Annotated in this window: 49 protein-coding genes and 6 tRNA genes (1 of these 55 running past the window's edge); 9 read left to right on the top strand and 46 right to left on the bottom strand. The window is 49.9% G+C overall.

Going from position 1 to position 57,671, the window contains the following annotated elements; all coding sequences use genetic code 11:
- Positions 1 to 391: 391 nt before the first annotated feature.
- Together recC and BZG81_RS06030 are read right to left on the bottom strand one after the other, a co-directional pair.
- Entirely contained in the window at positions 392 to 3,772 is a 3,381-nt protein-coding gene (gene recC / locus BZG81_RS06025; RefSeq protein WP_077676975.1) for an exodeoxyribonuclease V subunit gamma, read from the bottom strand.
- 134 nt (positions 3,773 to 3,906) lie between these two features.
- On the bottom strand, positions 3,907 to 4,590 hold the full coding sequence (locus tag BZG81_RS06030; RefSeq protein ID WP_077459758.1) for a DNA-3-methyladenine glycosylase I: 684 nt from the start codon (positions 4,588 to 4,590) through the stop codon (positions 3,907 to 3,909).
- An 83-nt stretch (positions 4,591 to 4,673) separates the two neighbouring features.
- On the opposite strand from BZG81_RS06030, the gene BZG81_RS06035 reads away from it, so the two are divergent.
- The 4 genes from BZG81_RS06035 (at position 4,674) to pheA (ending at position 8,457) form a co-directional block, all read left to right on the top strand.
- Complete coding sequence (locus BZG81_RS06035; RefSeq protein WP_021022047.1) at positions 4,674 to 4,988, top strand: YebG family protein; 315 nt, start codon at positions 4,674 to 4,676, stop codon at positions 4,986 to 4,988.
- Between the two features lie 248 nt (positions 4,989 to 5,236).
- On the top strand, positions 5,237 to 6,268 hold the full coding sequence (gene dapD / locus BZG81_RS06040; RefSeq protein WP_077676976.1) for a 2,3,4,5-tetrahydropyridine-2,6-dicarboxylate N-succinyltransferase: 1,032 nt from the start codon (positions 5,237 to 5,239) through the stop codon (positions 6,266 to 6,268).
- A 394-nt stretch (positions 6,269 to 6,662) separates the two neighbouring features.
- Positions 6,663 to 7,013 (top strand): ribosome hibernation-promoting factor, HPF/YfiA family, encoded by a 351-nt coding sequence (gene hpf / locus BZG81_RS06045; protein WP_021022049.1) that lies wholly within the window; start codon positions 6,663 to 6,665, stop codon positions 7,011 to 7,013.
- A gap of 259 nt (positions 7,014 to 7,272) precedes the next feature.
- Positions 7,273 to 8,457: a prephenate dehydratase gene (pheA, locus tag BZG81_RS06050; RefSeq protein ID WP_077676977.1), complete on the top strand. Its 1,185-nt coding sequence runs from the start codon at positions 7,273 to 7,275 to the stop codon at positions 8,455 to 8,457.
- A gap of 67 nt (positions 8,458 to 8,524) precedes the next feature.
- Here the strand turns inward: pheA and BZG81_RS06055 are convergent, their stop codons facing one another.
- From BZG81_RS06055 to BZG81_RS06065, 3 genes are all read right to left on the bottom strand, one after another.
- A complete protein-coding gene (locus tag BZG81_RS06055) occupies positions 8,525 to 9,214 on the bottom strand; it encodes a DUF3800 domain-containing protein (protein ID WP_077676978.1) in 690 nt (229 codons plus the stop codon).
- 416 nt (positions 9,215 to 9,630) lie between these two features.
- Positions 9,631 to 10,764 carry a bifunctional chorismate mutase/prephenate dehydrogenase gene (gene tyrA / locus BZG81_RS06060; protein WP_077676979.1) on the bottom strand — a complete coding sequence of 378 codons (1,134 nt, stop codon included), beginning with the start codon at positions 10,762 to 10,764 and terminating at the stop codon, positions 9,631 to 9,633.
- Between the two features lie 3 nt (positions 10,765 to 10,767).
- A complete protein-coding gene (locus BZG81_RS06065) occupies positions 10,768 to 11,844 on the bottom strand; it encodes a 3-deoxy-7-phosphoheptulonate synthase (protein ID WP_021022054.1) in 1,077 nt (358 codons plus the stop codon).
- A gap of 178 nt (positions 11,845 to 12,022) precedes the next feature.
- Here BZG81_RS06065 and BZG81_RS06070 point away from each other — a divergent pair, with 178 nt between their 5' ends.
- Together BZG81_RS06070 and btsR are read left to right on the top strand one after the other, a co-directional pair.
- Complete coding sequence (locus BZG81_RS06070; RefSeq protein ID WP_077459762.1) at positions 12,023 to 13,720, top strand: sensor histidine kinase; 1,698 nt, start codon at positions 12,023 to 12,025, stop codon at positions 13,718 to 13,720.
- Positions 13,717 to 14,430 (top strand): two-component system response regulator BtsR, encoded by a 714-nt coding sequence (btsR, locus tag BZG81_RS06075; protein ID WP_077646085.1) that lies wholly within the window; start codon positions 13,717 to 13,719, stop codon positions 14,428 to 14,430. Before BZG81_RS06070 ends, btsR begins: the two co-directional genes overlap by 4 nt.
- A gap of 21 nt (positions 14,431 to 14,451) precedes the next feature.
- On the opposite strand, the gene BZG81_RS06080 is transcribed toward btsR, so the two are convergent.
- The 7 genes from BZG81_RS06080 to ffh all read right to left on the bottom strand — a co-directional run bounded on the left by BZG81_RS06080 (position 14,452) and on the right by ffh (position 20,200).
- Entirely contained in the window at positions 14,452 to 14,841 is a 390-nt protein-coding gene (locus BZG81_RS06080) for a DUF2799 domain-containing protein (RefSeq protein WP_077660052.1), read from the bottom strand.
- Positions 14,842 to 14,968: 127 nt separating this feature from the next.
- Positions 14,969 to 16,399: a carbon starvation CstA family protein gene (locus tag BZG81_RS06085; RefSeq protein ID WP_077676980.1), complete on the bottom strand. Its 1,431-nt coding sequence runs from the start codon at positions 16,397 to 16,399 to the stop codon at positions 14,969 to 14,971.
- A gap of 244 nt (positions 16,400 to 16,643) precedes the next feature.
- Complete coding sequence (rplS, locus tag BZG81_RS06090; protein WP_021022059.1) at positions 16,644 to 16,997, bottom strand: 50S ribosomal protein L19; 354 nt, start codon at positions 16,995 to 16,997, stop codon at positions 16,644 to 16,646.
- A 28-nt stretch (positions 16,998 to 17,025) separates the two neighbouring features.
- Positions 17,026 to 17,781, bottom strand: coding sequence for a tRNA (guanosine(37)-N1)-methyltransferase TrmD (gene trmD, locus BZG81_RS06095; RefSeq protein WP_077576447.1), 756 nt, complete (start codon positions 17,779 to 17,781; stop codon positions 17,026 to 17,028).
- A 25-nt stretch (positions 17,782 to 17,806) separates the two neighbouring features.
- Positions 17,807 to 18,334 (bottom strand): ribosome maturation factor RimM, encoded by a 528-nt coding sequence (gene rimM, locus BZG81_RS06100; protein ID WP_021022061.1) that lies wholly within the window; start codon positions 18,332 to 18,334, stop codon positions 17,807 to 17,809.
- A gap of 28 nt (positions 18,335 to 18,362) precedes the next feature.
- Positions 18,363 to 18,611, bottom strand: a complete 249-nt coding sequence (gene rpsP, locus BZG81_RS06105; RefSeq protein WP_021022062.1) for a 30S ribosomal protein S16 — start codon at positions 18,609 to 18,611, stop codon at positions 18,363 to 18,365.
- A gap of 206 nt (positions 18,612 to 18,817) precedes the next feature.
- Positions 18,818 to 20,200 carry a signal recognition particle protein gene (gene ffh / locus BZG81_RS06110; RefSeq protein ID WP_077459766.1) on the bottom strand — a complete coding sequence of 461 codons (1,383 nt, stop codon included), beginning with the start codon at positions 20,198 to 20,200 and terminating at the stop codon, positions 18,818 to 18,820.
- 181 nt (positions 20,201 to 20,381) lie between these two features.
- On the opposite strand from ffh, the gene BZG81_RS06115 reads away from it, so the two are divergent.
- Together BZG81_RS06115 and BZG81_RS06120 are read left to right on the top strand one after the other, a co-directional pair.
- Positions 20,382 to 21,182, top strand: coding sequence for a cytochrome C assembly family protein (locus BZG81_RS06115; RefSeq protein ID WP_021022064.1), 801 nt, complete (start codon positions 20,382 to 20,384; stop codon positions 21,180 to 21,182).
- A gap of 68 nt (positions 21,183 to 21,250) precedes the next feature.
- A complete protein-coding gene (locus tag BZG81_RS06120; RefSeq protein WP_077646079.1) occupies positions 21,251 to 22,537 on the top strand; it encodes an HlyC/CorC family transporter in 1,287 nt (428 codons plus the stop codon).
- Between the two features lie 31 nt (positions 22,538 to 22,568).
- Here BZG81_RS06120 and BZG81_RS06125 read toward each other — a convergent pair whose 3' ends face one another.
- The 22 genes from BZG81_RS06125 to BZG81_RS06230 all read right to left on the bottom strand — a co-directional run bounded on the left by BZG81_RS06125 (position 22,569) and on the right by BZG81_RS06230 (position 43,872).
- Positions 22,569 to 25,202, bottom strand: a complete 2,634-nt coding sequence (locus tag BZG81_RS06125) for a LuxQ periplasmic sensor domain-containing protein (protein WP_077676981.1) — start codon at positions 25,200 to 25,202, stop codon at positions 22,569 to 22,571.
- Between the two features lie 3 nt (positions 25,203 to 25,205).
- Positions 25,206 to 26,285, bottom strand: a complete 1,080-nt coding sequence (locus BZG81_RS06130) for a substrate-binding domain-containing protein (protein ID WP_021022067.1) — start codon at positions 26,283 to 26,285, stop codon at positions 25,206 to 25,208.
- Between the two features lie 281 nt (positions 26,286 to 26,566).
- Positions 26,567 to 27,085: an S-ribosylhomocysteine lyase gene (luxS, locus tag BZG81_RS06135; protein WP_021022068.1), complete on the bottom strand. Its 519-nt coding sequence runs from the start codon at positions 27,083 to 27,085 to the stop codon at positions 26,567 to 26,569.
- A 28-nt stretch (positions 27,086 to 27,113) separates the two neighbouring features.
- Positions 27,114 to 27,731, bottom strand: coding sequence for a transglycosylase SLT domain-containing protein (locus BZG81_RS06140; protein ID WP_077677004.1), 618 nt, complete (start codon positions 27,729 to 27,731; stop codon positions 27,114 to 27,116).
- A gap of 14 nt (positions 27,732 to 27,745) precedes the next feature.
- Complete coding sequence (gene gshA / locus BZG81_RS06145; protein ID WP_077676982.1) at positions 27,746 to 29,323, bottom strand: glutamate--cysteine ligase; 1,578 nt, start codon at positions 29,321 to 29,323, stop codon at positions 27,746 to 27,748.
- Positions 29,324 to 29,418: 95 nt separating this feature from the next.
- Entirely contained in the window at positions 29,419 to 32,268 is a 2,850-nt protein-coding gene (locus BZG81_RS06150; protein ID WP_077676983.1) for a M16 family metallopeptidase, read from the bottom strand.
- Positions 32,269 to 32,278: 10 nt separating this feature from the next.
- Complete coding sequence (locus BZG81_RS06155; protein WP_021022072.1) at positions 32,279 to 32,701, bottom strand: YqaA family protein; 423 nt, start codon at positions 32,699 to 32,701, stop codon at positions 32,279 to 32,281.
- 5 nt (positions 32,702 to 32,706) lie between these two features.
- Entirely contained in the window at positions 32,707 to 33,663 is a 957-nt protein-coding gene (locus BZG81_RS06160; RefSeq protein WP_021022073.1) for an NADP-dependent oxidoreductase, read from the bottom strand.
- Positions 33,664 to 33,871: 208 nt separating this feature from the next.
- Positions 33,872 to 35,002, bottom strand: a complete 1,131-nt coding sequence (locus tag BZG81_RS06165; RefSeq protein WP_077676984.1) for a sodium ion-translocating decarboxylase subunit beta — start codon at positions 35,000 to 35,002, stop codon at positions 33,872 to 33,874.
- 9 nt (positions 35,003 to 35,011) lie between these two features.
- Positions 35,012 to 36,814 carry a sodium-extruding oxaloacetate decarboxylase subunit alpha gene (gene oadA / locus BZG81_RS06170; RefSeq protein ID WP_077459774.1) on the bottom strand — a complete coding sequence of 601 codons (1,803 nt, stop codon included), beginning with the start codon at positions 36,812 to 36,814 and terminating at the stop codon, positions 35,012 to 35,014.
- Positions 36,815 to 36,845: 31 nt separating this feature from the next.
- Positions 36,846 to 37,100: an OadG family transporter subunit gene (locus tag BZG81_RS06175; protein WP_077676985.1), complete on the bottom strand. Its 255-nt coding sequence runs from the start codon at positions 37,098 to 37,100 to the stop codon at positions 36,846 to 36,848.
- A gap of 440 nt (positions 37,101 to 37,540) precedes the next feature.
- A tRNA-Arg gene (locus BZG81_RS06180) sits at positions 37,541 to 37,617 on the bottom strand.
- Positions 37,618 to 37,643: 26 nt separating this feature from the next.
- Positions 37,644 to 37,720 (bottom strand) — tRNA-Arg (locus BZG81_RS06185).
- A gap of 56 nt (positions 37,721 to 37,776) precedes the next feature.
- Positions 37,777 to 37,853, bottom strand: a tRNA-Arg gene (locus BZG81_RS06190).
- A 42-nt stretch (positions 37,854 to 37,895) separates the two neighbouring features.
- Positions 37,896 to 37,988, bottom strand: a tRNA-Ser gene (locus BZG81_RS06195).
- Positions 37,989 to 37,996: 8 nt separating this feature from the next.
- Positions 37,997 to 38,073, bottom strand: a tRNA-Arg gene (locus BZG81_RS06200).
- Between the two features lie 24 nt (positions 38,074 to 38,097).
- A tRNA-Ser gene (locus tag BZG81_RS06205) sits at positions 38,098 to 38,190 on the bottom strand.
- A 197-nt stretch (positions 38,191 to 38,387) separates the two neighbouring features.
- The gene (gene csrA / locus BZG81_RS06210; protein WP_021022078.1) at positions 38,388 to 38,585 is read right to left on the bottom strand and encodes a carbon storage regulator CsrA; all 198 of its coding nucleotides are present in this window, start codon (positions 38,583 to 38,585) and stop codon (positions 38,388 to 38,390) included.
- Between the two features lie 442 nt (positions 38,586 to 39,027).
- Positions 39,028 to 41,610 carry an alanine--tRNA ligase gene (gene alaS, locus BZG81_RS06215; protein WP_077676986.1) on the bottom strand — a complete coding sequence of 861 codons (2,583 nt, stop codon included), beginning with the start codon at positions 41,608 to 41,610 and terminating at the stop codon, positions 39,028 to 39,030.
- A 128-nt stretch (positions 41,611 to 41,738) separates the two neighbouring features.
- A complete protein-coding gene (locus BZG81_RS06220; RefSeq protein ID WP_021022080.1) occupies positions 41,739 to 42,206 on the bottom strand; it encodes a regulatory protein RecX in 468 nt (155 codons plus the stop codon).
- Positions 42,206 to 43,255, bottom strand: a complete 1,050-nt coding sequence (gene recA, locus BZG81_RS06225; RefSeq protein ID WP_021022081.1) for a recombinase RecA — start codon at positions 43,253 to 43,255, stop codon at positions 42,206 to 42,208. The genes BZG81_RS06220 and recA overlap by 1 nt, the downstream gene beginning before the upstream one ends.
- A gap of 131 nt (positions 43,256 to 43,386) precedes the next feature.
- Positions 43,387 to 43,872: a CinA family protein gene (locus BZG81_RS06230; RefSeq protein ID WP_021022082.1), complete on the bottom strand. Its 486-nt coding sequence runs from the start codon at positions 43,870 to 43,872 to the stop codon at positions 43,387 to 43,389.
- Positions 43,873 to 44,011: 139 nt separating this feature from the next.
- Between BZG81_RS06230 and mutS the strand changes: the two genes are divergently transcribed.
- Positions 44,012 to 46,558: a DNA mismatch repair protein MutS gene (gene mutS / locus BZG81_RS06235; protein WP_198533634.1), complete on the top strand. Its 2,547-nt coding sequence runs from the start codon at positions 44,012 to 44,014 to the stop codon at positions 46,556 to 46,558.
- 134 nt (positions 46,559 to 46,692) lie between these two features.
- Here the strand turns inward: mutS and rpoS are convergent, their stop codons facing one another.
- The 12 genes from rpoS to relA form a co-directional block, all read right to left on the bottom strand.
- The gene (gene rpoS, locus BZG81_RS06240; RefSeq protein WP_077676988.1) at positions 46,693 to 47,667 is read right to left on the bottom strand and encodes an RNA polymerase sigma factor RpoS; all 975 of its coding nucleotides are present in this window, start codon (positions 47,665 to 47,667) and stop codon (positions 46,693 to 46,695) included.
- 104 nt (positions 47,668 to 47,771) lie between these two features.
- Complete coding sequence (locus BZG81_RS06245; RefSeq protein ID WP_077676989.1) at positions 47,772 to 48,719, bottom strand: peptidoglycan DD-metalloendopeptidase family protein; 948 nt, start codon at positions 48,717 to 48,719, stop codon at positions 47,772 to 47,774.
- 34 nt (positions 48,720 to 48,753) lie between these two features.
- Entirely contained in the window at positions 48,754 to 49,374 is a 621-nt protein-coding gene (locus BZG81_RS06250; RefSeq protein ID WP_077459779.1) for a protein-L-isoaspartate(D-aspartate) O-methyltransferase, read from the bottom strand.
- An 85-nt stretch (positions 49,375 to 49,459) separates the two neighbouring features.
- Complete coding sequence (gene surE, locus BZG81_RS06255) at positions 49,460 to 50,197, bottom strand: 5'/3'-nucleotidase SurE (protein ID WP_077459780.1); 738 nt, start codon at positions 50,195 to 50,197, stop codon at positions 49,460 to 49,462.
- The gene (gene truD, locus BZG81_RS06260; protein ID WP_077576437.1) at positions 50,181 to 51,212 is read right to left on the bottom strand and encodes a tRNA pseudouridine(13) synthase TruD; all 1,032 of its coding nucleotides are present in this window, start codon (positions 51,210 to 51,212) and stop codon (positions 50,181 to 50,183) included. Before truD ends, surE begins: the two co-directional genes overlap by 17 nt.
- Complete coding sequence (gene ispF / locus BZG81_RS06265) at positions 51,209 to 51,688, bottom strand: 2-C-methyl-D-erythritol 2,4-cyclodiphosphate synthase (protein WP_077459782.1); 480 nt, start codon at positions 51,686 to 51,688, stop codon at positions 51,209 to 51,211. Before ispF ends, truD begins: the two co-directional genes overlap by 4 nt.
- Positions 51,688 to 52,401, bottom strand: coding sequence for a 2-C-methyl-D-erythritol 4-phosphate cytidylyltransferase (gene ispD / locus BZG81_RS06270; protein WP_274533585.1), 714 nt, complete (start codon positions 52,399 to 52,401; stop codon positions 51,688 to 51,690). The genes ispF and ispD overlap by 1 nt, the downstream gene beginning before the upstream one ends.
- Positions 52,402 to 52,443: 42 nt before the next feature.
- Positions 52,444 to 52,722 (bottom strand): cell division protein FtsB, encoded by a 279-nt coding sequence (gene ftsB / locus BZG81_RS06275; RefSeq protein ID WP_021022088.1) that lies wholly within the window; start codon positions 52,720 to 52,722, stop codon positions 52,444 to 52,446.
- 159 nt (positions 52,723 to 52,881) lie between these two features.
- Complete coding sequence (eno, locus tag BZG81_RS06280; protein ID WP_077459783.1) at positions 52,882 to 54,180, bottom strand: phosphopyruvate hydratase; 1,299 nt, start codon at positions 54,178 to 54,180, stop codon at positions 52,882 to 52,884.
- A 74-nt stretch (positions 54,181 to 54,254) separates the two neighbouring features.
- Positions 54,255 to 55,889: a CTP synthase gene (locus BZG81_RS06285; RefSeq protein ID WP_077676990.1), complete on the bottom strand. Its 1,635-nt coding sequence runs from the start codon at positions 55,887 to 55,889 to the stop codon at positions 54,255 to 54,257.
- A gap of 155 nt (positions 55,890 to 56,044) precedes the next feature.
- On the bottom strand, positions 56,045 to 56,839 hold the full coding sequence (gene mazG / locus BZG81_RS06290) for a nucleoside triphosphate pyrophosphohydrolase (protein ID WP_077676991.1): 795 nt from the start codon (positions 56,837 to 56,839) through the stop codon (positions 56,045 to 56,047).
- A gap of 50 nt (positions 56,840 to 56,889) precedes the next feature.
- Positions 56,890 to 57,671, bottom strand: the 3' end of a protein-coding gene (gene relA / locus BZG81_RS06295) for a GTP diphosphokinase (protein WP_077676992.1). 1,435 nt of this gene lie beyond the right edge of the window; the window shows 782 of its 2,217 coding nt (coding positions 1,436-2,217); the start codon falls outside the window, past its right edge; the stop codon is at positions 56,890 to 56,892.

Raw genomic sequence — 57,671 nt, forward strand, 5'->3', positions numbered from 1 at the left:
CTACAAACAACACAAAAATGATGCCCTCTAATCATTAAATTAAAACTAAAATGCTGATTTTAATTATAATTAAAATACAACCCTGCATTAAAATGATCGTTTAAAAAATATTTAGACCCCAAATAGATTGACCCCTAACGAGCAACGTAATGTGCAATCTTTAACCAACACAATGGTAACAAACATGACAAAAAAGATGGTTGTATCGACAAGCCACCCATTTTCTCTATCCTAGTAGTTCACTTCTCAAAATGAATATAAAGTCACAAATTAAGAATAAATAACCACAAAAGAGCCATGCATAGACTTGGCTAATAGGGAGAAGAGTGGGAAAGAGAGTGGATAGAGGGGGAAACGGCGCCGCACTATTCCTATGAGGCGCCTTTGGTGATTAGCGTTTTTGTCGCTGCGCAAGCATCGGCAGTACGTGTTGATCGCCTGTTGCTAATAGCGCTTGACCGAGACTCTCGTGCCATTGCGGCCATACGCGATACACATAAGGGTCTTGGACTTCACCAGGATTAAAGCCCCCGATAAAGGCATCACGCATCGCTTTCAGCGCTTTGTCTTGGCCGGTGTCACTGTTATCAAAGCCTTTTTTGCCATCTCGGGCTTTTATCCCGGCCCCGACCGTACTTGGCAGATAAGTAAGCGGCTGATTCAGGCCATTTTGATAGTCTTCAACCAAGGCTTGTAGATGTGCAAGCGCGTCACCTTTGCTGAGTGGGGAAAACTCGATGGTTTCTTTCACGCCCACCAACGTGCTCGGCACCGCTTCGCCCATCGCGCATTGGCATAAATGATCGATCCATACCGCAAGCTGATGACGCACGGTCAGATCGCCGCAATGAAAGCGCACCAAGCTGTCTTGATAACGCCGATTAAGCCAACCTTGCACTTGCACCTCACCTAGCGCGGTGGTGAGCGTCAAATTTAGTTCAAGATCGGGGCGCGGCGCGGCGAGCAAAGGCGTTAAGCGCTGGTACATATCACGGATCACCGTGACTTGCGTATCCAAGGTCAGTTCGCCAAAGTACGCCAAAGGCAACTTGCCCTGGCCACGCTGTCGGGCCATAAAATCCTGCACACTTTGGGGACTGTCATCGGTTTCAATAAAGTGCGCTAACAGCTGATCACGCAGCTGAAAGCGGTGCAAGGTATCTAAACTAAAGGGTTCGAATTCTTCTAGCGGCGCTTCTAACTGCTCAAAGAAGACTTTCAAGCGGCGTTGGAAAAAATAGCGCACGGGCAACCGCCAAAAACGCTGCAACTCAGCTAACTCAATCACAGGATCCTGGTGGCTGTCCGGATCAGGGCTTAACGCATCGCCAATAAATGCCGGCAGTTGCGTCCCTTTTCCTTGGGCAGCTGGTAGCCACTCTTGCGCGTAGCTACCACCATGAGCGAACGCCTGTGGGCTAAAGGGAGTGAGTGGATGAGTCTGGATAAGCTTTTCTTCCAACCGCTGGCGTGACTGCGCTTCGGGTAAATCGCCATCACCGGCCAAACAGTAGCCCTGAGTGCAATACTCAAGCAACTCGGTGACCAGTACCGATGGGACTTTTAAGCTGTTGTCTTGCACTGAGCGACCGACATAACTGATATACAAACGCTGCTGTGCCGACTGCAGCGCTTCTAAAAACAGATAACGGTCATCGTCGCGGCGCGAGCGATCCCCCGCCCGCGTGCGACCGACCATCAAATCAAAGCCGACACTGGGCACAGTGCGCGGGTACACGCCATCGTTCATCCCAAGCAGACACACCACATCGAAGGGAATGGAGCGCATTGGCATCAAGGTACAAAAGTTAACCTGCCCGGCCAAAAAGCGCTGGCTGACTCGCTCGTTATTGAGGCGACCATTAAAGTAATCGCGCACCACGGGCAAGGTTAGCGTATGGGTAAAGGCGGCATCGCTGAGCTGTGTCAGCCAACTGTCCAACTGGGTGCGGATAAGCTTTATCGCTAACTCTTCATCCCCTTCAATGGCAAAGCAGTCATCCAGCATTTGGGTCAACCGCGCCACCCACGTCTTGCCATCGCATTCAATCGCTAGTTGCTGCTGGTAGTAAATCAAGGTGTCGATAAACAGCCCTAAACGCCCAGCAAGCTCCGCATTAAGCCCTTGGACTTCATCATAAGGCACGGTGTCTGCAAACAATCCAGCCTCACTCGGCATCGCATAGCCAAGTAACATACGTTTCAGGCCAAACAGCCAGGTGTTTTGATATTGCTCTGGCAACGCAAACTGGCTCGCGGTTTGGGTATCAAGCCCCCAGCGAATGCCCGTTTCTTCCACCCACTGTTTAATCTGATCAAACTGTTGGCTGTCGATGGCAAAACGGCGCGATACCGTCGGCACCTCAAGAATTTCCAACAGCTCCGCCGCACTGCATCGACTATCAGGCAGAGTGAGTAAGCGTAAAAATGCCGCCAACACTGGGCTTTCTTGATCAGCGCTGCGATCTGAGATGGAAAAAGGAATAAAACGCTCGCGAGGCGCATTACCAAACACCGCTTGAATAGCCGGACTGTAGGCATTGATATCCGCCACCATCACAATCACATCACGGGGGCTAAGTGATGGGTTGGCCTCAAACATCGCGAGCAGCTGATCGTGCAGCACTTCGACTTCGCGCATCGGGCTGTGACAGGCATGGATTGCGATGGAAGCGTCATCTGGCTTGATTTCTGTTTTCGCCGCACTGATCTCGGTTTGCTTGGGATCGCCCGGCTCGTTCAAATCCAAAATATCGGCTTGAATGTGATGCAGCAGATTATCGCGGTTGATCTCAACAAAGCCGCTATCAATCTCATTACAGGCCATTTCCGAGAGCAGCAATAAGTTATCGCGCCCCAGTTTTCCCATCGACGCCAGCAAACTGTTCCCTACTTCGCCATGCTCGAGCTCATCAAGCCCCAGTGCCAATTGGCTCTCGGCGGGGATGTCTTCAATTCGGCTGATTTTATCCCGCGCTAATGCGGCGCGTTTAGCCAGATAGCGCTTGTCGCGAATATCGCCCCAATAATAACGGCATGGATTGGTGAACATAAAGTGCACCTCTACGTGCTCACCCAGTGCTTGTAACGCATCCAGATAGCGTGGTGGGAGCGCGGAGATGCCAAACACAAAGACCCGCTCAATATCAGCCAGTCCCGCAGGTTTGTGCTGATGACTGGTTAAGGTATCGATAAACTCTTGATACAAATTGGCGCGATGGTAAGGCGATTGGCCCAACGCCAAGGTGTGATCGTATAAGCGGCGCCACAGTTTTTGCTGCCAAGGTTGCACATCGTCAAGCTCTGGCACTGGTTGTTCTTGCTCCCATGCCAGCACCCACTCGGGGCGATAGACCAAATACTGATCGAAAATATCGGCCACTTTTTCGGCCAGCTGATAAGCACGCTGCTGATCCTGGCTATCTTCTAAATACGCGGCTAAATCAGCGAACTCAGGCTCATCCAGACAGCTGGGTAAGATGTCCATCAGCTTCCATGTCATCGCCTCTTTATTGAAATCACTGCGCTCAGGCACACCATCCAACACTCGCACAAATAGCTGCCAGATAAAGGTAGCGGGAAGCGGGAATTCGACATTAGCGACAATCTGCTGCTCGTTAGCGAGTGCCATTTTTAACCACTGCGCCATGCCGGGGCTTTGCACCAGAATAAGTTCTTTTTGAAAAGGGTCAGACAGCGGACGCTGTTGGATCAGGGAGACCAACAGCGATTTCAACAGATCGAGCTGATTAGAGTGATAAACAGTAAACACAAGGCGCTCACATGGGAAAGATAACTGGCATCGATTGTGGCCGATTGCCGCGATAAGCGCAAACCGCCACCGACACGCCGCGACCTTGCATACGACTTGCTAACCGTGTGATAGCACAGCAAATCGCTGAGCGATTAAACGCGATTATCACCCACACTGAAGGCAATCAGCTGGCTGATATGGTTCAGTGAACGGCCCGACTCTTGCTGCCACTGATTAAATGCCTGTTGCGCGGCTTGCATCGCCCGCTTGGTCTCTCGGCCGCTATCAACGATTTTAGTCGCGCGCAGATAGTGCTCAATATCGCGGGTGAACAAGAAGGTGTCCTTGCCCATTCGGCGCAAGGTATAAGCACCCGTATTACCGCCTAATCGCTTACCGTGCTTTTTTAAATACTGCCATAAACCAACAATATCTTCGCTGGGCCAATCGGCGACAAACTGGCTAAAACTGCCATGCGATTGCTGCACGCGGTGGATCATTTCCGCATTGTGTGGAATGGTCATCACCTTGGTTAAGTGGCGAATGATCGCGGGGTTCGTCGCTTTCTCTTCCCACATTTCTGGCGGCATCAACAACATTTTGTCGATATCAAATCCCCAAAAAACCTCTTCGAATCCCGGCCACTTTTTGCGTACCACCTGCCAGCTAATGCCCGATTGAAATACCTTCTGGCTAAACGCTGCTAACCAGCGATCATCCGGTATTTCACACAGTGCCTGATGTTCAAGCGGTGCCACCAGCATGCGCTCTAATTCTCGTTGACCACCTTTGCGATCGGCGGCACGTTGATAAATGGTGCTAAATTTTTCTCTCATGTCACAATCACGGCAGGGTCGGTAGACAATGGCCCTTATCCTACTGTATAAAAAGACAGTAAATCAACGAAGAGAGGGTAATTATGGCCGTTATCGTCAAGTACGTGGTCGAACGCGAGGGAGAAGAAAAGATGACATTTACCTCCAAAGCAGAAGCCGATGCCTACGATAAAATGTTGGATATGGCAGATGCGATGTTCGACTTGATTGGAGAAAGCGAACTAGTAGACGACGAAGAAAAGCGTGAAGCCTTGTCGCTATACCTTGCTCAACACAAAGACTCGGTCCTCGAGGCGCTGGGCGCCAAACGTAAAGCCGTCAAGAAAAAACCGGCGAAAGCGAGTGACAGTAAAATGGATGAAAGTAGCGACGACAGCAAAGACGCTGACGCTGCCTAGCACTCCCATTGCTGATCCTGTTGGCATCCGCGAAAGAGCAAGCCCACTTGGCTTGCTTTTTTTATGCGCTGAACCTGTATTTCACTCGCAAGGTATCACCCACGCTATGCATCAACACGAATCAGTGCCCCGACCTGTGTGGGATTTTACCTTGGCGTTCAGTTGAGTACTTCCAACCGCTGGCGGTTGTCTTTAAGATGAAGCGTTCGATGTTTTAAGCCCAAATTTCTATAAGGAGATCTCCCCCAATGGCAAGCTTTGCTCTGGCACTCGGTACCGCGACCCAAAACCAGGACGGAAAAATCATTGAAGCCTTTTTCCCGGCTCCGCTTCTTAACCCGAGCGATGATCTTATCCGTGCATTAAGCGCGCTGACAGATTACGACGCAGGTAATCAGGTAGTAGCGATTGCACCAGAAACCTGTAGTGCTATCAGTGAAGCCTTCGCGGCGGCTGGCGCTCAAGAGGCCGCTCATTTCGCCAACATGGCACAACAAACCACCCAACCGCTGGTGCTGGTGATCCTCGAAAATGACAGCAAGCCTGCATCGGTTGCAGAAGGCTTTTTGAAGCTACAACTGATCTCGCACCGCTTAGTGAAACCACATGGTGTGGTGCTAGAAGGGCTCTTTGGCCTACTACACAACATTGCTTGGACCAATCAAGGCCCGATTGACTTGCCTGAGTTATCTGAGCGCCAAATGGAAGCACGTCTGAAAGGCGAAACACTGACCGTTGAATGCGTCGACAAGTTTCCGAAAATGACCGATTACGTGGTACCTGCAGGTGTGCGTATTGCCGATACCGCCCGTGTCCGCTTGGGCGCGCATGTCGGTGAAGGTACCACGGTGATGCACGAAGGCTTTATCAACTTTAATGCCGGCACCGAAGGCAAGAGCATGATTGAAGGCCGTATCTCAGCAGGTGTAATGGTCGGTCAAGGAAGTGATATTGGTGGTGGCGCGTCGATTATGGGCACCCTCAGTGGCGGCGGCCAAATTGTCGTATCGATTGGCGAGAATTCACTATTAGGTGCCAACGCGGGTCTTGGTTTCCCATTGGGCGATCGTTGTACCATCGAATCGGGTCTGTATGTGACCGCGGGCACTAAGGTAACCATGCTAGATGCTGATGGAAAAGCAGTAGAAAGTATCAAAGCGCGTGATTTGGCGGGCAAAGCGGATCTCCTGTTCCGCCGTAACTCAAAAACAGGAGCGGTTGAGTGTTTGACCAACAAAAGTGCGGTCGAGCTCAACCACGAGCTACACGCCAATAACTGATCCGGCGATGTCAGTGTGACTACGTCAAAGGCGGCTTTCAAAGCCGCCTTTTTATGCGATTTTTCTCAACGCGCCATCAATGAAGCAGATTCAACACAGTGACCCACATGTATTTGTGGCACATTTTTGACCGCTAATAAAAATCAGGATGGAGGATGGGCGCGAGCGGGCCCTGATTGGCAAGTAATCAGCATTCGTGGCCCTTTCCAACTTAGCATTTTCATCTGTGAGTTCAAGGCTTTTTGCCTCTTTTCCGTGTCAGGATTCGCGAATGCTCACAGATCCTCCTATCGAAAAACTCCCCCCCTTTAAACATGAGCCAAGTCACGTTATCAATGGCGTAAAGCGGTAATCTAAAGATGAACCTAATACAGGGGAACAAAGAGGAACGAGTATGAGAGTGGAAATTGCAGGCAAAAACATCGAAATCACTCCCGCCATCCGTGAGCGCATCGAAAGCCGCTTTGACAAGTTGGCCAAGTGGCAGGTGGCACTCATCAATCCTCACGCTGTGATCAGTAAAGAGCCAAACCACCAGTTTAAAGTCGAAGCCAAAGCTGGGTTGCCGGGCTCAACGCTGGTTGCCTCAGCAGAAAGCGATGACATGTACAAAGCAATTAATGATGTGGGCCAAAAGCTCGAGAAGCAACTGAATAAGGTCCAACACAAAGGCGAAGCACGTCGCAATGATAAATCTGCTGCGACGGTTGCGATGGAAGAAAATCCAACCGATGAGGAAATCTAACCCTCAGCGCAACACCTAAATCGCTAAACATGTTAGCCCCGTCTTCGCGGGGCTTTTTGATCCTTGACACGCCAGCCTGCGCCCCATATGGTTAATCCATACGCAAACATAACAACACAACGCCCAATGCTGATTGACGCTCGTTTTTTTCGCTTCTTTTTTATCTCGCCAACGCGGGAGGAAGCGTGCTAAGCCCAATCAGCCTGGCGCACTAACCTCCCAACCGGGAGGTTTTTTTGTATTAGAACAAGGATAATTTATGCCAGACACACCACGCCCATTGGATGAGATACGCACGCGGATAAGTCAGCTTGATCAAGAGCTACTGACACTATTGGCCGAGCGCCGTCGCTTAAGCCTAGATGTCGCCAAAAACAAAGTCGCGGTGCAAAAACCGATTCGCGATCAAGCCCGTGAGCAAGCCTTATTAGAAAAACTGGTGACCAAAGCGCAAGATCACCAGTTAGATGCTCACTATGTGCTGAGCCTGTTTCACACCATTATCGAAGACTCGGTGCTGATTCAGCAACGCTATTTACAAAACCTCGCTAATCCCGACAATCAGCGTCCGGTGGCACGAGTTTCTTTCCTGGGCAACCAAGGCTCATACTCCTACCTCGCCGCGCGCCAGTACTTTAGCCGCAAGCAAACCGAATTGGTGGAAATGGCCTGTGACAGCTTTAAAAAGGTGGTAGAAACGGTAGAAACTGGCCATGCCGACTACGGTATCTTACCGGTAGAAAACACCAGCTCTGGCTCAATCAACGAAGTGTACGATCAGCTGCAGCACACACGTTTATCGATTGTCGGTGAGCTTACGCTGCCTATCGACCACTGCCTGCTGACTGTCGGCGACCAAGACCCAAGCCAAATTGATACCTTGTATGCCCACCCGCAACCGCACCAGCAATGCAGCGAATACATTGATACTTTGGGTAAAGTGAAGAAGATTTATTGCTCCAGCACCGCTGAAGCCATGCAACAAGTGGCGGATTTAGACCAGCCTAATGTGGCCGCGATTGGCCATGCTGCCAGTGGTGAGTTTTACGGTTTAACCGCGATTAAGAGCGAGATTGCCAACCAACAGCAAAATCACACTCGCTTTATTGTCGTGGCTCGTAAGCCGGTTAAAGTATCATCACTGACCCCTGCCAAGACCACCTTTATTATGTCGACGTCACAACAAGCGGGTTCCTTGGTGGAGTGTTTAATGGTATTGCGCGAGCGTGGCATCAATATGACCAAGCTTGAATCTCGGCCAGTACTCGGTAACCCGTGGGAAGAGATGTTTTACGTCGATGTTGAGGCCAATATGGCTAGCAACCTGATGCAAAGTGCGCTGGACGAACTCACTACTCTTACCCGTTATCTAAAGGTGCTCGGCTGCTACCCGTCAGAGACCATTTCTCCCACCGAGGTATCGCTGCCGGACAGCAACGAGTAATCGCGAATCACTATTCATAAAATAGCCCACAGTGTGGGCTTTTGGCGCTTAATCACTATCATATCACTTAAACCACCGTATGAAGTCCGTGCTGAACGCCCCCAAAATAATCAAATTTCCTCTCAATAAGGTCAAAAAACTGACTATCCTCTTTTTCGTAGTGACGAAATAACGCGTAGGCAATTAGATCCGCGAGTTGAATCAACCTTGCTGCTTCAGAATCGATAAAAGCAGGCACTTCTGCCATATTCCTCAGCCGCCCCCATTCATGACCATCGAGTTTAAACGCTTTAGCCAGTGCCTGAATTGGCGCTTCTTTGCTACTTTTATCAAAAAGAATCAGACCTCTTTGAGTATTATTGAAATGAACATGTTGTCTGGCTAAGAAATGGTCGAAGCGAGTTACAATCTGCTGAAAGGTGTAATGAACCGGATCATTTGGAGAGATAGCACTTTTTCTTACAACCGAGGCAAATATTCTAAATTTACGCCCATCTATTAAGTTAAGAGCCTTTTTGATCGCTTCTAAACGTAATTCTTTATCAAACTTTCGCCAAAAGCCTCGGCCCGCAAGCATTGGCGCGCCATGGAGTTCGACAGAATGTGGATCTTGTGGATTGAAGGTTGCCGCGATCTTATCTAACTCAAGAGAAAGCCAATGTGCAGAGCTCTCAAACACACTAAAGCCAGCAAGTACAAAGTGCTTTTGGTCTGACCCACCTGGCGTGCCTGATTCATCTGCGTACAACAAAAACATATACGAGTCACTAAGTTAATAGAGAGCAGCTACGAAGGAGAATGGGGAAGGAAGGCGGCGGAAAGAGCTCTATGCTCAGCGCACTGCAATAAGGCAGCACACCATAGATTGTTTCCAACCGCTTAGTAACTATATCCCTAAATCATAGGCTCTGCAACGATAGTTCTAACGCGCTTTCGACTGCAGTTCTAGACTCAAACGCGCAACAACCGCACATATCGACTAGAGCAACGAAATAACACTTTTAATCCGCTTACTCTACAACAAAAGCGCGCTTTTCAGTATTCAAACCTGATGAAAAACAGCCTATTATACCATCCATGCGACCCAGTTCTTAGCCAATCACCTTGGTATACACGCTATCCCGTTTTATCTGTGCGGCTCTCCATCTATCCCCTTACAACGGTGAGCCTTAGCTAGGTCGCGGTTCGATGGGTGGCGTCGTTGGCTTGTCGCAATAAGCCTTGGCTTTCTTGTAAAAAGCGTGGGGCATAATCGCCAAACCAGTTTTCCACTTGCGCGAACGCATCGACAAAAGTGGCTTTGTCGTGCTGTTCAAGCAAATCAATCGCTTCGCCAAAACGCTGGTAAAAACGCTTGATCATCGCCAGATTTTGCGGCGAGGACATAATAATATCCGCATACAGCCCCGCATCTTGAGCGAACAAGCGCCCCACCATGGCAAGCTCTAAGCGATAAATCGGTGAGCTTAGCGCAGTAAGCTGGTCGAGGTTGGGGTTTTCTTCTGCCAGATGGACCCCGTAAACAAACGACGTGAAGTGACGCAGCGCTTGGATCAGCGTCATGCCTTCATCATGCTCGATGGCACTGATCCGATTTAACCCAGCGCCCCAAATGCGAAACTGCTCTAGCAGCCATTGGTACGCCTCAGGGTGTCGGCCATCGCAATACACCATTACCTGCTTAGCAAGGCTGGCGACATCTGGGCCAAACATGGGGTGCAGGCCAACCACTGGCCCGGAGTGTACGGATAACATCGCTTGTAGCGGGCCGGATTTCACCGAAGTGAGATCCACCAATAAGCAATCGTCTGGCAGCTGGGTCAGTTTACTAATGACCGTTTCCGTGACGTCAATCGGCACCGAGACCACCACCACCCCCGCATCGGCCAGCAGGGCATCGGCATCCTCCCAATCTTCTTTATCCAGCACCGCAACCTGATAACCCGACAAACGGAACAAGCGAGCAAATAAGCCACCCAGCTGGCCTTTACCCCCAATCACCACCACCTGGCGTAAATCTGGGTTTAGACACTTAAAGCCAGAGTCATTTTCACTGCTGTAAGACTCACGCATGGTGCGACGCAGCACATCTTCAATTAAATCCGGTGGCACCCCTTGCGACTGTGCTTCTTGACGACGCGAAGCGAGCATCGCCGCCTCACGGTCCGGTGCATAAATGGGCAAGCCATGCTGGCTTTTCACCTCCCCCACTTCTGCTACCAGCTCTAAACGGCGCGCGAGCAAGCTCACCATTTGTTTATCGACATCGTCTATTTGATCGCGCAGTCGGCTGAGTTCCGCCACCATGGTTTAGTCCTGTTGAGTACGTTGTTGAAGAGAGGTTGCCAGCTCTTGGTGAGCATGACGTAACAATTGTTCGGTAGACGCCCAATCAATGCAAGCGTCCGTGATCGACACACCGTACTCCATCTCATCTTTAGACAAATCCGCCGATTGGTTACCCGCGTTAAGATGGCTTTCGATCATCAGACCAATGACAGAGCGGTTACCTTGTTTGATTTGATGGATCACATCTTCTGCCACCAATGGCTGGCGGCGGTAATCTTTACGTGAATTCGCGTGGCTACAATCCACCATCAGGGACGGGTTGAGTCCCGCAGCTTCCATTTGCTGCTCGCATTCGGCGACCGAGACTGAATCGTAGTTGGTTTGCTTACCACCACGTAAGATCACATGCCCATTAGGGTTACCTTGCGTTGTAAGCAGTGCCACTTGGCCCGCTTGGTTGATCCCCATAAACCGGTGCCCAGACGCGGCGGCTTTCATCGCATTAGTGGCGGTGGCCAGATTGCCATCAGTACCGTTTTTAAAGCCGATTGGCATCGACAAACCACTGGCCATTTCACGGTGGGTTTGTGATTCGGTGGTACGTGCGCCAATCGCCGCCCAGCTAAACAGATCACCAATGTATTGCGGGCTGATTGGGTCCAACGCTTCAGTGGCCAACGGGATCCCCATTTGTGCTAAATCCGTGAGCAGACCACGCGCTTGCTTTAAGCCAGATTCCACATCAAAGCTACCATCCAGATGCGGATCGTTGATTAACCCTTTCCAGCCAGTAGTGGTCCGCGGTTTTTCAAAGTACACCCGCATGACAATAAACAGGTGATCGCTGAGTTCATCCGACAAGGCTTTCAAACGGCGCGCGTAGTCTTTCGCCGCTTCGACATCATGAATAGAGCAAGGACCACACACCACTAACAAGCGATGATCGCGTTTATGAATAATATCCGCCACTGTCTCGCGTGCCTCACTGATAGCAGCCCGGGTACTTTTTTCAATAGGGAACTGCGCGCGAAGCTGCTCTGGCGTCAAGAGCACCTGCTCATCACGGATATGAATATTGGTCACCGAATCTTGCTGCATAACCTTGCCTTTAATGTTCATCATGTTTTACACAAACAATACCAGTCCATGTTTTAAAAGCAACAAAAACTGTACCTATTTATTTACTATGTAATTATTTGTTTACACTATAGATTACAATAGAGTCTTACAACAGCAACCGTTACTATAGCGCATTGGTTTTTTTGTGTGGGTCGTTATGGCACTGATTCTCTCACTTCTTCAGCAAATGAGCGTCTATCTGGTTATCGCCTATTTGCTCAGTAAAACACCGGCATTTATGCCACTGCTGAGTATTTCGGGGCGACTGTCGCATAAAGTTGTTTGTTATTTTCTTTTCTCTGGCTTTTGCATTCTCGGTACCTATTTTGGCTTGGGGATTCAAGATGCAATTGCCAACACCCGTGCGATCGGCGCAGTCATGGGCGGATTACTAGGCGGTCCATTTGTGGGCTTTTTGGTCGGGCTAACCGGCGGTTTACATCGCTACAGTTTAGGCGGCTTTACTGACTTGGCTTGCGCCATTTCGACCACGGCAGAGGGCTTGATTGGTGGTGTAATGCATCGCTATTTGGTGTCGCGCAATCAAACCAGCCGTTTATTCTCTCCCACAGTCGTGTTAGGGGTAACCTTCGTTGCCGAGTTAGTGCAGATGGCGATTATCCTCGCGGTCGCTGAACCCTTTAGCCGCGCGTATGAACTGGTTAGCGCGATTGCCGCCCCCATGGTGATTGCTAACTCTATTGGCGCGGCGATGTTTATGAGCATAATTGTCGACCGGAAAACCCTGTTCGAGCGCTATTCAGCGGCATTTTCCAGCAAAGCACTCAAAATTGCTGAACGATCGGTCGGCCTTTTAAGCAGCGGGTTTAATCAACAAAGCAGTGAACAAGTCGCTGCCATTATTCAGCAAGAAACCGGCGTTGGGGCGGTGGCGATTACCGATAGAGAAAAGATCCTTGCGTTTACCGGTATTGGCGATGATCACCATCTCCCCGGTACGCCAATTGCCTCTGATTACACCCGTCGCGCGATTGCCGATGATCAGCTGATCTATATTGATGGTGCGGATATCCCCTATTGCTGCTCACTTTCTCCTTATTGCAAGTTGGGATCGGTACTGGTGATCCCGCTACGCGGAGGCGATGGCTATGTATTGGGCACCGTCAAGCTCTATGAGCCAAAACGTAAGCTCTTTTCGGCCATTAATGTCACCATGGGCGAAGGGATCGCCCGATTGCTCTCGAACCAGATTTTAACCGGCCGTTATCAGCGTCAACAAAGTTTGCTCACCCAGGCTGAATTAAACCTATTACGCGCCCAAGTCAATCCGCACTTTTTGTTCAATGCCTTAAATACGATTAGTGCGGTGGTCAAACGCGAGCCAGAGCGGGCACGCCAATTGATCCAACATCTATCGACCTTCTTTCGCAGTAACCTTAAGCAAAACCGCGAGACCGTCTCGCTTGAGCAAGAGCTGAATCACCTCGATGCCTATTTAGAGCTCGAACATGCCCGTTTTGCCGATCGCATGAGTGTGGAGAAGCAGATTGATCCCGCTATCTTGCACGCGGTGATCCCAAGCTTTACCTTACAGCCTTTGGTCGAGAATGCGGTGAAACATGGGATCAGCCAATTGATGGCAGACGGCAAAATTATTATTCGTGGCTGGCAAGAAGGCGAATGCCTGTATTTACAAGTGGAAGACAATGCCGGGCTTTACCAACCCGCAGCACAACACTCAGGACTCGGCATGCGTATTGTTGATAAGCGTGTACGAGGGTTGTTTGGCGGCCAATATGCGCTAAAAATGACCTGCCAGCCTGATATATGGACACGGGCAACCGTCACTTTGCCCTTCACATATCAAACGCCCAATAAGGAGAGAGAGGCATGATTAAGGCATTGATTGTTGATGATGAGCTGCACGCCCGCGAGGCGTTGGAAGACGAGTTGCTAGCGGTAGGCGGTGTTGACATCATAGGGCAATGCAACAATGCCATTGACGCACTGAAAGCCATCAATCAAACCCGTCCAGACGTGGTGTTTTTAGATATTCAAATGCCGCGAGTGACGGGATTAGAGCTGTTAGCCATGCTCGATCCCGATACCATGCCCAAGGTGGTATTTGTCACCGCCTATGATGAATATGCGGTACAAGCATTTGAAGAAAATGCGTTCGACTACCTGTTAAAGCCCGTCGAAACCGTGCGATTAAAAAAATCCTTGGAAAAACTCACTCGTGAGCTACGCCAGAAAAACGACTACCGAGCAATGACACCAACGTTGGATTTGCTTCCCTGTGCGGGACACAGTCGGATTACATTGATCCCACATCAAGAGGTCGAAGTTGCGCGGACCGCTTTAAGTGGCGTCGCACTACTCACCGCAAAAGGCGAGTCTACCACGCACCTATCACTCAAGGTCTTGGAGGACAAAACCCCCTTAATACGCTGTCATCGCCAATACTTGATTCACCCCGCCGCTATCCGCGAAATCCGCTTACTCGACAATGGCCTTGCCGAGGTGATTACCTCCTCAGCGCATGTTGTGCCGGTAAGCCGACGTTACTTAAAAGCGTTAAAAAATCAATTGGGGCTTAACTAACCCAGACTTATACGCCAGTGCTCAATAAAATAGGCTATTGGATTGGCTTTGAGAATCGTGATGACCACGCTGCCATTCCATTCTAAAACGCTGAGATCCTGGCCGACTTTCACATACGCCCATATACGGGTTTCCGTCTAGCCCAAGCTGATAGGCATGAGCAGGATCGCAGTAATCATCAATACCATGGATGTAGCCTTGCTCATAGTCGAGATAATTTGCATTCATCGGCCCAGTCGCTTTACTTGCCAGGGTTTGTAAATCTTTCACGGATCGCTGTGGCAAACCACGCTGACCATCTTGCTCCCCCAAGCCATACCAATTTTGATCGTCAACCAAACCTTGGGTGGTAGAAGCAGCGCACCCGGCCAAAAGTAAAATGGCGAATAATAAAAAAAACGTCTGTTTCATGCCCTGTCCTACCCTCATAAAAAAGCCTCAGTAAATACTGAGGCTTAGATCTTAGCGTATTTGACTGAATATTGCTTGAAGACCAGTCATATAGCTGAGCGCAGACCCATCAGCTATAACGCCTTACCTATAACTGCTTTTCATTGGCGATTAACTGCGAATTGGGTTTATAACCGATAAAGAACCCAATCGTGGCGGCAACGGTTGCCCCGACACCAATCATGGTAGCGATATTCATTGGTAAGCTAAAACCGATTTCGGCATTGGCCAAATAAGTGACAGTTACCGCAGTCATAAACATCGCAGGAATGGTGCATACCCAGTGCAGCTTATCACGCTTAATAAGATAGGCTGCCGCGGCCCACAACATGATCATCGCGGTAGTTTGGTTAGCCCAGCCGAAGTAACGCCAAATCACGCCAAACTCCGCTTTGGTGATCAAAAAGCCGACCACAAACATGGGGATCGCAATCATCAGGCGCTTCACCATCGGTTTTTGCTGAATATTCAGAAAGTCGGCGATAATCAGACGCGCAGAACGGAAAGCAGTGTCGCCAGAAGTGATCGGCAACACAATCACCCCTAATACCGCCATAATGCCGCCGACCGTGCCAAGTAGCGAGGTGGAAACCTCATGCACCACCGCAGCCGGGCCACCGTTAGCGAGCGTTTGATTAAGCGCGTCACTCGATTCATAGAAGCTTAAGCCCAGACTACACCAGATAAGCGCAATCACACCTTCACCAATCATGGCGCCATAAAAGATAAACCGGCCTGACTTTTCATTCTGCATACAACGCGCCATTAATGGCGATTGGGTGGCGTGGAAGCCTGATACCGCACCACAAGCGATGGTGATAAACAGCAATGGCCATAGTGGCAGATCGGTCGGATGGAAGTTGGTGGCAAAATCGAGCCCTTGGCTATAGAAGCTGTGATCGCTGACGGCCAAGCCGATAATCAAGCCCACCGACATAAAGACAAGCAAAGCGCCAAATATAGGATAAAAACGGCCAATAATTTTGTCTATCGGCACCACGGTGGCCAATACATAGTAGGCAAAGATAATGCCCACCCACAGCGCCACGCTCATTTCTGACAGACTACCTAACAACTTGGCTGGACCGAGCACAAACACCACGCCCACCAGCATCAAGAGTAACACCGCAAAGAAGTTCATAAAATGTTTAGCGAAGTTACCGAGATGCTCGCCCACGACAGAAGGGACAGATGCGCCATTGGCACGCACACTGAGCATACCAGAGAAATAATCATGCACGGCGCCGGCAAAAATGCAGCCAAACACAATCCATAGCATGGCAACAGGGCCATATAACGCACCGAGGATTGGGCCAAAAATCGGACCGAGGCCTGCAATATTAAGCAGTTGAATCAGATATACTTTCTTATCTGACAGTGGCACAAAGTCGACACCATCGTTCATGCTCATGGCCGGGGTCGCTTTTTGTGGTTTTGGCCCAAAAATTTTGGTAATGAAAGTGCCGTAGGTAAAGTAGCCGACAATCAAGGTCACTACGCAAAGTAAAAACCAGGACATAATTGCTCTCCGTGTCGTTAGCAGCGCTGCTGCCAATCTTTTAGTAGGGGACAGATGCCAGTTTGCCGATTGCGTTGTCGAATACACGCGCTTTAACGGCGAGTGGTCGCCGGTGCAGGTAAACGGTTGTAAACAGGATTAAGTGGTGAGGGCGGTGAAGGGTGAGGTGTGAATGAGCCGATTGGCCATTAAAAAAGCCCGTCCTACAGGACGGGCTTTTGAGCAATAAACGCCATAGGGGCGATTACTTCTTGTTAAGACGCTCTTTGATTCGAGCTGACTTACCAGAACGCTCACGCAGGTAGTACAGTTTGGCACGACGTACTGCACCGCGACGTTTAACAGTAATGCTGTCGATAACTGGCGAATGGGCTTGGAAAGTACGCTCTACACCTTCACCGCTAGACATTTTACGTACGGTAAATGCAGAGTGTAGACCACGATTGCGCTTAGCGATAACCACACCTTCATATGGCTGCAGACGCTCACGGTTACCTTCTTTTACTTTAAGCTGTACCAGGACAGTGTCACCTGCTTGAAACTCAGGCAGGTCTTTTTTCATTTGCTCGTCTTCGAGCTGCTTGATGATGTTACTCATTATTTATAACCCTAGAATAAACTGAAACTCAATTTGATTCGGCACTTGCACGATGTTCTTTGATGAACTCGGCAAGTAGTGATTCCTGTTCGTCAGTCAGAGCTAGGTTTTCCAGGAGCTCTGGTCGTCGTAACCAAGTGCGACCTAGCGATTGTTTTAATCGCCAGCGACGAATGTCCTTATGATTACCGGATTTTAGCACCTCTGGTACCACCAACCCATCTAACACTTCAGGACGCGTGTAGTGTGGACAGTCTAACAACCCATTGGCAAAGGAATCTTCCTCTGCTGACGCCATATCGCCTAGCACACCCGGTACAAACCGAGCAACAGCATCGACTAACGTCATCGCGGGCAGCTCGCCCCCACTAAGCACAAAATCTCCCACTGACCATTCTTCGTCAACGTGAGTTTGAATAATGCGCTCGTCTACCCCTTCGTACCGGCCACAAATCAAAATAAGTTTATCATTGCTCGCCAGCGACTCGACCCCCGCTTGATCGAGCTTGCGCCCTTGCGGAGAGAGGTAAACCACTTTCGCTTTATCGCCTGCGGCTTGTTTAGCGGCATGAATCGCATCGCGCAAAGGCTCTACCATCATTAACATGCCCGGGCCACCGCCGTAAGGTCGGTCATCGACCGTACGGTGTTTGTCGTGGGTGAAATCACGCGGATTCCACGTTTCGACGTTTAACAGCCCTTTTTTTACCGCTTGGCCCGTGACTCCAAAATCAGTGACCGCTCGGAACATTTCTGGAAACAGGCTGATAATGCCAACCCACATATTTCCGCTCGCTTACTGTTGGAGTTTAAAAACCAGGATCCCAGTCAACTTCGATCCGTTGAGCAGTGCGATCAATCGACTTGATGACCTGCTCTTCAAGGAACGGAATTAAGCGTTCCTTTTTACCAAAAGCATCTTTCAGGTTGGCTTTAACGACAAGCACGTCGTTCGAGCCTGTTTCAAGCATGTCAGTCACAGTGCCGAGGTGATAGCCTTTTGCATTCACCACGTCCATACCAAACAGCTCACGCCAATAAAACTCTTGATCTGATAAAGCAGGAAGCGCTTGTGCACTGACTGCAATCTCAGCGTTGGTCAGCATCTGCGCGTCTTCGCGCTGATCCAGCCCCGTAAGTTTGGCGACATACCCTTTATTGTGGCGTTTCCAGTCTTCGACCTCGAAACGTTGCCACTGCCCGCGCACCTGGATAAACCAGGGTGAGTAGGCAAAAATGCTTTCAGCATCTTCAGTGTAAGAAAAAATCTTGAGCCAGCCTCGTATGCCGTACGACGAGCCTAGCTTGCCAACGACAATCGTCTCTTGCTCACTCATTTCTTCTTTTAACCCTGACACTGATCAATTACGCCGCTTGCGCTGCGTCTTTGACTAGCTTAGCTACACGGTCAGAAACCGTTGCGCCTTCGCTAACCCAGTGGTTTACGCGATCCAGGTCAAGGCGTAGTTTCTCTTCCTGGCCTTGAGCAACAGGGTTGAAGAAACCAATTTTTTCGATGAAGCGACCGTCGCGCGCCTGGCGGCTGTCAGCTACAACGATTTGATAAAATGGGCGTTTTTTCGCGCCATGACGTGCCAAACGAATGGTTACCATATCGTCCTCATTTGCATTACTTAATAAAATTGGCCCCGTTTCGCGTAAGCAATGCGGGGCCTCGTGCCAAAATAAAGCTCGGGAATTTTACTCTTTATTGCTGTGAATGCAACTGGTTTAGTCAAATTTCCACCAGCTGTCCCCAGCCTCACAGCGAGTTATCAAGCCTGCTAGCACTGGGCTAACAAGCAAAATATCGAATCGGATTAACCCATGAATCCGCCAGGGCCGCCGGGACCACCACCGGGTGGCATCATGCCCTTCATTTGGCGCATCATATTGCGCATGCCACCTTTTTGCATTTTCTTCATCATCTTCTGCATTTGGGTGAACTGCTTAAGCAAGCGGTTGACGTCTTGCACCTGGGTGCCTGAACCGGCGGCAATCCGCTTTTTGCGTGACCCTTTGATGATTTCTGGACGCTGGCGCTCACGCGGTGTCATCGAGTTAATGATCGCTTCCATCTGCAAGAACATTTTATCATCAACGTTATCTTTCACGTTATCAGGCACATTGGACATGCCAGGCAGCTTATCCATCATGCCCATCATGCCACCCATGCCCTTCATCTGCTCAAGCTGATCACGAAAATCGGCCAAGTCGAAGCCTTTCTTCTGCTTGAACTTCTTGGCCATTTTCTCGGCTTTGTCTTGATCGACATTACGCTCGAGATCTTCGATAAGCGACAGCATGTCGCCCATCCCCAAGATACGGGATGCCACCCGGTCAGGATGGAAAGGCTCAAGTGCGTCTGTTTTTTCACCCACACCCAAGAACTTAATCGGTTTACCGGTGATATGACGCACCGACAGTGCGGCACCACCACGGGCGTCACCATCAACCTTGGTCAGAACCACACCCGTCAATGCCAATGCATCGTTAAAGGCTTTGGCGGTGTTCGCCGCATCTTGGCCTGTCATGGCGTCTACCACGAACAGGGTTTCAACAGGGTTGATCGCGCGGTGAACGTCTTTGATTTCGCCCATCATGGCGTCATCGACATGCAAACGACCCGCCGTATCGACAATCACTACGTCATAAAATTTTAGCTTGCCGTGCTCAACCGCGGATTGAGCAATATCGACTGGATTTTGGTCAGTGCTGGACGGGAAAAAATCAACCCCCACTTCGCTAGCCAAGGTCTCCAACTGTTTGATCGCCGCCGGGCGATACACATCGGCAGACACCACTAACACTTTTTTCTTTTCTTGCTCGGTAAGCATCTTACCCAGCTTACCCACACTGGTGGTTTTACCCGCCCCTTGCAAGCCCGCCATCAAAATCACTGCGGGCGGCTGCGCCGCAAGATCCAATTTTTCATTGGCGTCGCCCATCACCGCTTCAAGCTCAGCTTGAACAATCTTGATAAACTCTTGCCCTGGGGTCAGGCTTTTAGAGACTTCAATGCCAACGGCGCGTTCTTTGACGCGTTTAACAAAATCACGAACCACAGGGAGCGCGACATCGGCTTCCAGTAGCGCCATACGCACTTCGCGCAGGGTTTCTTTGATATTGTCTTCCGTTAATCGCCCACGGCCGCTCACATTTTTGAGCGTCCGGGATAAACGTTCTGATAAGTTTTCAAACATGCGTTACTCGCCCACTCGTCCTATTGGCCCATGATTTTTCATCTGGGTGCAATCGCTGTCGCGAAATTACTGAGATTATACCGCAATCCCCCCATCACTTGCATGTATCGATAGCGACAGAGATTGAGGCAAGGTATACTCACACCTTCATTCTTATTGATTAACTGACTGATCGGTGACGATGGAAATTCTGACAGCCTTGTTGGCATCACTGCTTTATCTGGCCGCCATTTTGCAGATCATCCCCGGCTTGTCCAGCAACAATCAAATTAGTGCGAAGCCGGTCTTTTTCACCGCACTGGCTGCGCTGGCGTTACATGCTTATCTGCTCAAAGATCTGATTTTATCAGGAAGTGGGCAGAATCTTAGCATGCTCAACGTCGCCTCCTTGGTGAGTTTTATCATTGCGATGATGACGACCGGGCTAATTTTCCGATTGCGGCTATGGTTCTTGCTGCCGGTGGTTTATGCCTTTGCAGGACTAAACCTTGCGAGCGCGACCCTGCTGCCCGGTGCCTTTATTACGCATCTTGAATCACACCCAGAGGTGCTATTACACATTTCTCTGGCTCTGTTTTCATACTCAACATTGATGATTGCTACCCTGTACGCATTGCAATTGGCTTGGCTGGATTATCAGCTCAAACACAAAAAGCGCCAGGTGATTAATCATAATGTTCCTCCTTTAATGATGGTGGAGCGTCAGCTTTTCAACATCATTTTAGTCGGACAAGTATTATTAACACTCACTCTAATCTCTGGTTTTGTCTTTGTCGATGACATGTTCGCGCAAGGAAAAGCGCACAAAGCCTTCCTCTCGATGGCCGCTTGGGGAGTCTATGGTGTGCTCCTTTGGGGGCATTACCAGTCCGGCTGGCGTGGACGTCGGGTGGTCTGGTTTAGTATCGTGGGCGCGTTTCTCCTTACTCTGGCCTACTTTGGTAGCCGGTTTGTTCGTGAGATATTGATTGCAGGCTATTGATTACGCGCATTTAGCGTAAACACTCGAGCACACGCTCTGATTTTAAAACAAACGTAAGGAACAGTTCGTTGGACGACATATCGACGGGAATATTAATTTCCCTTTTGGTATTGCTTATCGTCATTTCCGGTTATTTTTCCGGGTCTGAGACAGGCATGATGGCACTTAATCGGTACCGGTTGCGCCACCTCTCTAAATCAGGCCACAGTGGCGCTAAGCGGGTCGAAAAACTGCTTACTCGGCCAGACCGATTGATTGGGCTTATTCTAATCGGTAATAACCTGGTAAATATTCTTGCCTCTTCAATCGCCACCGTCCTAGGGTTACGTTTGTATGGCGACGCAGGGATTGCGATCGCAACCGGTGTGTTAACGATGGTGATCCTGGTGTTTGCCGAAGTCACGCCCAAAACGCTGGCTGCTCTTTATCCAGAGCGCGTATCGTTTATTAGCAGCCATTTGCTCACCATCCTAATGAAGGTGTTTTATCCGCTTGTTAGCCTGGTGAACTTTATCACCAATGGCTTTTTGCGCTTGTTAGGAATAGGCGCTAAAGCCGACGGCAAGGATAATCTAAGCACCGAAGAGCTGCGAACCATTGTCAACGAAGCCGGTAGTTTGATCCCCCGTCGTCACCAGCATATGTTGCTATCGATTCTAGAGCTTGAAGAGGTGACCGTGGATGACATCATGGTGCCACGCAATGAGATCACTGGGATTAATATCAATGATGACTGGAAGTCCATCATGCGCCAATTCACGCATGCCCCGCATGGAAGAATGGTGTTATATCGCGATACCATCGACGAGGTGGTTGGGATGCTGCGCGTCCGCAAAGCCTATCGCCTGATGGTTGAGAAAAACGAATTTAATAAAGAGACGCTGCTTCGCGCCGCCGATGAAGTCTATTTTATTCCGGAAGGCACGCCACTGAACGTACAAATGCTTAAATTTCAGCGTAATAAGCAACGTATCGGCTTAGTGGTAGACGAATACGGCGACATGATTGGCCTAGTGACGTTAGAAGATATTCTCGAAGAGATCGTGGGTGAGTTTACCACCTCTTTATCACCGAGCTTGGCCGAAGAGATTACGTCATTGACCGATGGTGGCTATTTGATTGAAGGTAGCGCCAATATTCGCGATTTGAATAAGAGTCTTAACTGGACCTTACCCACTGACGGCCCCCGTACCCTCAATGGTTTAATCCTCGAGCACTTGGAGGATATCCCTAAAAGCCGCTTGAGCATTGAAATTGATGGTCACCATATTGAAATTGTCGATGTTGCCGACAATATGATCAAGCAAGTCAAAGTCCTCCCTACAGACCAACCCGACGCCAATATTAGTGTTTAGACCATGCAGCGCACAACGTTAACTCTCACACTCATGAGTCAGCGTGTGCGCCATGTTTTAAGTGACGGAGCTTTAAGTGGCGGAGCGCCTCGATAAAGCTGGCTTCTTTAATCGGTTTGACGATGATGTAATCCGCGCCTGCTTGGTAAAAAGCGTCATGCACGCTGCCATACGCATCGGCCGTGCAAGCGTAGATGGGGACACTTAACCCGAGCGTTTGCCGTATGGCTTGCGTTGCTTCTACGCCACCAAGATTGGGCATATGGTTGTCCATCAACACCAAGTCATACTTCACTTGCTGAAGGCGTGCTAATGCTTGTTCTCCATCTTTCACCCACTCCACCTCAATATGATATTTATGGCAAAATGCTTGGGCGACCATAGCATTAATCTTATTATCCTCAACCAATAAGACGCGCTTGATGCCGAGCGACACAGGATCGAAAGGCACGTTTTCTGGCGCCTTGGCCGGTTTATTGTCCACCAAGGTGAGCGGCACCTCGACCACAAAGCGGCTGCCTTTATCTGGCTCACTGGTCACATCAATGTCACCTTCCAGCAAGTCTAATAGACTTTTAACAATCGACAGGCCCAGGCCGCTACCACCGTAAGTCCGCGTCACACTGGAATCCGCTTGTACAAAGGGATCGAACAAAGACTCAAGCGCCTGCTGGTTCATTCCTATCCCGGTATCACTCACTACGAGACGCAATGTATATTGACGCAATGTAGATTGACGCAATGTAGATTGATCTGACGAATTTTCATTCCCGTCTGTTTTTTCTACTTCACGTTGCGCTAGGGTGACCGTCAGCCCAACCTGCCCTGCATGAGTAAATTTTATCGCATTACTCATTAGGTTGAATAAGATTTGTGTGAGGCGAGACTGATCCGAGCGTACCATGGTATCAGCCGCAATCGGTGCATCGATATTCAATAAGATAGACTTGCTTTCACAAAGCGGTGTGTAAATGTTCTCCACCGTGCGAATGATATCTTGGAGATAAAACTCCCCATACTCGATGGTCATTTTACCTTGTTCAATCTTAGACAAATCGAGGATATCATTGAGTACTGTGAGTAAGTGCTCACCACTTTGGTATAAACTACCAAGTAGGTCTTTTTGTGCCTTATCCTCAGCTCTATCATTTAATATTTGCGTGATCCCCAAAATGCCGTTAAGCGGCGTGCGTATTTCATGGCTCATTTTGGCTAAGAACTCTGATTTAGCGCGCGCGGAGGCTTCCGCTGCTTCTTTGGCTCGCTGGCTTTGTTGCTCGGCTTCGATAAGAGATGTAATTTCTTGACCTTGGCCGATCACCGCTTTGACTTGGTTATCAACCATTAAAGGTGCAAGATTCCAGCGGTAAACGCGACGGTCAATCTCAATATTGACCCCTTTGAGGATGGTCCCATTAACCGCGCGCTTTAGATGAGGAGAGATGGCATACATAAACTGATCATACAACCAGCTTGAGGCATGGATTTGTTCATCATAGTTCAGCTTTAACTTGGCTGCTGGATTGATACGGGTGATAGCAAAGTCCGTGTCCCAAACAATAATCGGTGATAGCGCGTAATCAAATAAATCTTGTAGGGAGCGCTCTTTCTCGTGCAGCGCATGAAAAGTCGACTCTAAAGTTTTGCCGATGTGATTAAACTCTTCAATATCGGATCCGGCAAACGGCAAGGTACGTTGACGTGATCGCGCCCCTTGGCTATATCGCATTAGCCTATCGAGCGAATCCGCGACCCGAGTTTTCACAAAACGATTGACCCAAAAAGCGGCGATAATAATGATTAGGGTAGTGAGCAATAAGTTGATGCCCATTTGCCGCTGTAATGTGACAACATTGTCATTACGTTGCGCCGATAACAATGAAATTTTGGTTGACTCACCGCCGATGCGAAGCTTGGATTGGCTCACTAAGTAGTGCCGAAACGCTTGACTGCTCTCCTCGCTCGGCAACGTTAACGCCTTGCCTATGTCATCGTTACCACTAAGAGTAGATGCTAAGGTTGCATTGTCTGCCGATAGCCATACCGCCTGAGTGTCACTGGCACGCTGCAAACTTTTCACAAACGAAAAGTTGCCATTCAGCATCACGACCACATACAAATATCCGCCGAGTTTACCGTTTGATTGAAAAACGATCGGCGTTTTTCGCATCAGTAAATAACCTTGCTCTGTATCCGTGGTGACAGTGGTTAAGGTCCAACGATTAATACTTCGTAATTGCAAACGCAGCTGATCCAATCCCTCATTATCAATACCGTGAAACAAGCTACTGCCATCATGCCATAACACACGGTCGTCTTTAGCGATAAAACGAAAGTCAGGGGTATTTGCAACATCTTGTTGCTCTTGTTCGATAAAATAGTCATCAAGTGCGTCACTGTCTTCACTGGCGACCAGTGATTGGAGTGTCATACTTGCAGCATTGGTATTTTGATGAATTTGTAGTGCCGTTAAGCGACTATCAAAGACGTTTTGCAATAGACGAGAAGTTTGTACCAAAGTACGGCTAATCTCTTGATTAATCCCCGCCAAGGTCAACTGGTAACTTTGTATGTAAACGCCCGCGGTCACACATAAGAAGAAGACCACAATCAAGCGAGTCAGTAATTGCGATAGTGATAATTTAGGTGAGCCAAGGGTGGGCATGATCTAATCCGAGTATCTAAATGCATGTTGCTTAAGTTTTTCTATTCGATCCGGATCATCATATTGAGTGACGACGTTAAACCGACCTGAGTACACAACAGGCACAGCTTTTTGTTGTAGATCGCGTTTGATGGCTTCAGCCATCGCCACCCCGGTATCATCGTTCATACGCATCACGGTTGCGTCTAGTTGTCCTGACATAACAGCATCCAATTCAGCGGACCCGCCTCCCCAGCCGTTAACACCAACTTCCTCTCTTCCCAACTCTTCAAGCGCTTTGATTGCCCCAAACGCCACATCCGTCGCGCAAGCATAAATAAAATCGAGTTGCGGATTATTGTTTAACATGGCTTTGGCTGCCTGATAACCAGAATGTTGGTCACCTTTGGTGTAATAAGCCGAGACCAATTGACTATCACCATGGCGACTCATGGTTTCAATAAAAGTGTCCCCACGTGCATCACTCACATAACCTTGAGAAAAAAACAACACCGAGTAACTCGCCCCTTTCGGATAACGCGTTTGATAATAATCAGCCAGTAGCTGACTGCCGCGCTGATGGTCAAACCCCACGTAGAGAAAAGGCTGATTACCTTGCCACGCTTTTACCGGTGTGGTGATATTTTGCAATATGAGCTTGGTTTTTTTCTGTGATAGCACATGATTAATAAACTTACGGTGACGAACACTGTTTAAGGTAAACACAAGATAGTCGGCACCGTCACGCAGCGCCGCATACAAAGACGCACTTTGTTCTCGTATGTCGTTGTTCGGTCGTGTTGTGACTTCTTTTAACTGATAAGGAATATTAAGCGCTTGTAAGCGACGTTCGAACGCTCGCACATTACGCTGCCAATAATCAGAGATTTGCTGACCCGGCACGACCACTGAAATTTTTATCGGTGCCAGCGCACGTTGCATTGGCGCAGGATCGGCTTGCACTTGTTTATCGAGTGTTGCCGTCAGCGCTTTTTGCTCAGGATACCGTGCAAGAAACTCGTCATATGACCAATAGCCATTTAACGACGCTTGCGCACTCGGCACCGTCACCAACAACATGATACCTAGCAGGTAATGATACATACTGATGGGCCGAATATGATGTCTTGTGCGTAAACTCACTTTGGGTTTCACAGCCTTTTTTGATGGTCGATTTCAGTTGTCAGCTTAGCGAAACCCAGGCGAATACGCAGCGACAAAATGCAGAAGCGTGCTTGAACAGGCAAAAAAGCTGCAACGACGCCTACACTTCTCTTGGGTTTATCTAGCTATTGAGACAAAAATAATGAAAAGAACACTCAAATCGGGAGGGGGGGCGGTAACACAGAAGGCAGTGTTACCGCAGAGGGATGACTGGTCGCGTTTTAATCGACGCGCAACGTTTGCAACATCGATTCGGGCAGCGATAGATCATCATTTTTGTTGACGGTCACACCTGCATCTATGATTGCACGAGCAATATCTTTGGCTTCATTCAACGAATGCATCTCATAAGTACCACATTGATATTCGTTAAGCTCCGGAATTTTATCTTGCGAAGGAACAATAAGGACATCTTCCATCGCAAGCTCCCATGCTTTAGCAACCTCCGACTCTTGGGGCTCGCCAATCAAGCTCATATAAAAACCGGTGCGGCAGCCCATCGGTGAGATATCGATGATCTCCACCTTGTCACTATTCAGATGATTACGCATAAAGCCAGCGAAAAGGTGCTCCAAGGTATGGATCCCTTTTTCGGTTAAGTGCTGTTCATTGGGACGACAAAAACGCAAATCAAACACAGTGATGGTGTCACCGCTGGGCGTTTGCATGGTTTTTGCGACCCGTACCGCCGGTGCATTCATGCGGGTATGGTCAACCGTGAAGCTATCTAGTAGTGGCATCTTTCCTCCTTCATTCATCACTGCGGCCTTAAAATGGCCACCAGCTCAGATTGTCTTCTAGTCGTTGCCGGCACCCTTTTAGCTGCCAACCGTAGTCCTTTGCTTGTTGTTCGACTTTACGCGCCACCCGTTTGAGCCCAGGTTTTCGCTCAAATGAGCCACGTTGAAATCCGCCTCTTCCTTCATGGTAAGCTAAATATTGCCGGTAAACATCCCATTGCGACACCCCAAGCTGACGATGCGTTTCTGATGTGTACCAGCCTATAAACTGTAACGCATCGGCAAAGTCGGTGCGAGAGCCGCCATTGTCTGTGGCTTTTTGATAGTCTGACCACGCGGGGTCTTGTGCTTGCGCATAACCATATGCGCTGCTCACTCGCCCCCAGGGTAAAATGCCTAATACATAGTCACGTGGAGGCAAAGCATCGTGAACGAACGCGCTTTCTTGCTTCACAAATGCCATCGCGACCTGAATAGGCGTCCCCCAGCTGTCTTCCATCTCGACGGCCGCCTCAAACCAGTCAGGATTTTGCTCAAAAATCGCACAGACATTGCTGGGGTTATCCGGTGGCGGCGTCGCGCACCCGGGTAACAATATCATGGCGGTGATTATCCCGAATCGGTTGAGAATACGCGTCCTGCTCATCGCCATTATTCCAGTTACCAGCTTTCTGCCATCGGCACATCTTTGAAATAAGCGTTTAGAAACTGCTCAAAGCTTTGTGTGTCACTGGCTTCTACCGCTTTTTGACGTGCCATACTGTCTTCGGCTTCTCGGAGAAAGTCGACATCACTGTGAACCTGATACGGCACATCAGCCAATGCCTCCTTGTGCTCACTCGCCAAGCTTAGGCCAACACCACCAATTCCGCCTTGCGCAATCACGTCTGCCAGCACACGCCCTGATAAGGTTAGTTCGGGGTTATCAAAACACGCAATCATTTTGTCGCATACGCGCTCATAGCGGCTATCACCAACGGTCTGGTCCATCACTTTGGCTAATTGTTTCAGCTCTGCCATCACCTGACGTCCCCACTCGGCCTGAGTTAGGGTACCGCCATTGCATCCTGTGGTTAAGGTTAAGCCGGGTTTTCGCCCTTCAAGTACAATTTTATTCCAGTTATCCCGCCAGCAATTCAGCTCCGGATCGGACATGGGCTCGGAGGGCGATAACGCACACCAAGACACAAATAAATCGAGAAAATGCACTTGATCTTCTTCAATGCCAATAGGGCTGTAAGGATTCACATCCAGTGAGCGGACTTCTATGTACTCTACTCCGCCGCGGCTTAGTGCTTCGGTCGGCTTTTCGCCGCTTTCCGCATTACGCTTTGGTCGAATCGGAGCATAAAGCTCATTCTCAATTTGCAGCATATTGGTATTGAGTTGTCGATAGGTTTCACCGTCACGAATCCCCAACTGTGCAAATTGCTGCGAAGGGGTACGAATAGCGCGACGTAATCCTTCTAAATATTGCTCTAATGTATTAAAGCCTATTTTCAAGTCGGCTTGGGCGTTGTTGGTATAGCCTAAATCACTCAAACGCAGGGACGTTGCATACGGCAAGTAACAGGTTCCCGATGGCATGTGCTCAAACGCCAGCGGACTGTCAGTATGTTTGATAAAGGATCCACACAAAGCCGGTGATGCACCAAACAGGTAAGGGATCATCCAACCATGGCGGTAGTAATTACGGATCAAATCAAAATAGCCTTGTGTCACCGCAGCTTGGCTAACAGTCTCTGAGTGATACAGGTGCTGCCAAAACGCCTCAGGGAGTGAGATATTAAAATGCACGCCCGAGATCACTTGCATCACACTGCCATAGCGGTGTTTGAGTCCCTGCCGATAAAGCGTTTTCATCCGACCAATATTCGAGCTGCCATATTGCGCCAAAGTAATATCGTCTTCCGATGCGACCACACAAGGCATTGACATCGGCCAGAGCTGTTCATCATCCATCTGTTGATAGGTAAAACGATGAATATCCTGCAACTCGTCTAACATCCCTTTCACCGAGGTGTTGACTGGGGTAATAAATTCCAATAAAGACTCGGCGAAATCGGTGGTAATCCAACGATGCGTCAATGCGGCGCCAAGTGCGTCTGGGTGCGCAGTTTGCGCTAAGTGACCATTCGGTGTAATACGAAGTGCTTCACGCTCGAGCCCTCGGGCTATCCCCTTTAATGCGTCTGGGTTTTGCGCTAAACGCGCTAACCGCTGGGTGAAATCAGTCAAAATGTATCTCTTATTTGTATGCTGCGTGGTGGTCAATATAAACAAGCTATTGCTCAAAAGCCATCACGCAGCGGGGTAAGTTTATCCAACCGGTATTAACGGTAATCTAACGCCAGCCTATTGACTGGCAAGCCAAGTTGACGCAGATCCCCTTCCAAACGCTCTGCATCGCCAACCACGATGATTTGGTAGTCGTTAGGATCGAACCAGCGCGATGCTTGGGCATTTAGTTGTTGGCGTGTCAGTGAATACAGCATGGCTTTTTGGGCTTCACGATAGTCATCATCCAAATTAAACGCCTCAATGTGCGCAATCAAGCCCGCTTTTTCCCACGGTGTTTCATAATTGAGTGCATCCTGCTGGCCGCTCGATTGACGTAAATAGGCAAGCTCTTGCTCAGTAAATCCATTTTCGTGCGCGTGGGCCATTTCTTTCCAAAGCTCTTTAATGGCCTCGGCACTGGCATCCGCACGCACATCGGCACCGACTTCAATGGTCCCAGTTTGACGACCACCATACACAGCACTGTGGGCGCCGTAGGTGTAACCTTTATCTTGGCGTAAGTTTTGGTTGATGCGGGCATTAAAGTTTCCGCCGAGATTAAAGTTAGCTAAGCGGGTTTTAAACATGGGGCCGGTTGCGTCGTAAGGCATGCCATGACGTATCATACGGATACTGGTTTGTGGCGCTTGTGGTTTATCCACTAACCAAATTTGTGGACTTTTTTCGTCTCGAGGCACGGGCCTTGCAACTTGAGCATGCCCCTCAGGAGTCGATTGCCAAGGTTGAATCCGGTTAGCGAGATTGATCGCATGCTCACGGGACAAATCACCCACCACGACAAGCTGACTTTCTTTCAACACATAATGCTGTTGATAAAAGCGTTTAACGTCGGCAAGGGTGAGTGCGGCAACGTCTTCTGCCACACCACCTTGCGGGGCACGGAAGGTTGCATCTTGATAAAGCAATTGGCTAATAGCCTGATCCGCCAACCAGCCCGCATCGTCGGCGCGTGACGCCATCCCCTCTAATGCTTGTTTTTTGAGCCGCTCGAAATCTTGCTCCGCAAACGTCGGTGCACTGATCACCTTATTCACTAATTGAAGCGTCTCTCCCAGATGCTTTTTCAAGGATGTCACGGTCAATGTCGTATGATAAGCCTCTGGATTAACACTCATCTGACTGCCAAGTTTATCTAGCGCTTGGGTTAATTCCGCGGCCGACATTCCCGCGCCGCCTTCTGTGATCATACTAGCCGTGAGCTCGGCGATACCACGCTTATCATTCGGCTCCATCAACACACCTGCCGGCAAGCGAAGTTGCAAGGTCACCGTGGGGGTCTCGCGACTGACAGTGCCTGCCAGGTGAATACCATTGTCGAGATCCGCGCGATAAATAGTAGGAACATGGACAGTCACGCTTCCATTCGGGGGCGGGATCAGGCTGCGGTCAAAGCGTTCAGGCGTGTTGCGTAACGCCAGTGTATCCGCATTATTTTGGCTAGCGACGTGGCGATAATCAGGGCGCTGATAGACAAAGTTTGCCGGATGAGCGACCAAATCTTGACGCCCTTCAGGCACCACACTGAGGTTAACCGCAGGTTGATTGCTTACCCACTGTTGATAACTGTCCATCACCTTTTGAGGCGTTACAGCATCCAAACGGGCTAGGCGTTGTGTCAGTATGCTTGCGTCGCCATGCAACGTATAGTCACTGGCCAGTTGTTCTACTTTGCCATCGACGCTTTGTAGGGCAAAAATGTTATCCGCTTCTACCATGGCTTTGATTTGGCTGATATCGTCTTGGTCAACGCCTTGCGCCGCAAATGTCGCCATGCTCTGGCGCAGTAGCGTACGCACCTCAGCTAACGACTGATCTTGACTGCCGACACCATAGATCTCGAAGGTGCATGCAAGCTCACCGCACTGATGCGATGCGCCTGCACTAAGCAGTTTTCCCGTTTGCACCAATGATTGGTAAAGGACACTATCTCGCCCTTGTCCCAACACATTGGCCAGGACACTCAGACGCGTACTGGTGTCTGTCTCAGGCGTACTGGTGGGGAAGCTCATGATCAAAACAGGCTGCGACACTTTATCTTCTAAAGTGACAAATCGATCGGCTTCCAGAGTGACAGGCTGAGGGTCTGCCGCGGGGATAGTTGGCCCTTGCGGGATGTCACCAAAGTACTTTTTCACCCACGCTAAGGTTTGTTGTACATCAATATCCCCACCAATGGTCAAGGTGGCATTGTTGGGACCGTACCAGCGTAAGAAGAATTGCTTGAGGTCATCGACATCAACGCGGTCTAAATCTTCCACGTAACCAATCACCGGCCATGAATAAGGATGACCTTCGGGGTATAGCGCTTGATTAATGGTTTCGTTAACGCGGCCATAGGGAACATTGTCTATCCGAAAGGCTCGCTCGTTTTTCACCGTATCACGCTGCACTTCAAACTTACGCTGCGACACGGCATCCAACAGAAAACCCATGCGATCGGATTCTAACCAAAGTACACGTTCTAATTCATTAGCCGGCACCGTTTGATAATACTGGGTAGTATCGCGATTCGTCGAGCCATTGTTATAGCCACCGACTTCTTTGATACGCTTACCATGATCGTCAACGTGCTCTGAGCCTTCAAACATCATATGTTCGAAAAAGTGCGCAAAGCCGGATTTGCCAGGCTCCTCACGCGCAGAGCCAACATGATAGCGCATGTCGACACTGACTAAGGGATCGGAGTGGTCTTGGTGCAGCAAAACAGTCAGCCCGTTATCGAGCGTAAACTGTTGATAAGGCACTTGAGCACTGCCCGGTGGTGGCGAGACTGTTTTTATCCAGGTCACCCCCTTTGGCGTAGCAGGAGGCGATGTTTCCAGTCGCTGACACCCTGTCAGAACGGATAAAACGAGAACAGCGACGAACAATAAGCGTTGCATATGATGATTCCTACCCAGTGACCCAATTAAATGACCAAACAATAACCATGTAACGCGATGCTTTGGCGATAAAGATAACCGCCCAACACCATGATTGACGCAAACGTAGCCAACCGGCGACCACACACAAAGGGTCGCCAATGATGGGGACCCAACTCAATAATAAAGCCGCATAACCATAACGTTGCAGTCCCAAGTGCGCACGACGATGCCAGCGTTGGTGCGGCTGATAATCCGGAATCCAACGGCCGATAGCATAGTTGGTCATGCCTCCAAGGGTGTTTCCGACGGTCGCAATAGCTACAATTACGCCATCAGCAAACTGTTGCTGAGTTAATAAGTAAACCAAATTCGCTTCTGAACCACCTGGCAACAAAGTGGCACTCAAAAAGCTGGTGACAAACAGTGTCGCCAACGCCGACCAGTCGTCCATGGTTGTTACGACGACGGCATTTCTAATACTCGCTTACCGCGTGTATGACCAGACTCGAGCGCTTTATGGGCTTGCGCCCCTTGTTCTAGAGGGTAGACAGCGGCAATATCAATATGAAGCTCGCCTTGATCAAGCATGTCAAGCAAGCGCTGAGTTTGCCAGGTGTTGGGCTCAACCAGCATCCCCGTGGCTTTTAATCCTCGCTCGGCCGCAGCAGCGGTGATCATATCACGTGTATTGGTCGGCACCGTGACCACACGTCCACCGGTTTTTAGGCTCGCAAGTGCTTCAATGCCCGTATCGCCACCGACCAAATCAATCAGTACATCAAACTCGCCCTGCGCTGTCGCCCAATGTGCCTGGTGATAGTCTATCGGTTTCGCATCTAGCTGGCGCAAAAATTCATGGTTGCCCGGCGATGCTGTCGCATACACCTGAGCCCCCGTTCTTACTGCTAATTGTACCGCAAGGTGGCCCACTCCCCCGGCCCCCGCCAAAATCAGTATTTTTTCGTCACGGGCGAGCTTGACATGCTCGAGCGCTTGCCACGCCGTGAGCCCGGCAAGTGGTACCGCGGCAGCATCCACCATTGGGACACTGGGTGGTACCGTGGAAAGCAGTCCGGCGTCGGCAGCCACATACTGGCTATATCCCCCTCCCTCGGTCGGGAAACCAATCATTCCTGCCACGCGATCCCCCACATCAAACTTACTTTCGTTGGTGCCGTTTGCCACCACCACACCGGCCACATCGTAACCGGGTACCCAAGGCAGCTTATCTTGGTTATGTTCCGCCGCCCAACCCAGTCCGGCACGGGTTTTAGCATCGATCGGGTTCACGCCCGCGGCTTTTACCTGAATTAACACCTGCTCTTCCGACGGTGAGGGGATAGCACGGTTTACTGGGGAGAGAACCTCTGGCGCACCGAATTCGGTAATCGCAAGAGACAAGTTATTCGACATATTGACTCCTTTCGCATGCCATTATGCTTTCATGGCGCAGGTAATAAATTTGATAGCGCAGATAATAAAAAAGCACAGGGTCATCGCAACGCGTAAACCCCTAGTCTTAACAAAAACAGCGACAGACTCAATGCCTGCCGCTGTTTTCTTTTCACTGTTCACGTGTTTTGTTTTTGCTACGGTTTGTCTCTACATTCACATCGCACGGCTATCCGACTAACGCCAACAATATCCCCGCTGCGACAGCCGAGCCAAGCACGCCAGCCACATTCGGTCCCATCGCATGCATCAGCAGGAAGTTATGTGGATTGGCATCCAGTCCAACCTTATTCACCACGCGCGCAGCCATTGGCACGGCAGAGACGCCGGCCGCACCAATCAGTGGGTTGATGGGATCGCGGCTAAACCGGTTAAGCAGCTTCGCCATTAAGACGCCCGTTCCGGTGCCGATGCTGAACGCGACCGCTCCGAGCACCAAGATCCCCAAGGTTTCAAACTGAAGAAACTTATCCGCTTCTAGCTTGGAACCAACGGCAAGCCCCAAGAAAATGGTCACAATGTTGATCAACTCATTCTGCGCAGTACTCGATAACCGATCGACGACGCCACACTCACGCATCAGATTGCCCAGACAAAACATACCAACCAAGGGCGTTGCGGAGGGTAAGAATAAGATCGTCATCATCAAGACCGCTAAAGGAAACAGCACTTTCTCCGTTTTCGAGACATGACGCAGCTGTTTCATTTCAATTTGGCGTTCTTGTGGCGAGGTGAACAACTTCATGATCGGCGGTTGAATAATTGGCACCAACGCCATGTAACTATAGGCCGCGACTGCAATCGCGCCAAGAAGATCCGGCGATAGTCGGCTAGCCAAGAAGATGGCCGTCGGTCCATCCGCACCACCAATAATCGCAATTGATGCTGCATCTTGAAGGCTAAATTCCATGCCTGGGACCAGATTGAGCAAGATAGCACCGAACAAGGTAGCAAAAATGCCAAATTGCGCCGCCGCCCCTAAAAKCAAGGTACGCGGGTTAGCAATCAAGGCACCAAAGTCGGTCATCGCCCCCACTCCCATAAAGATCAATAACGGGAAAACCCCCGTATCAATCCCGACATGGTAGACGTAATACAACAAACCGCCCGGCTCGTTAAAACCCGCGTTGGGAATATTCGCCAAGATTGCCCCAAACCCGATGGGCAACAGAAGCAAAGGCTCAAACCCACGTCGGATCGCAAGAAAGAGCAGCAGACAACCGACGGCCATCATCACCAGCTGTGGCCACTGGAAATTCGCCAGTCCAGTTTCCGACCACAGGATCATTAATCCTTCCATGCTGCCCTCTTATCCTAAATGTAAAAGCGGCATGCCGACAGTCACGGCGTCGCCTTCTTTTACTTGTACATCTTGGACAGTGCCAGCATGCGCAGCCCTGACTTCGGTTTCCATCTTCATCGCTTCTAGGATGATCAGAACGTCACCTTCTTGTACATGCTCACCGGCGGTCACCATGACTTTAAAGATATTACCCGCTAACGGTGCGGTGACTGGCTCTGCGTGGGTAGATGCCGGCTGTGACACCGGGGCACGCGGTGCTGTAGGCGCATTGTCGACATCGTTAGCAGTTTGAATCGCGCCTAGTGCGCCATCGGGACCGACATCCACTTGATACACCTGGCCATTAACGCGCACGCTGTAAGTTTCAACCTCAACTTGGCTCGCTGGGCTAGCCGCGGGCGTTGCTGGCGGCGTGGAGTCTCCGGTGGGTACCGGTTCAAACGCATCAGGGTTGCCACGATTTTGGAGGAATTTCCAACCCACTTGTGGGAACAAGGCGTAAGTGAGGACATCGTCAATCGTCTCTTCCGCCAAACTCACACCTTCTGTCGACGCTTTATCGGTTAATGCCTGCGTCAAGTTTTCCATTTCGGGGGCTAATTTATCCGCCGGACGGCAGGTAATCGCTTGTTCACCGTCAAGCACGCGCGCTTGTAATTTTGCATTGACCGGTGCGGGGGCTTTTCCGTATTCGCCTTTTAACAGCGCAGCAGTCTCTTTAGTAATGCTCTTATAACGCTCGCCGGTCAATACATTAATGACCGATTGCGATCCGACAATTTGTGAGGTCGGCGTAACTAAGGGGATATATCCTAAGTCTTCACGCACCCGCGGGATCTCGTCTAAGACCTCATCCATTTTGTCAGCCGCGCCTTGTTCTTTAAGCTGGCTTTCCATGTTGGTCAACATACCGCCGGGCACTTGCGCGATCAAAATACGTGAGTCGACGCCTTTTAACTGCCCTTCAAATTGGGCGTATTTTTTCCGCACGGTACGGAAGTAAGCCGCAATCGATTCAAGTTTATTCAGGTCAAGATGAGTTTCACGCTCGGTGCCTTCAAGCATCGCAACAACGGTTTCAGTCGGGGTATGCCCATAAGTTTGGCTCATTGAGGAAATGGCCGTATCCAGGACATCTAACCCCGCTTCTACTGCTTTAACCGCCGTTGCTGTTGATAACCCTGTGGTCGCATGACAATGCAGCGACAGGGGAATATCACAGGTCGATTTTATGCGGCTTACGAGCTCATACGCTTCATAAGGTTTAAGCAAGCCGGACATATCTTTGATGCACAGAGAGTGACAGCCAAGATCTTCCAACTGCTTGGCTAAATCGGTCCAGGTATCCATGGTATGCACAGGGCTAGTGGTGTAAGAAATCGTTCCCTGAGCGTGGGCACCTACGTCCACCGCCGCACCCACAGCGGCTTGAAAGTTACGCACATCATTCATGGCATCAAAGATGCGGAATACATCCATACCGTTGGCATGAGCGCGTTCAACGAACTTGTATACCACATCATCGGCGTAGTGGCGGTAACCCAAGAGATTCTGCCCACGTAAAAGCATTTGCATCGGGGTATTAGGCATGGCTTTTTTAAGCTCTCGCAACCGTACCCAAGGGTCTTCACCCAAATAGCGAATACAGGCATCAAAGGTCGCGCCACCCCATGTTTCTAATGACCAGAACCCAATCTGATCGAGCTCGGCGGCAATCGGCAACATATCGTCCAAACGCAGACGTGTGGCAAACAACGACTGATGGGCATCACGCAATACCACATCGGTAATAGCTAACGGCGTAGACATAACAAACTCCTTTTTATATGTGCCTTACCACTCAACGATGGCGTTGGCGGTACTGCTGGACAGCGACAGTGATCGCGGCAACGACATCCGGTGAAGGCTGCGATACGTCAGGTGCTGCTTGGGCTTTGGGCTGAACGGCCGCTTTCGCCGCGGCAGGGGGGGTAGGGTCACCAAAACGTTCCAGTTGGCGGACCAAAAAAATTAATACCGAAAGAAATACAAATACCACAACCATGCCGGTTAACATCAGCATCGTTGCCTGTTCTAAAAGCGGGCCTAAATCCATGGTTTCTTCCTTGTTACTCACTCTTACTGACAATGATGCGCGGATGGCCCGTTATTATTCATTTATCTTGGTGGCCATTTCATCATCGGCGTTCAAAATACTAACAATTCGCATAAATGACAATCTCGTGTTGTGTTTTTGTTACCTGACAACACGGGTCATGATGCACTCATCGCACGCGAACAACCGCCACTCGAAAAGGCGTATTTATCTCGTCCAAGTCCGTTAATCGCGCGATGAAACGTCCTGGTACATAGAGGGTTTTGACGGTTTGGCTAACAATAGAGGCGCACTATCCCATTTTTGGAAAAAGCGTTTTTCCAGTATCACAATACGCTGTCAAACAGCGATAGCGAAAATAATAAACGGAAAAGTCGATTTGGGTGACAATGAAAAGATAGCGAAATGGGAATTAAGGAGAAGGAAGAGGTAATGCAAAATGGCGCGTCCGGGAGGATTCGAACCTCCGACCGCCTGGTTCGTAGCCAGGTACTCTATCCAGCTGAGCTACGGACGCGCTGACGGATTTGCATAGATTGAAGATGGCGCGCTCGGGAGGATTCGAACCTCCGACCGCCTGGTTCGTAGCCAGGTACTCTATCCAGCTGAGCTACGAGCGCGTGTCGTCAATCTTATGTTCATCCTGAACGGTGTTGCGGGTCTTCCATGGAGGTGATGGCGCGTCCGGGAGGATTCGAACCTCCGACCGCCTGGTTCGTAGCCAGGTACTCTATCCAGCTGAGCTACGGACGCACATCTTTTACTGCAATTATCACAAGGCAGGCTTGTCGATAATGGCGGTGAGGGAGGGATTCGAACCCTCGATACGGCTACAAACCGTATACTCCCTTAGCAGGGGAGCGCCTTCAGCCACTCGGCCACCTCACCGCAAGTAGTGGCGCGTCCGGGAGGATTCGAACCTCCGACCGCCTGGTTCGTAGCCAGGTACTCTATCCAGCTGAGCTACGGACGCGCATCTATCTTGCTTGCAACAACATGGCGGTGAGGGAGGGATTCGAACCCTCGATACGGCTACAAACCGTATACTCCCTTAGCAGGGGAGCGCCTTCAGCCACTCGGCCACCTCACCGTCGCTGCGGGTGCACATATTACTTTGAGCCAGATATATGTCAAACACTTTTCGGGGAAAAGTCGCCTTGTTACTAACAAATGGACAATTATCACCCACCAGGTGTTTTTATTGTTGGTTTTATCGCCGTTTCATTTTGATTTTATGGGAAAACCAACCATAAAAAAGGCCGACCCTGGTCGACCTCTTTTGCTTTGTTAGTAGTCGTTTTGACTACCGGCTGGCGCGCCTTTTTCGGCTTGAATACGCATGTAGATCTCTTCGCGGTGTACAGAGACATCTTTCGGTGCATTCACACCAATACGTACTTGGTTACCTTTTACACCCAACACAGTGACGGTGACTTCATCACCAATCATCAAGGTTTCGCCAACACGGCGAGTCAAAATCAGCATGCTTCTACTCCTTGAGTATCAATCTTTTATTTATTCAATTAGTTTCTGAGCCAGATAACCCGCCAGCGTATCGGCTCGCTATCTGCAATCGTTGGATTATTTCCCTGCTCGTGATGCCAATGCGGGAGGTTTTGTTACCCGCACTTCACACTATGGCCGAATTATCACACCATATCCAGAAAAGGGCAGAGAAATTTACTGTTTTATCATCATACCGTTAGCCATAAAGGCGCGTGATCTGAGACAACAGAGTAAGAGAAATCAGTGTTGCACTGGTCAGCAAAGCGATAAAATGTAAGCGATATCACCGCTCAGCACCGACACATCGCCTAAGGCGTTGCACTATACAGAATCAAAAAAAAAGTGCAATTATTAATCTAGATCACAAAAAAAGGCCGCGCATGGCGACCTTCTTGACTTTTCTTAAATGCTTTTTAGCGAATTATAACCGTTCGGCAAGCCAAGCATCGACAGCGGCTAACGCGCTGGGTAATGCGCTTACATCGCTACCACCCGCTTGCGCCATATCAGGGCGACCACCGCCTTTACCACCGACTTGTTGCGCGACAACATTGACCAGCTCACCCGCTTTCACTGTACCGGTGAGATCTTTGGTCACACCCGCAATCAGGCCTACTTTATCGTTGGCGACATTGCCGAGAAGCACAATCCCGCTCCCCATTTGGTTTTTGAGATCATCAACCATACTACGCAGTGCCTTGTTATCTGCCCCATCGAGTTGGCTGATCAGTACCTTAGTGCCATTGATTTCGCGCACTTGGTTAATCAATCCAGCGCTTTCTTGTGCTGCGAGCTTTTGCTTCAGTTGTTGGATTTGCTTCTCCAACCCTTTAGCTTTGCTATGCACTTCATCCAATTTGGCCTCGTAGTCGGCTTGGGTTTGGTACACATTATCTATCGCCGCTTGACCTGTAATGGCCTCGATACGACGAACTCCAGCTGCAATACCTGCCTCTGAAACGATTTTGAACATACCAATGTCGCCGGTACGATTGGCATGCGTGCCACCGCAAAGCTCGATGGAGAAGTCGCCCATACTCAATACGCGCACTTCGTCGTCGTATTTCTCACCAAACAATGCCATCGCGCCTTTTTGTTTCGCAGCGTCGATATCCATGACTTCCGTTTGTACTGCATTGTTAGCGCGAATTTGCTCATTAACGATACGCTCTACCGCTTTTAGCTCATCGGCAGTCACAGGCTCTAAGTGAGAAAAATCAAAGCGCAAACCATCAGCGCGCACCAAGGACCCTTTTTGCGCAATGTGATCGCCGAGCACCTCACGGAGCGCTGCATGTAACAGGTGCGTGGCTGAGTGGTTCATGGCCACCGCATGACGACGCTTGGCATCGACTTGCGCGGTTGCCTGCGCGCCAACACTTAGCTGTCCGTCGGATAAAGCACCATAATGAGCAATCGCCTGCCCGATCTTCTGGGTATCCGTTACCGTGAAACGCCCTTGGTCGGTATCAATGATGCCTGTATCGCCACACTGACCACCGGCTTCGGCATAGAAAGGGGTGTGGTCGAGGATAACCACCGCGTGATCGCCCGATGCCAGATGGTCGACCGATTCACCCTCCACGAAAATCTCAGTGATCTGACCTTTCGCCTCTGTGCCTGTGTAACCGCAGAAATCAGAGCCGTGGTCGACTTTAATCGTTTGGTTGTAATCGGTGCCAAATTGACCGGCTTCGCGCGCGCGTTGACGCTGAGCGTCCATCGCCGCTTCAAAACCGGCTTCATCAATGCGGTAACCGCGCTCACGTGCGACATCGTTGGTTAAGTCCGCTGGAAAGCCGTAGGTATCGTAAAGCTTGAAGACGGTCTCGCCATCCAACTCATCGCCATCCACTTTATCTAACGCTTCTTCTAGCATTAACATGCCGCGTTCAAGAGTACGACTAAAGTTGTCTTCTTCAATTTTTAGGACTTTTTCAACCATGGTTTGCTGCGCACGCAGATCTTCGCCGGCCGTGCCCATGATGGTGGCCAACGGCCCCACCAACTTGTAGAAGAAGGTGTCTTTGCTGCCTAACTTATTACCATGACGCACCGCACGACGAATAATTCGACGTAACACGTAGCCGCGCCCTTCGTTAGAAGGCATCACACCATCGACAATCAAATACGCACAAGATCGGATATGATCAGCGACCACACGCAAAGACTGATTGGTCAGGTCTTCAACTCCGATGATGTCAGCCACTTGCTTAATTAATTGCTGGAAAACATCAATTTCATAGTTGGAGTGCACGCCTTGCTTAATCGCGGCGATACGCTCAATCCCCATTCCCGTATCAACTGACGGTTTAGGGAGGTTCTCCATGGTGCCATCAGCTTGTCGATTGAACTGCATGAAAACGATGTTCCAGATCTCAATGAAGCGATCACCGTCTTCTTCAGGCGTACCTGGAGGTCCTCCCCAGATATGCTCACCGTGGTCGTAGAAAATTTCACTGCAAGGCCCACAAGGTCCGGTATCCCCCATTTGCCAGAAGTTGTCTGATTCATACGGCTTTCCGCCTTCTTTATCGCCGATACGCACAATGCGATCCGCCGGTACACCGATGGTGTTATGCCAAAGATCAAACGCTTCGTCATCAGTGTGGTAAATGGTCACCAACAGTTTTTCTTTTGGCAAACCGATCGTCTCGGTCAAAAACGCCCACGCATAAGCAATCGCGTCTTTTTTGAAGTAGTCACCAAAACTAAAGTTACCGAGCATTTCAAAAAAGGTGTGATGACGAGCGGTAAAGCCTACATTTTCAAGGTCGTTATGTTTACCGCCGGCGCGCACACAACGTTGTGCTGAGGTCGCACGTGTGTAGTCTCGCTTCTCGGCCCCTAAGAAGGTGTCCTTAAATTGGTTCATGCCTGCATTAGTGAACAACAGTGTTGGGTCGTCGGCAGGGACGAGCGATGAGCTAGGCACAATCTGGTGCCCTTTGCTTTCAAAGAACTTGAGAAACGCTGTACGGATCTCATCAGTGCTCATATACATTGGCTAATCCTGATAATCGAATATTGCGTTAGCAACCGGTTATGGTAATGACGCGATGGGAGCATCGTATTGTTTACGCCATTGTAAACAACCGATCGCGTGGGGAAAAGAGACAGAGTAGGATTGGTTTAGAAATGCGGGTCGATATCGTCGTCATTCAGCGCGTATTGGATTTGATCAAAGTTAAAACCGCGCGATTGTAAAAAACGCATGCGTTTCGCTTTCACCTTGTGCTCAACAGGAGGAAGACGGCCATCTAGGTCAGCATACTTACGTATCGCTGTTTCTTTGGCGACTAGGTACCAATCCACTTCAGCGTCTTGCTCTGCGCGGGCGAGTAGCTCAATATCAACGCCTTTACGTTTCGCATCTTGGCAGATACGCAACCAGCCATGATGTTTGTTTATTCCCTGACGCAACAGGCTGGTAGCAAAGCGCGCGTCATCTAACCAGCCTCGTTCTAAGCAGTCATTGATAGTGAGGGTAATTGCGTCGTCATCAAATCCGCGTTGAGACAATTTTTGTGTTAGCTCGTGGACAGAGTGATCGCGGCGAGCCAACAGGCCCACCGCTATTTCTTGGCACGATGCCGCCATTACAGCTTCTCGTCCTCAGTATCTGCCTCAACGTTGGCGTCTACAGCTTCGTTGTTCAGGCCAGGCTGCAGCAACATCTCACGCAAGGTAGTGTCAATTTCTTCAGCAATATGGGGGTTTTCTTTCAGGTATTTACATGCATTGGCTTTACCTTGGCCAATTTTATCGCCTTTGTAGCTGTACCAAGCTCCGGCTTTTTCTACCAGTTTATGTTTCACACCCAGATCCACCAGCTCGCCCTGCAAGTTAATGCCCTGACCATAAAGGATTTGGAACTCTGCTTGTTTAAACGGTGCGGCGACTTTGTTTTTTACCACTTTGACGCGGGTTTCGTTACCCACCACTTCATCGCCTTCTTTAATCGCACCAATGCGGCGAATATCTAAACGGACCGATGCATAGAACTTCAATGCATTACCGCCTGTGGTCGTTTCTGGGTTACCAAACATCACACCAATCTTCATCCGAATTTGGTTGATAAAGACCATCATGGTATTGCTGTTTTTGATGTTGGCGGTCAGCTTACGCATTGCTTGTGACAGCATACGCGCTTGCAGACCCATGTGGGAGTCGCCCATTTCGCCTTCAATCTCAGCTTTTGGCGTCAAGGCTGCGACCGAATCGATAACAATCATATCAACGGCCCCGGAACGCGTCAGCGCATCAGCAATTTCCAAAGCTTGTTCGCCAGTATCGGGCTGAGACACCAACAGGTTATCAATATCGACACCCAGCTTGCGCGCATAGATTGGGTCGAGTGCGTGTTCCGCGTCAATAAACGCACAAGTCTTGCCCTTTTTTTGCGCTTCAGCGATGGCTTCTAGGGTCAATGTCGTTTTACCTGATGACTCAGGTCCATAGATCTCGATGATACGACCAAATGGTAGGCCACCGGCGCCTAGCGCAATATCCAGAGACAAAGAGCCGGTCGATACGGTTTCGATGTCCATGGTACGGTCATCACCCAGACGCATGATTGAGCCTTTGCCAAATTGCTTTTCGATTTGCCCGAGTGCGGCTGCGAGCGCCTTTTCTTTGTTATCGTCCATTTCGGTCTCCAGGAAATAAAACGCTATCTCTATGAGATAAAAGCTATCATTAATGGGGCTAAGTATACTGTCCATTTATACAGTGTCTAGCCCTGTTTAGAAAAAATCTAGCGGATGCGACACGCCTCCGATTATGGCGACAATCGCTGTAGCGCAAATGAGAGTGCATGTTCAATGGTTTGTTCACGCACGGCGCGCCGATCACCATCAAAATGACATACTTCACTATCCGTTTCACCATTGTGCCACGCCCAAGCAAACCAAACAGTACCGATCGGTTTATCATCGCTACCACCACTCGGTCCTGCAACACCACTGACCGCAATCGCTAATCCTGCGTTAGCCTCGGCCAATGCACCTTCCGCCATCGCGCTGACCACAGGCTCGCTCACTGCGCCATACTGGGCCAGTAAATCCGTGGGGACATGAACTAATGCTTGCTTTGCGGTGTTGCTATAGGTAACCCATGCCTGCTGAAACCACTGCGAGCTGCCTGGCACATCGGTCAGGCAATAGGCAATACCACCGCCGGTGCATGACTCCGCGGTAGTCACGGTTAATTCTGTATCCAATAGGGCATCACCCAAACGCTTTGCCAATGAGAATAAAGGGTCCACTGCGCACTCCTTTTTATTGGGTTGAGAAACCTGCACCACAACTTTACCCCTTGCGGTCCGATCACGTATTCTAACGCCCTTAACGTTCCATTTTGCAGGTCTAGTCGTGACAGTACAAGCGCTCGAAAAGCACACTCCCATGATGCAACAGTATCTCAAACTTAAAGCGCAGCATCCTGAAGAGCTGCTCTTTTATCGTATGGGAGATTTTTACGAACTCTTTTACGACGATGCCAAACGCGCCTCTCAATTATTAGATATTTCGTTGACCAAACGCGGCAGTTCAGGCGGTGAACCGATCCCCATGGCAGGCGTGCCCTATCATGCCGTGGAGGGCTATTTAGCCAAGTTGGTGCAATTGGGTGAACCCGTTGCCATTTGCGAGCAAATTGGTGATCCTGCCACCAGTAAAGGCCCCGTTGAGCGCCAGGTGGTACGCATCGTGACACCGGGTACCGTCTCTGATGAGGCATTGCTGAGTGAACGCGTCGACAACCTAGTGGCCGCATTGACGTGCGATAACGACCAGTTTGGCTTTGCAACCTTAGATATCACCTCTGGGCGATTCGTTCTGACTGAGCCGACAACCTATGAGCAGATGCAGGCGGAATTGCAGCGTACTCAGCCTGCCGAACTCTTGTATCCAGAGGACTTCCCCTACCCCGACCTCTTATCGGTGAGCCGCGGTGCAAGACGCCGTCCAATATGGGAGTTTGATTTAGACACGGCACGCAGCCAATTGACCGGCCAGTTTGGTACGCGCGATTTAGTTGGCTTTGGCGTCGAGGACTGCTCTCTTGGGCTAAGCGCGGCAGGCTGTGTTTTACAATATGCTAAAGAAACGCAGCGTACTGCACTGCCTCACATTCGTGCCATTGTTAAAGATCAGCAAGATAGCTCTGTCGTGCTTGATGCTGCAACACGACGTAATTTAGAAATCACCCAAAATCTCGCCGGTGGCACCGATAACACGCTGGCCGAGGTGCTAGACCAAACCACGACACCGATGGGCAGCCGTTTACTCAAACGCTGGTTACATCAACCCTTGCGCGATCGCCAAGTGCTCAATCAGCGCTTAGATGCCATTGGCACCCTGCTAGACAATAGCTTGTACACGGATCTTAGCGACGCCCTCAAGCCGGTGGGAGACATTGAACGTGTCCTTGCTCGCTTGGCCATGCGTTCAGCGCGCCCGCGTGATATGGCAAGGCTACGTACTGCATTGGCGCAGCTACCTGAGGTGCAAACATTGCTCACCGAGCTTGACCACAGTGCCTTCTCCGATCACCAAAAAGCCACCACTCCGATGCCGGAGTTACACGATCTACTCACGCGGGCCGTCGTCGACAATCCACCGGTAGTGATCCGTGATGGCGGCGTGATTGCGCCAGGGTACAACGCGGAACTGGATGAGTGGCGCGACTTGTCCGAAGGCGCATCACGTTACTTAGAAGAACTAGAAACCCGCGAGCGCGAGCAACATGGCATCGACACGCTGAAAGTGGGTTATAACCAAGTACATGGTTTTTATATTCAAATCAGCCGCGCGCAAAGTGATCGGGTACCTGCGCACTATATTCGCCGTCAAACGCTTAAAAATGCCGAGCGCTACATCATCCCAGAATTAAAAGAGCATGAAGACAAAGTATTAAGCTCTCGGTCTAATGCGTTGGCGCTCGAAAAACGCTTATGGGACGAATTGTTTGATCAGTTACTGCCACATTTGGCGCTATTACAGCAAGCGTCAGAGGCGTTATCCGCGTTGGATGTATTGTGTAACCTCGCGGAGCGTGCTGATAGCCTCAACTATCATCGCCCAACATTGACCGAACAACCGGGGATCGATATCGAAGCGGGTCGACATCCGGTGGTTGAGCAGGTCATGACGGATCCATTTATCCCCAACCCGATCACATTAAATCCTGAACGCCGCATGCTGATCATTACCGGTCCGAATATGGGGGGTAAATCCACCTATATGCGTCAAACAGCCTTGATCACCTTGCTAAGTCATATCGGTGCCTATGTGCCCGCCGAGCACGCCTCCATTGGACCTATTGATCGTATCTTTACCCGTATTGGCGCGTCCGATGACCTTGCCTCAGGGCGTTCGACATTTATGGTAGAGATGACAGAAACCGCGAACATTCTTCACAATGCCACGGCCAACAGCTTGGTGTTAATGGATGAAATTGGACGCGGCACCAGTACTTATGATGGCTTGTCCTTAGCATGGGCCAGTGCCGAGTGGCTGGCAGAAAAAATCCATGCCATGACCCTATTTGCCACACATTACTTTGAGCTCACCGAACTGCCAGGACAAATGGAAGGCTTGGTCAACGTTCATCTAGATGCGATGGAGCATGGCGATGAAATCGCCTTTATGCACGCGGTACAAGAGGGAGCAGCCAGTAAATCTTATGGTTTAGCAGTCGCAAGCCTGGCCGGAGTTCCCAAACCCGTCATTCGCCGCGCCAAACATAAGTTGGCCCAACTCGAGCAAAGCGGCCAGCACACGGCAAATACCGAACAGTCGGTCGGTAAAATAACACCGACGCAATTGCCTTTGCTCCCCGAGCCCAGTGAATTAGATCATGCAATTGATGCACTCAATCCAGATGAAATGACCCCGCGTCAGGCCTTAGATGCGCTTTATGCCCTTAAAGCATTGCAGCAATCACGTTAATCACGCCAGGTGAAGCCATTCGCATTGATTATCGCGCGTTAATCATCACCAAAGCATCGATGACCGCACAACAAAAAACGGGACAGCCTTTGCTGTCCCGTTTTAATGTTGCGCTATGATTTGGGTAGTATTGTCTATTGTTCGACATTAAAGAGCGATTCAATACTTAGCCCTTGATGGGTCAGCATGTCGCGTAAACGACGTAGGCCTTCCACTTGAATTTGACGAACCCGCTCACGGGTTAGGCCAATTTCACGCCCAACATCTTCCAGCGTAGAGGCTTCATGTCCCAGAAGACCAAACCGGCGCGACAACACTTCGCGTTGCTTCGGATTCAGCTCCTGTAGCCATTGCACAATCGATTTCTTCATATCATCGTCTTGCGTGGTGTATTCAGGGCCATCCTGCTTTTCGTCAGGGATGATATCCAACAGCGCTTTTTCTGAGTCACCACCAATCGGGTTGTCCACCGAACCAATACGTTCATTGAGGCGGAGCATACGATTTACATCTTCAACCGGCTTATCAAGCTGCGCGGCAATATCTTCCGCTGTCGGCTCATGATCTAGCTTTTGCGCTAATTCACGGGCAGTACGCAGATACACATTCAACTCTTTGACGACATGAATAGGCAGACGAATGGTACGCGTCTGGTTCATAATGGCACGCTCAATGGTTTGGCGAATCCACCAGGTTGCATAGGTTGAAAAACGGAAGCCGCGCTCTGGGTCAAACTTTTCTACGGCACGGATCAGGCCAAGGTTCCCTTCTTCAACCAGATCCAATAACGCTAGCCCCCGATTCGAGTAACGACGCGAAATTTTAACCACCAATCRCAAGTTACTCTCAATCATACGTTTACGCGCAACCTCATCACCCCGTAGCGCTCGACGTGCGTAAAGCACCTCTTCTTCGGCAGTAAGAAGTGGTGAGAAGCCGATTTCACTTAGGTAAAGTTGGGTGGCATCAGAGGCTTTGGACGTGGCTGCTTGTTGCTGAACAGCCTCTTCGACTTCTTCGGCCACCTCTGGGGCTTGCGCCTCAACGGTGTCCAATTCCACGTCTTGATTCAAGCCGTCCAGTTTTTTTGCGGTATTTGTTTGGCTCATAGCGCCTCCCTTATGACGTAGCAGCAAAGCAGAATGTGTTTCTGCTTWAACCGGCCCCGTCACATCGGTGGCTGCAGCGTTATCACTTTGGTTTTGCCCCTGTGCTAACGCTTTGGCAGATAATGCAACGGATTGACCGATTTTCCTTTGTAGCGAATTTCAAAATGCAACCGAACACTGTTTGCACCAGAACTGCCCATTGAAGCTATTTTTTGCCCCTTCGTGACAGCTTGGCCTTCTGAAACATAAAACGAATCGTTGTGCGCGTACGCACTCAGATAATCATCATTGTGTTTCACTATTATTAATTTACCGTAACCTCGAAGCGCGCTTCCGGCGTAAACGACTTTTCCATCTGCCGCTGCCTGAATACGTYGTCCTCGTTGCCCAGCAATATCTATGCCCTTATTGCCTCGCTCTGTACTAGAAAATCGGGACACCATTCGGCCTTTTGCTGGCCATTGCCAGGTAATCTGTTGGTTAGATACGCTAGCGGTCCGCTTATTAACAACTTTCTTACTTTTTTCTTTTACTTGACTGTACCCCGCTGAAGGGTCCGATTCAACGTCTTTTGTGCGTTGAGTCGCGGTTTTTGACTTCTTTTTCCCCTCGAATTTGCCAGGATCGGCGCCTTTTCTAGAAGATGCTGCTACCGACGCAGCACTTGCAGTGGCTTTTGTGGCAGCGGCCACAGAAGCGCCATTGGCGACGACCTCGGCAGCAGAAGAAGATGAGGAAGATTGGTCCCTAGTGGGCGATTTAGCCACATCGGGACGCTGATAAGCGGGCTTCCACAATGCCAGTGTCTGCCCGGGGTAAATGGTGTAAGGAGGCTGTAAATTATTATGCTCGATGATATCGTCAATATCGCGATCCGTGATGTAAGCGATGTAGTAAAGCGTGTCGCCTTTTTTTACTTCATAATAGCTACCGCGATAGCTGCCTCTGTCCACACTGGTGTAATCGGGCGTCACACTGGATACCGGTGCCGGTCCTCGCCAGGAACAACCAGATAAAAAAACTAATAGTGACAGAAAAAGCGCGATTTTCATCTATTTTAAAACACAGCTCCATCGCTCAGGCAGTTTATGCCAGTTCGCCCGCAACAAGGGGAACAAATTTAACCGATTCAACCATCTCGGTGTCGAATCTCGTTCCGTCACGCGTGACTTTCATCAGCGTTTGCTCAGCATCACCAATGGGAATCAACATCACACCGCCATCATTAAGTTGTTCACACAAAGCCTCCGGAATGTTGGCGGCTGCCGCGGTGACCATAATAGCATCATACGGTCCTTTACTCGGCCAACCTTGCCAACCATCTCCATGCTTGGTGGAAACGTTATAAATATCCAGCTGTTTAAGGCGCCGTTTGGCCAGCATTTGTAATTGTTTAATCCGTTCGACAGAATAAACATGATCGACCAAGTTCGCGAGGATGGCGGTTTGATAACCGGACCCAGTGCCAATTTCCAAAATGCGACTATCTCGTTGCAAATTGAGTAGCGATGTCATCTTAGCCACAATATAAGGTTGTGAAATGGTTTGTCCCCAACCAATCGGTAACGCATTGTTTCCGTAGGCCTGGTGGGTCATGGCTTCAGAGACAAATAAATGTCTGGGCACGGCTTGCATGGCATCTAAAACGTCAGTGTTTGTCACACCTTGTTGTTGCAAAAATTGAATAAGTGATTGCGCTTGACTCAACGTCTGCTTCCTTTATCACTGAGTTTGAATCGATAAATAAGGCTGCCGCCTCATTGCGGCTAGCCCAGTATGGCACGCGAGGGGACTACTCAGTCAGCCATTGCGAAAACACACCTAGCGTATCATGAGCGGTTAAATCCACTTGCAGTGGTGTGATAGAGACAAACTGCTCAGAAATCGCGTGGAAGTCGGTTCCTGGTCCTGCGTCTTGTGTTTTACCCGGTGCGCCAATCCAGTATATCGGTTTACCTCGCGGATCGCCTTGTTTTATCACATCTTCTGCGTGGTGGCGGGCGCCAAGACGGGTCACTTTCCAACCCGCAAGACGGTCAAGAGGCACATCCGGCACATTAATATTGATCAAACGATGGTTCGGCGCCTCATGACGCTGGTTTTTCGCTAAAAACTGTTTCACCACATGTGCCGCAGTGTCAAAGTGTTGATGACCACAAAGTGAGACTGCGATTGCTGGCGCGCCGAGGAAAAATCCTTCTGTTGCCGCAGCGACCGTCCCCGAGTACAGTACGTCATCACCCAAATTCGCCCCATGATTGATCCCTGTAATCACAAAATCAGGCTCCCACGGCAACAGCTCCCGCAGGGCTAAATGGACCGAATCCGTCGGGGTGCCTTGAACCGCATAACGTTGGGGACCCAGTTCACGTACCCGTAATGGATTTTCCAACGTTAACGAGTTGGAGGCCCCTGAGCAGTTACGATCCGGCGCGGCGACTACGACATCAGCAATACTCGATAACACCTCGGTCAATGTTTGGATCCCTTGCGCATGGTAGCCGTCATCGTTACTAATCAATATGCGCATCACGCTCTCCTTGTTCATTTGCAATCACAACTTCTCTCATCACTGCTGTCGCAAATGCCCCCGCAGGTAAAAAGAAACTGACGGTTAAGGTATCAGTATCGTGCGACCACGTCATGGCCTGAGGCAGTAAACGTATTAGGCGACGGTCATGACGCATGCGATTATCGCGAATCACCGCCAATAAATCTGGCTCTTGTTCTACCACATTTAACTCAAACTGCTCGGCGTCAGCGGTGGTCGGTAAAGCATTATCACCCGTCATCGGTGCAGTAATGGTTGGCTTTTGAAGACCGGCCTCGACCGTATACGTTTGTTTTTGCTCGTCCATACATAAATCACCAGCCAGTGTCTGGTCAAACAAGCCAGCCTTTAATCGCGCAGAAACCACTTGATTAAACAACAACGCACGCGCAGCTGAGAGATAAAAACTACGTTTACTCTTATCCCGGACTTTGCGCTCTCCACGCCCCCAAGCACGAGCTATCGCCACATTGTTGCCCTCGCGACCAAATCGCTGAGCGCCAAAATAATTAGGGACGCCCTCTTTAGCAATGGCTTCAAGACGAGGGAGCAATGCTTGCGGATCGGTAAGCTGACGAATACAGAGCGTAAACTGATTACCAATCAAATCACCCGGACGTAGTTTATGTTGATGCCGTGCGGTGCCCTCGATACTGACAACACCCGGATGGGTCTCGACAAACGCCGCTAAATCCGGATCATCTTTTCCTGGCAGGTGAACGCTGAACCATTGCTCTGTTACCGCATGGCGATCTTTTAAACCGGCCCAGCTGACTTGGCGCGAGGTAACACCACAGGCTTTTGCCAGTTCGTTAGCTACGTATTGCGTGTTTTCACCCCGCTTTTTAATTCGGACTAAAAAGTGCTCGCCTTGACCAGATGGCGTAAAACCGAGGGATTCTGAGACAATAAAATCGTCTGGAGAGGCTTTTAAGGTCCCGGACTGTGTCGGCTGACCATGTGAGTACGCTAAAGGTGCCAGTAAGTCTGTCATAGAGCCTCTTTATTCAATAAGACAACGGCTTCGCACGCGATGCCTTCTTTACGGCCAGTAAAACCAAGACGCTCTGACGTCGTCGCTTTGACGTTGACCGCGCCCGTTTCCACGCACAAGTCTTTTGCGATCGCCGCGCGCATCGCTTGAATATGCGGGCCCATTTTAGGTGCTTGGGCAATAATGGTGATATCCGCATTCCCGAGCTGATAGCCTTTCGCTCGTACTTTGGTGTAAACATCTCGCAGTAACATCCGGCTATCGGCCCCAGCCCATTCTTCACAGGTATCTGGATAATGCTGGCCAATATCGCCGGCGGCAATCGCGCCCAGTAAAGCATCACATAACGCATGGAGGGCAACATCACCGTCTGAATGCGCGATCAGTCCTTGCTCATAAGGCACTGCCACCCCACCGATAATAACCGGGCCATCGCCCCCAAATTTATGCACGTCAAAGCCGTGTCCAATTCGCATCATGCTTGGCCTTCTTGTTGTGAAAGGTAAAACGCTGCAAGCCACTGATCCTCTGGATGGGTGACCTTAATATTGCTAGCACTCGCAGGCACCAAAATCGGATGTCCGCCGATCGCTTCAATCGCGGAAGCTTCATCGGTGACCTGATCACCGGCTATTTCCAGTGCGCGTTTTAGTGTTTGAGTTAAAAACATTTGTGGCGTCAGGGCATGCCAAAGCGCTTCGCGCTCAACCGTATGTGCCACTTGTCCATCGTCATTCGCGCGCTTCATCGTGTCTCTCACTGGCGCCGCCAATAAGGCTCCGTCCTGATGAGATTGCGCGTGCGCGATTAGCGCATCAATGTCTGCATGCGTCACACACGGTCGTGCCGCATCATGCACCATGACCCACTGAGTTGTCACCGCTGCCAATCCAGCTTGTACAGAGGTTGCGCGAGTTAGCCCCCCGGTCACAACCTGCACATCGGCATGCTCACCAAGGCCAGTTTGCGCAAAGTAACCGTCGTTAGCGCTAATAGCAATCACCACCGAACTAATCGCAGGGTGTGCCAGCAAGCGCTCAACGGTATGTTGAAGCAGCGTTTTGCCTGCTAAAGTAAGGTATTGTTTAGGACAGTGAGCCTGCATTCGCCGTCCCACCCCGGCGGCAGGGACCACGGCACTGATACCCGACCGCAAAGCGCCAGGCTGCAAAGAGGTTTGTTCGACCACAAGTTATCTTCTTTGTTAGTACCGCCTGCAGGCGGTAATCGGTTATTGTCTTGTATCGACCAATCGGAAAAATGTTTCGTCGGGTTTGATCATGCCAAGCTCGTTACGTGCGCGCTCTTCAATCGCTTCTTGACCGCGTTTTAAATCCGCAATCTCCGCGTACATTTGTTGATTACGCGTTACGAGTTTTTGATTGGCCTGCTGCTGCACGGCGACATTAGCTTCAATTTGCCAGTAATCTGTCACACCATTTTTGCCTAACCATAAATCGTATTGTAGCCAAACAAGCGTGAGAAACAGCGCAACCGATAGCAGCCTCATACCTGTACTCCTTCCTATATCGGCTCGACGTATTTGCACAATAGAATTCTAGTCGCATAGGCTAGCGGATCAGGTCGCTGGTGTCATGGTTTTCCTAAACGAAAAAAAGCCGCGCCGTTAAACGGCGCGGCTTTTCTAATAAAAGTGTCTAAGTGCCGATTATTGGCCTTTCACTTCTTTTAGACCGTTAAACGGTGCTTTTTCACCCAGCGCATCTTCGATGCGGATAAGCTGGTTGTACTTAGCAACGCGATCTGAACGGCTCATCGAACCGGTTTTGATTTGGCCTGCTGCAGTACCCACCGCTAAGTCAGCGATGGTTGCGTCTTCAGTTTCGCCTGAACGGTGAGAGATAACCGCCGTGTAACCAGCGTCTTTCGCCATCTTGATTGCAGCCAGCGTCTCAGTCAATGAACCGATCTGGTTGAATTTGATCAAGATAGAGTTCGCCACACCTTTGTCGATGCCTTCTTTCAGGATCTTAGTGTTAGTCACGAACAGGTCATCACCGACCAGCTGAAGCTTGTCACCCAGCAGTTCGGTTTGGTGCTTAAAGCCGTCCCAATCAGACTCGTCGAGGCCGTCTTCGATAGACACGATTGGGTACTCTTCAGCCAGCTTAGCAAGATAGTGGTTAAACTCTTCTGAAGAGAAGGTTTTACCTTCACCTTTCATGTTGTAGATGCCTTGCTCTTTGTCATAGAACTCAGACGCTGCACAGTCCATTGCTAAAGTAATGTCTTTACCCAGCTCGTAGCCTGCTTGCTCAACCGCTTCTTTAATCGCAGCGAGTGCTGCTGCGTTTGACTCTAGATTAGGCGCAAAACCACCTTCGTCACCAACAGCAGTGCTTAGGCCTTTGGCTTTCAGTACTTTGGCAAGGTTGTGGAATACTTCTGCACCGATACGCAGCGCTTCTTTTAGCGTCTTAGCACCGACTGGCTGGATCATGAACTCTTGGATATCAACGTTGTTATCCGCGTGCTCACCACCATTCAGGATATTCATCATTGGCAGAGGCATAGAGAACTGACCCGCAGTACCGTTTAGCTCAGCGATATGCTCGAACAAAGGCATGCCTTTTGCCGCTGCCGCCGCTTTGGCGTTCGCCAAAGAAACCGCGAGGATAGCGTTAGCACCGAACTGAGATTTGTTCTCGGTACCGTCGAGATCGATCATCACTTGGTCGATATCCGCTTGCGCTTTAGCGTCTTTACCCAGCAATGCTTCTGCGATTGGGCCATTCACAGCTTCAATCGCTTTCAGTACGCCTTTACCCATGAAACGTGACTTATCACCGTCACGCAGTTCTAGTGCTTCGCGAGAACCCGTAGATGCACCAGAAGGAGCTGCTGCCATACCAACGAAACCACCTTCTAGGTGAACTTCCGCTTCAACGGTAGGGTTACCGCGTGAATCAATAATTTCACGACCTAGAACTTTAACGATCTTAGACATTGTGATTCCTCTCGTCTGTCATTGTTTTTAAAAATAAAGAGCGCCCGCCTTCTGGGCTACCGCTCGAATGTCGTTTATAGCTCACCGCGCTGTTTTTTGCCTGCCGCAGCAACAAATCCAGCAAACAGTGGATGGCCATCACGCGGCGTTGAAGTGAATTCCGGGTGGAACTGGCACGCCACGAACCAAGGATGTGCTGGGTTTTCAATGATCTCTACCAGCTTTTTATCGGCAGACAGACCAGAAACTGACAATCCTGCTTTTTCTAGCTTAGGGCGTAGCAGATTATTCACTTCATAACGGTGGCGATGGCGCTCATGGATTTGGGTATTGCCGTAGAGCTGATGCGCTTTCGAACCTTCAGCTAAGTGGCAAAGCTGCGCGCCTAGGCGCATGGTGCCACCAAGATCTGACGTCTCGCTACGCTCTTCTACTTTGCCTTCTTCATCGACCCACTCAGTGATCAGGCCAACGACAGAATAAGGGCTTGCTTGGCTAAACTCAGTCGAGTTAGCGCCTTCCATGCCGGCGACATTACGTGCGTATTCAATCAACGCCACCTGCATACCAAGACAAATACCCAGATACGGCACATTATTTTCACGTGCATATTGTGCCGCAAGGATCTTACCTTCAATGCCGCGGTCACCAAATCCACCAGGGACGAGAATCGCGTCCAAGTCCTTCAGCATTTCACTGCCGCGGGTTTCAAGATCTTGTGAATCCACGTACTTGATGTTGACGGTCAGGCGATTTTTCAACCCACCGTGTTTTAACGCTTCATTGACGGACTTGTACGCATCCGGCAATTCAATGTACTTACCGACCATACCAATGGTGACTTCACCCATTGGGTTGGCTTCTTCGTAGCTCACTTGCTCCCATTCAGACAAGTCAGCTTCTACGGCTTCAATGCCAAAGCGCTTGCACACCAAATCGTCCAACCCTTGCGAACGGATCAACGATGGGATCTTGTAAATAGAGTCGACGTCTTTCATGGTGATCACCGCTTTTTCCGCCACATTACAGAACAGCGCAATCTTAGCGCGTTCATTGGCAGGAATTGGGCGCTCACTACGGCATACCAGCACATCCGGCTGAATACCAATCGACAGAAGCTCTTTTACTGAGTGCTGGGTCGGCTTGGTTTTTACTTCGCCTGCCGCAGCCAAGTAAGGCACTAATGTCAGATGCATGAACATGGCATGTTCGCGGCCCACGTCTACCGTCAACTGACGAATCGCTTCCAAAAATGGTAATGATTCAATATCACCGACCGTTCCGCCGATCTCGACGATCACAATATCGTGACCTTCACCGCCTGCGACGATGCGATCTTTGATCGAGTTGGTAATATGTGGGATCACCTGAATCGTCGCCCCCAGGTAGTCTCCACGGCGCTCTTTGCGCAGTACATCCGCATAAACACGGCCAGAGGTAAAGTTATTACGCTTGGTCATTTTAGTGCGAATGAAGCGCTCATAGTGACCGAGATCAAGGTCGGTCTCTGCGCCGTCTTCCGTGACGAATACTTCTCCGTGCTGGGTAGGGCTCATTGTCCCTGGATCCACGTTAATATAAGGGTCGAGTTTCATGATGGTGACGTTAAGGCCACGCGCTTCAAGAATGGCTGCTAATGAGGCTGCAGCAATACCCTTACCGAGGGAGGATACAACACCGCCCGTAACAAAAATGTAGTTCGTCGTCATGCTAAACCTGAGAGTTGGATTTAGAGGAAATAAATGAAGTTCTGGACGGGATATTATGATACCAGACCCCACTGACTCCCACAATGTGAAAGCTACCACACACCCTGGTGTTTTTAATTGTCACAAATCAATTATGCCAATTACAGGATATTGCCTTACTCGTCTTTTTTAACCGCTTGCCACGCCGATTCTAGTTCATCCAGCTGACATTGTTGAATATTTTTTCCATTATCACGTAATTGATTTTCAACGCCACGAAAGCGACGTTCAAATTTCTGATTGGCTGCGCGCAACGCCTGCTCAGCATCCGTGCCTAGGTGGCGCGCGACATTGACGACAGCAAACAAAAGATCGCCAACTTCGTCTTCCACACGGCTTGCGTCAACCGGTGTCTGTGCCAATTCATGTTCGACCTCTTCCAGCTCTTCTCGCACCTTCTCGATAACCGGCGCCACGGTTGGCCAATCAAACCCTGCCCTTGCACATCGTTTTTGTAGCTTGTGGGCGCGAGTTAACGCGGGCAACCCCTGAGTCACGCCATCTAATAGACTGCAGGATTGGGTTGAGGGCATTTTCTCTGCGCGCTCTTGCGCCTTAATACCTTCCCAATCAGGCGAGCTTAATGGCTTCCCGTCCGCATCTTTAGGACCGAATACGTGAGGGTGACGACGCGTGAGCTTATCGCACACTGCACTGACGACATCGTCAAAATCAAATCGATGTTGTTCGCGCCCTAATTGACTGTAGAACACAATTTGAAAAAGAAGGTCGCCCAACTCGTCTTTTAGGTCCGACCAGTTTTCACGCTCGATGGCGTCAGCCACTTCGTACGCCTCTTCTAAAGTATGAGGCACGATAGAGGCAAAGGTTTGTGCCTTGTCCCAGTCACAACCATGATTAGGGTCGCGTAAGGTCGCCATGATCGTCAGTAAGTTGTCAATTGACGCCATAAGAAGGTTCCTTCATGAAAAAAACGCCCTGTCGAAACAGGGCGAATGTATTAGCGGAGGCGTTTCGCTTCGACCACGTCTTTCACTTGTTCAAGCCGGTTTACAACGCGGCTTAAGGTATCTAAATTAGAGATTTCGAGATCAAAGTCCATGATCGACATTTGCTTTTTATAATCAACTCGGCTTTGCATCCCGGCTACCCGTGCTTTCTCATTGCTTAGCACGTTATTGATATCTTTGACCAGCCCGGTTCGTTCATTTGCCGAAAGCCGAATGCGTACATGGTACTGACCAATATGGCCTTTCCCCCACACCGTGGCGATAATCCGCTCCGGTGCATGATGGCTAAGCTCATTGAGCTGTTCGCAATCTGCACGATGGACCGAAATACCACGCCCTTGGGTAACAAATCCTTTAATGTCATCACCCGGCAACGGCTGGCAGCAGCGCGCGAGATGCGTCATCAGGTTATCAACACCTTCGACAACCACGGCATCGCGGTGCGCTTTGCCGGTGCTCGGTTTTTGTTCGCTTTGCTGCAGTTTTTCTAACAACTGCTGCTCTTCTTCTTCCAGGCTCGGTTTATTAATCAGGCCATTAATATGGTTCACTACCTGATTAATGCGCAAATCACCACTGCCCACGCCGGCATAAAGCTCGTCCAGCGTGTTAACGTTAAAGCGTTTTAGCGCCAAATTGGCATCTTTACTGATGCCGCCAATTTTTTGTAGCTCGGTATCCAAGATTTCTTTACCGGCAGCAATGTTCTTGTCTTTGTCTTGCTTGCGGAACCAAGCATTTATTTTGGCGCGCGCACGACTTGAGTTAACAA

It is taken from the genome of Salinivibrio sp. MA607 (assembly GCF_001996245.1).
GTDB classification, from domain to species: domain Bacteria; phylum Pseudomonadota; class Gammaproteobacteria; order Enterobacterales; family Vibrionaceae; genus Salinivibrio; species Salinivibrio costicola.

What these genes read in the sequence shown, in the direction of transcription:
- BZG81_RS06125 (WP_077676981.1), bottom strand. Translation starts at nt 25,202, where the DNA reads ATGCCCACCCTTGGCTCACCTAAATTATCACTATCGCAATTACTGACT.
- BZG81_RS06130 (WP_021022067.1), bottom strand. Translation starts at nt 26,285, where the DNA reads ATGTATCATTACCTGCTAGGTATCATGTTGTTGGTGACGGTGCCGAGT.
- BZG81_RS06080 (WP_077660052.1), bottom strand. Translation starts at nt 14,841, where the DNA reads ATGAAACAGACGTTTTTTTTATTATTCGCCATTTTACTTTTGGCCGGG.
- tyrA (WP_077676979.1), bottom strand. Translation starts at nt 10,764, where the DNA reads ATGGTGGCGGAACTCAGCCGACTGCGCGATCAAATAGACGATGTCGAT.
- ffh (WP_077459766.1), bottom strand. Translation starts at nt 20,200, where the DNA reads ATGTTTGAAAACTTATCAGAACGTTTATCCCGGACGCTCAAAAATGTG.
- hpf (WP_021022049.1), top strand. Translation starts at nt 6,663, where the DNA reads ATGAGAGTGGAAATTGCAGGCAAAAACATCGAAATCACTCCCGCCATC.
- BZG81_RS06085 (WP_077676980.1), bottom strand. Translation starts at nt 16,399, where the DNA reads ATGTCCTGGTTTTTACTTTGCGTAGTGACCTTGATTGTCGGCTACTTT.
- recA (WP_021022081.1), bottom strand. Translation starts at nt 43,255, where the DNA reads ATGGACGATAACAAAGAAAAGGCGCTCGCAGCCGCACTCGGGCAAATC.
- BZG81_RS06115 (WP_021022064.1), top strand. Translation starts at nt 20,382, where the DNA reads ATGGAAATTCTGACAGCCTTGTTGGCATCACTGCTTTATCTGGCCGCC.
- BZG81_RS06055 (WP_077676978.1), bottom strand. Translation starts at nt 9,214, where the DNA reads ATGTTTTTGTTGTACGCAGATGAATCAGGCACGCCAGGTGGGTCAGAC.
- rimM (WP_021022061.1), bottom strand. Translation starts at nt 18,334, where the DNA reads ATGAGTGAGCAAGAGACGATTGTCGTTGGCAAGCTAGGCTCGTCGTAC.
- csrA (WP_021022078.1), bottom strand. Translation starts at nt 38,585, where the DNA reads ATGCTGATTTTGACTCGCCGTGTTGGCGAAACCTTGATGATTGGTGAT.
- BZG81_RS06155 (WP_021022072.1), bottom strand. Translation starts at nt 32,701, where the DNA reads ATGGACGACTGGTCGGCGTTGGCGACACTGTTTGTCACCAGCTTTTTG.
- dapD (WP_077676976.1), top strand. Translation starts at nt 5,237, where the DNA reads ATGGCAAGCTTTGCTCTGGCACTCGGTACCGCGACCCAAAACCAGGAC.
- mutS (WP_198533634.1), top strand. Translation starts at nt 44,012, where the DNA reads ATGATGCAACAGTATCTCAAACTTAAAGCGCAGCATCCTGAAGAGCTG.
- trmD (WP_077576447.1), bottom strand. Translation starts at nt 17,781, where the DNA reads ATGTGGGTTGGCATTATCAGCCTGTTTCCAGAAATGTTCCGAGCGGTC.
- BZG81_RS06150 (WP_077676983.1), bottom strand. Translation starts at nt 32,268, where the DNA reads ATGCAACGCTTATTGTTCGTCGCTGTTCTCGTTTTATCCGTTCTGACA.
- BZG81_RS06140 (WP_077677004.1), bottom strand. Translation starts at nt 27,731, where the DNA reads ATGAGCAGGACGCGTATTCTCAACCGATTCGGGATAATCACCGCCATG.
- oadA (WP_077459774.1), bottom strand. Translation starts at nt 36,814, where the DNA reads ATGTCTACGCCGTTAGCTATTACCGATGTGGTATTGCGTGATGCCCAT.
- surE (WP_077459780.1), bottom strand. Translation starts at nt 50,197, where the DNA reads ATGCGCATATTGATTAGTAACGATGACGGCTACCATGCGCAAGGGATC.
- BZG81_RS06035 (WP_021022047.1), top strand. Translation starts at nt 4,674, where the DNA reads ATGGCCGTTATCGTCAAGTACGTGGTCGAACGCGAGGGAGAAGAAAAG.
- rpsP (WP_021022062.1), bottom strand. Translation starts at nt 18,611, where the DNA reads ATGGTAACCATTCGTTTGGCACGTCATGGCGCGAAAAAACGCCCATTT.
- alaS (WP_077676986.1), bottom strand. Translation starts at nt 41,610, where the DNA reads ATGTATATGAGCACTGATGAGATCCGTACAGCGTTTCTCAAGTTCTTT.
- luxS (WP_021022068.1), bottom strand. Translation starts at nt 27,085, where the DNA reads ATGCCACTACTAGATAGCTTCACGGTTGACCATACCCGCATGAATGCA.
- eno (WP_077459783.1), bottom strand. Translation starts at nt 54,180, where the DNA reads ATGTCTAAGATCGTTAAAGTTCTAGGTCGTGAAATTATTGATTCACGC.
- pheA (WP_077676977.1), top strand. Translation starts at nt 7,273, where the DNA reads ATGCCAGACACACCACGCCCATTGGATGAGATACGCACGCGGATAAGT.
- BZG81_RS06065 (WP_021022054.1), bottom strand. Translation starts at nt 11,844, where the DNA reads ATGCAGCAAGATTCGGTGACCAATATTCATATCCGTGATGAGCAGGTG.
- BZG81_RS06160 (WP_021022073.1), bottom strand. Translation starts at nt 33,663, where the DNA reads ATGTCGAATAACTTGTCTCTTGCGATTACCGAATTCGGTGCGCCAGAG.
- ftsB (WP_021022088.1), bottom strand. Translation starts at nt 52,722, where the DNA reads ATGAGGCTGCTATCGGTTGCGCTGTTTCTCACGCTTGTTTGGCTACAA.
- truD (WP_077576437.1), bottom strand. Translation starts at nt 51,212, where the DNA reads ATGACAGACTTACTGGCACCTTTAGCGTACTCACATGGTCAGCCGACA.
- BZG81_RS06175 (WP_077676985.1), bottom strand. Translation starts at nt 37,100, where the DNA reads ATGGATTTAGGCCCGCTTTTAGAACAGGCAACGATGCTGATGTTAACC.
- BZG81_RS06030 (WP_077459758.1), bottom strand. Translation starts at nt 4,590, where the DNA reads ATGAGAGAAAAATTTAGCACCATTTATCAACGTGCCGCCGATCGCAAA.
- rplS (WP_021022059.1), bottom strand. Translation starts at nt 16,997, where the DNA reads ATGAGTAACATCATCAAGCAGCTCGAAGACGAGCAAATGAAAAAAGAC.
- BZG81_RS06220 (WP_021022080.1), bottom strand. Translation starts at nt 42,206, where the DNA reads ATGGCGGCATCGTGCCAAGAAATAGCGGTGGGCCTGTTGGCTCGCCGC.
- ispF (WP_077459782.1), bottom strand. Translation starts at nt 51,688, where the DNA reads ATGCGAATTGGACACGGCTTTGACGTGCATAAATTTGGGGGCGATGGC.
- btsR (WP_077646085.1), top strand. Translation starts at nt 13,717, where the DNA reads ATGATTAAGGCATTGATTGTTGATGATGAGCTGCACGCCCGCGAGGCG.
- mazG (WP_077676991.1), bottom strand. Translation starts at nt 56,839, where the DNA reads ATGGCGTCAATTGACAACTTACTGACGATCATGGCGACCTTACGCGAC.
- BZG81_RS06285 (WP_077676990.1), bottom strand. Translation starts at nt 55,889, where the DNA reads ATGACGACGAACTACATTTTTGTTACGGGCGGTGTTGTATCCTCCCTC.
- BZG81_RS06070 (WP_077459762.1), top strand. Translation starts at nt 12,023, where the DNA reads ATGGCACTGATTCTCTCACTTCTTCAGCAAATGAGCGTCTATCTGGTT.